57 protein-coding genes and 2 other annotated features (2 of these 59 cut by a window edge) are annotated in these 57671 nt (G+C 38.9%); of the genes, 34 read left to right on the top strand and 23 right to left on the bottom strand.

The window, feature by feature from the left end; genetic code table 11:
- On the top strand, positions 1-45 hold the 3' end of the coding sequence (locus FFM68_RS02970; protein ID WP_137617953.1) for a cation:dicarboxylate symporter family transporter. The gene continues 1329 nt to the left of window position 1, outside the view; 45 of the gene's 1374 nt are visible here — the last part of the coding sequence; its start codon lies beyond the left edge, outside the window; the stop codon is at positions 43-45.
- 199 nt (positions 46-244) lie between these two features.
- On the opposite strand, the gene FFM68_RS02965 is transcribed toward FFM68_RS02970, so the two are convergent.
- Positions 245-1183, bottom strand: coding sequence for a helix-turn-helix transcriptional regulator (locus FFM68_RS02965; protein WP_137617952.1), 939 nt, complete (start codon positions 1181-1183; stop codon positions 245-247).
- 92 nt (positions 1184-1275) lie between these two features.
- Here FFM68_RS02965 and FFM68_RS02960 point away from each other — a divergent pair, with 92 nt between their 5' ends.
- Positions 1276-1926 carry an FMN-dependent NADH-azoreductase gene (locus FFM68_RS02960; RefSeq protein WP_137617951.1) on the top strand — a complete coding sequence of 217 codons (651 nt, stop codon included), beginning with the start codon at positions 1276-1278 and terminating at the stop codon, positions 1924-1926.
- 68 nt (positions 1927-1994) lie between these two features.
- On the top strand, positions 1995-2171 hold the full coding sequence (locus FFM68_RS02955) for a MarR family transcriptional regulator (RefSeq protein ID WP_137617950.1): 177 nt from the start codon (positions 1995-1997) through the stop codon (positions 2169-2171).
- A 58-nt stretch (positions 2172-2229) separates the two neighbouring features.
- Here FFM68_RS02955 and FFM68_RS02950 read toward each other — a convergent pair whose 3' ends face one another.
- The 5 genes from FFM68_RS02950 to FFM68_RS02930 form a co-directional block, all read right to left on the bottom strand.
- Entirely contained in the window at positions 2230-3744 is a 1515-nt protein-coding gene (locus FFM68_RS02950) for a chloride channel protein (RefSeq protein ID WP_137617949.1), read from the bottom strand.
- A 55-nt stretch (positions 3745-3799) separates the two neighbouring features.
- Positions 3800-4885 carry a replication initiator protein A gene (locus FFM68_RS02945; RefSeq protein WP_137617948.1) on the bottom strand — a complete coding sequence of 362 codons (1086 nt, stop codon included), beginning with the start codon at positions 4883-4885 and terminating at the stop codon, positions 3800-3802.
- Between the two features lie 652 nt (positions 4886-5537).
- Entirely contained in the window at positions 5538-6080 is a 543-nt protein-coding gene (locus tag FFM68_RS02940; RefSeq protein ID WP_137617947.1) for a hypothetical protein, read from the bottom strand.
- A gap of 12 nt (positions 6081-6092) precedes the next feature.
- Entirely contained in the window at positions 6093-6941 is an 849-nt protein-coding gene (locus tag FFM68_RS02935; protein WP_137617946.1) for a ParA family protein, read from the bottom strand.
- Between the two features lie 822 nt (positions 6942-7763).
- Complete coding sequence (locus FFM68_RS02930) at positions 7764-8831, bottom strand: iron-containing alcohol dehydrogenase family protein (RefSeq protein ID WP_137617945.1); 1068 nt, start codon at positions 8829-8831, stop codon at positions 7764-7766.
- A 130-nt stretch (positions 8832-8961) separates the two neighbouring features.
- Positions 8962-9196: a binding site (T-box leader), on the top strand.
- 103 nt (positions 9197-9299) lie between these two features.
- Here FFM68_RS02930 and FFM68_RS02925 point away from each other — a divergent pair.
- The 5 genes from FFM68_RS02925 to trhA all read left to right on the top strand — a co-directional run bounded on the left by FFM68_RS02925 (position 9300) and on the right by trhA (position 12996).
- Entirely contained in the window at positions 9300-10124 is an 825-nt protein-coding gene (locus FFM68_RS02925) for a MetQ/NlpA family ABC transporter substrate-binding protein (protein WP_137617944.1), read from the top strand.
- Positions 10125-10213: 89 nt separating this feature from the next.
- Positions 10214-11227, top strand: a complete 1014-nt coding sequence (locus FFM68_RS02920) for a methionine ABC transporter ATP-binding protein (protein ID WP_137617943.1) — start codon at positions 10214-10216, stop codon at positions 11225-11227.
- Positions 11227-11889 carry a methionine ABC transporter permease gene (locus tag FFM68_RS02915; protein ID WP_137617942.1) on the top strand — a complete coding sequence of 221 codons (663 nt, stop codon included), beginning with the start codon at positions 11227-11229 and terminating at the stop codon, positions 11887-11889. The genes FFM68_RS02920 and FFM68_RS02915 overlap by 1 nt, the downstream gene beginning before the upstream one ends.
- A 96-nt stretch (positions 11890-11985) precedes the next feature.
- Positions 11986-12273: a hypothetical protein gene (locus FFM68_RS02910; protein WP_137617941.1), complete on the top strand. Its 288-nt coding sequence runs from the start codon at positions 11986-11988 to the stop codon at positions 12271-12273.
- Between the two features lie 87 nt (positions 12274-12360).
- Positions 12361-12996 (top strand): PAQR family membrane homeostasis protein TrhA, encoded by a 636-nt coding sequence (gene trhA, locus FFM68_RS02905; RefSeq protein ID WP_137617940.1) that lies wholly within the window; start codon positions 12361-12363, stop codon positions 12994-12996.
- A 77-nt stretch (positions 12997-13073) separates the two neighbouring features.
- Here trhA and FFM68_RS02900 read toward each other — a convergent pair whose 3' ends face one another.
- Complete coding sequence (locus FFM68_RS02900; protein ID WP_137617939.1) at positions 13074-14249, bottom strand: AI-2E family transporter; 1176 nt, start codon at positions 14247-14249, stop codon at positions 13074-13076.
- A 235-nt stretch (positions 14250-14484) separates the two neighbouring features.
- The gene (locus FFM68_RS02895) at positions 14485-15204 is read right to left on the bottom strand and encodes a hypothetical protein (protein ID WP_137617938.1); all 720 of its coding nucleotides are present in this window, start codon (positions 15202-15204) and stop codon (positions 14485-14487) included.
- 506 nt (positions 15205-15710) lie between these two features.
- On the opposite strand from FFM68_RS02895, the gene FFM68_RS02890 reads away from it, so the two are divergent.
- From FFM68_RS02890 to FFM68_RS02870, 5 genes are all read left to right on the top strand, one after another.
- Positions 15711-15971, top strand: coding sequence for a hypothetical protein (locus tag FFM68_RS02890; RefSeq protein ID WP_137617937.1), 261 nt, complete (start codon positions 15711-15713; stop codon positions 15969-15971).
- A gap of 418 nt (positions 15972-16389) precedes the next feature.
- Entirely contained in the window at positions 16390-17220 is an 831-nt protein-coding gene (gene licT, locus FFM68_RS02885; RefSeq protein ID WP_137617936.1) for a BglG family transcription antiterminator LicT, read from the top strand.
- 99 nt (positions 17221-17319) lie between these two features.
- Positions 17320-19245 (top strand): beta-glucoside-specific PTS transporter subunit IIABC, encoded by a 1926-nt coding sequence (locus FFM68_RS02880; RefSeq protein WP_137617935.1) that lies wholly within the window; start codon positions 17320-17322, stop codon positions 19243-19245.
- Position 19246: 1 nt separating this feature from the next.
- Positions 19247-20233, top strand: a complete 987-nt coding sequence (locus tag FFM68_RS02875; RefSeq protein ID WP_137617934.1) for an ADP-ribosylglycohydrolase family protein — start codon at positions 19247-19249, stop codon at positions 20231-20233.
- Positions 20234-20471: 238 nt separating this feature from the next.
- Positions 20472-22220 carry a DUF2075 domain-containing protein gene (locus FFM68_RS02870; protein ID WP_137617933.1) on the top strand — a complete coding sequence of 583 codons (1749 nt, stop codon included), beginning with the start codon at positions 20472-20474 and terminating at the stop codon, positions 22218-22220.
- Between the two features lie 288 nt (positions 22221-22508).
- Here FFM68_RS02870 and thyA read toward each other — a convergent pair whose 3' ends face one another.
- Genes thyA through FFM68_RS02855 form a run of 3 tightly spaced genes read right to left on the bottom strand, consistent with a single transcriptional unit; the run spans position 22509 to position 25461 of the window.
- Positions 22509-23423 (bottom strand): thymidylate synthase, encoded by a 915-nt coding sequence (gene thyA, locus FFM68_RS02865; RefSeq protein WP_239585050.1) that lies wholly within the window; start codon positions 23421-23423, stop codon positions 22509-22511.
- A gap of 42 nt (positions 23424-23465) precedes the next feature.
- Positions 23466-24782, bottom strand: coding sequence for a sensor histidine kinase (locus FFM68_RS02860; RefSeq protein WP_137617932.1), 1317 nt, complete (start codon positions 24780-24782; stop codon positions 23466-23468).
- A 4-nt stretch (positions 24783-24786) separates the two neighbouring features.
- The gene (locus FFM68_RS02855) at positions 24787-25461 is read right to left on the bottom strand and encodes a response regulator transcription factor (protein ID WP_137617931.1); all 675 of its coding nucleotides are present in this window, start codon (positions 25459-25461) and stop codon (positions 24787-24789) included.
- Between the two features lie 152 nt (positions 25462-25613).
- Here FFM68_RS02855 and FFM68_RS02850 point away from each other — a divergent pair, with 152 nt between their 5' ends.
- The 3 genes from FFM68_RS02850 (at position 25614) to FFM68_RS02840 (ending at position 29474) form a co-directional block, all read left to right on the top strand.
- A complete protein-coding gene (locus tag FFM68_RS02850) occupies positions 25614-27089 on the top strand; it encodes an ABC transporter permease (protein WP_137617930.1) in 1476 nt (491 codons plus the stop codon).
- 15 nt (positions 27090-27104) lie between these two features.
- On the top strand, positions 27105-27764 hold the full coding sequence (locus FFM68_RS02845; RefSeq protein ID WP_137617929.1) for an ABC transporter ATP-binding protein: 660 nt from the start codon (positions 27105-27107) through the stop codon (positions 27762-27764).
- A gap of 90 nt (positions 27765-27854) precedes the next feature.
- Positions 27855-29474, top strand: coding sequence for an aryl-sulfate sulfotransferase (locus FFM68_RS02840; RefSeq protein WP_137618139.1), 1620 nt, complete (start codon positions 27855-27857; stop codon positions 29472-29474).
- A gap of 80 nt (positions 29475-29554) precedes the next feature.
- On the opposite strand, the gene FFM68_RS02835 is transcribed toward FFM68_RS02840, so the two are convergent.
- Positions 29555-29902, bottom strand: coding sequence for a DUF488 domain-containing protein (locus tag FFM68_RS02835; protein ID WP_137618138.1), 348 nt, complete (start codon positions 29900-29902; stop codon positions 29555-29557).
- Between the two features lie 179 nt (positions 29903-30081).
- Between FFM68_RS02835 and FFM68_RS02830 the strand changes: the two genes are divergently transcribed.
- The gene (locus FFM68_RS02830; RefSeq protein ID WP_137617928.1) at positions 30082-30432 is read left to right on the top strand and encodes a potassium channel family protein; all 351 of its coding nucleotides are present in this window, start codon (positions 30082-30084) and stop codon (positions 30430-30432) included.
- A 19-nt stretch (positions 30433-30451) separates the two neighbouring features.
- Here FFM68_RS02830 and FFM68_RS02825 read toward each other — a convergent pair whose 3' ends face one another.
- Positions 30452-31054 carry a YczE/YyaS/YitT family protein gene (locus FFM68_RS02825; RefSeq protein ID WP_137617927.1) on the bottom strand — a complete coding sequence of 201 codons (603 nt, stop codon included), beginning with the start codon at positions 31052-31054 and terminating at the stop codon, positions 30452-30454.
- Positions 31055-31143: 89 nt separating this feature from the next.
- Here FFM68_RS02825 and FFM68_RS02820 point away from each other — a divergent pair, with 89 nt between their 5' ends.
- The 6 genes from FFM68_RS02820 to FFM68_RS02795 all read left to right on the top strand — a co-directional run bounded on the left by FFM68_RS02820 (position 31144) and on the right by FFM68_RS02795 (position 35915).
- A complete protein-coding gene (locus FFM68_RS02820; protein ID WP_137617926.1) occupies positions 31144-31812 on the top strand; it encodes a cyclic nucleotide-binding domain-containing protein in 669 nt (222 codons plus the stop codon).
- Positions 31813-32012: 200 nt separating this feature from the next.
- Complete coding sequence (locus FFM68_RS02815) at positions 32013-32252, top strand: PspC domain-containing protein (RefSeq protein WP_137617925.1); 240 nt, start codon at positions 32013-32015, stop codon at positions 32250-32252.
- 230 nt (positions 32253-32482) lie between these two features.
- Positions 32483-32720 (top strand) — a binding site (T-box leader).
- A gap of 181 nt (positions 32721-32901) precedes the next feature.
- Positions 32902-33561: an amino acid ABC transporter permease gene (locus tag FFM68_RS02810; protein ID WP_137617924.1), complete on the top strand. Its 660-nt coding sequence runs from the start codon at positions 32902-32904 to the stop codon at positions 33559-33561.
- Positions 33542-34222 carry an amino acid ABC transporter permease gene (locus FFM68_RS02805; protein WP_137617923.1) on the top strand — a complete coding sequence of 227 codons (681 nt, stop codon included), beginning with the start codon at positions 33542-33544 and terminating at the stop codon, positions 34220-34222. Before FFM68_RS02810 ends, FFM68_RS02805 begins: the two co-directional genes overlap by 20 nt.
- A 23-nt stretch (positions 34223-34245) precedes the next feature.
- A complete protein-coding gene (locus FFM68_RS02800) occupies positions 34246-34998 on the top strand; it encodes an amino acid ABC transporter ATP-binding protein (RefSeq protein WP_137617922.1) in 753 nt (250 codons plus the stop codon).
- 56 nt (positions 34999-35054) lie between these two features.
- Positions 35055-35915, top strand: coding sequence for a cysteine ABC transporter substrate-binding protein (locus tag FFM68_RS02795; protein ID WP_137617921.1), 861 nt, complete (start codon positions 35055-35057; stop codon positions 35913-35915).
- A gap of 109 nt (positions 35916-36024) precedes the next feature.
- Here FFM68_RS02795 and FFM68_RS02790 read toward each other — a convergent pair whose 3' ends face one another.
- Both FFM68_RS02790 and FFM68_RS02785 read right to left on the bottom strand, forming a co-directional pair.
- Complete coding sequence (locus FFM68_RS02790) at positions 36025-36681, bottom strand: response regulator (RefSeq protein WP_137617920.1); 657 nt, start codon at positions 36679-36681, stop codon at positions 36025-36027.
- A gap of 1 nt (position 36682) precedes the next feature.
- A complete protein-coding gene (locus tag FFM68_RS02785; RefSeq protein ID WP_137617919.1) occupies positions 36683-38203 on the bottom strand; it encodes a Spo0B domain-containing protein in 1521 nt (506 codons plus the stop codon).
- 150 nt (positions 38204-38353) lie between these two features.
- Here FFM68_RS02785 and FFM68_RS02780 point away from each other — a divergent pair, with 150 nt between their 5' ends.
- The gene (locus FFM68_RS02780) at positions 38354-39703 is read left to right on the top strand and encodes a 2-hydroxycarboxylate transporter family protein (RefSeq protein ID WP_137617918.1); all 1350 of its coding nucleotides are present in this window, start codon (positions 38354-38356) and stop codon (positions 39701-39703) included.
- 44 nt (positions 39704-39747) lie between these two features.
- Positions 39748-40923, top strand: a complete 1176-nt coding sequence (locus FFM68_RS02775) for an NAD(P)-dependent malic enzyme (protein WP_137617917.1) — start codon at positions 39748-39750, stop codon at positions 40921-40923.
- Between the two features lie 136 nt (positions 40924-41059).
- Here the strand turns inward: FFM68_RS02775 and FFM68_RS02770 are convergent, their stop codons facing one another.
- The 7 genes from FFM68_RS02770 to FFM68_RS02740 form a co-directional block, all read right to left on the bottom strand.
- A complete protein-coding gene (locus tag FFM68_RS02770) occupies positions 41060-42055 on the bottom strand; it encodes an aldo/keto reductase (protein WP_137617916.1) in 996 nt (331 codons plus the stop codon).
- Between the two features lie 304 nt (positions 42056-42359).
- Positions 42360-42797 carry a nucleoside 2-deoxyribosyltransferase gene (locus tag FFM68_RS02765; RefSeq protein WP_137617915.1) on the bottom strand — a complete coding sequence of 146 codons (438 nt, stop codon included), beginning with the start codon at positions 42795-42797 and terminating at the stop codon, positions 42360-42362.
- Between the two features lie 320 nt (positions 42798-43117).
- Positions 43118-44365 carry an NADPH-dependent oxidoreductase gene (locus FFM68_RS02760; protein ID WP_137617914.1) on the bottom strand — a complete coding sequence of 416 codons (1248 nt, stop codon included), beginning with the start codon at positions 44363-44365 and terminating at the stop codon, positions 43118-43120.
- A 33-nt stretch (positions 44366-44398) separates the two neighbouring features.
- The gene (locus tag FFM68_RS02755; protein ID WP_137617913.1) at positions 44399-45007 is read right to left on the bottom strand and encodes an NADPH-dependent FMN reductase; all 609 of its coding nucleotides are present in this window, start codon (positions 45005-45007) and stop codon (positions 44399-44401) included.
- A 14-nt stretch (positions 45008-45021) separates the two neighbouring features.
- Entirely contained in the window at positions 45022-45960 is a 939-nt protein-coding gene (locus FFM68_RS02750) for an FAD:protein FMN transferase (protein ID WP_239585051.1), read from the bottom strand.
- A 167-nt stretch (positions 45961-46127) separates the two neighbouring features.
- A complete protein-coding gene (locus FFM68_RS02745; RefSeq protein ID WP_137617912.1) occupies positions 46128-46994 on the bottom strand; it encodes a helix-turn-helix domain-containing protein in 867 nt (288 codons plus the stop codon).
- A 370-nt stretch (positions 46995-47364) separates the two neighbouring features.
- A complete protein-coding gene (locus FFM68_RS02740; protein ID WP_137617911.1) occupies positions 47365-48012 on the bottom strand; it encodes a FusB/FusC family EF-G-binding protein in 648 nt (215 codons plus the stop codon).
- Between the two features lie 360 nt (positions 48013-48372).
- Between FFM68_RS02740 and FFM68_RS02735 the strand changes: the two genes are divergently transcribed.
- Together FFM68_RS02735 and FFM68_RS02730 are read left to right on the top strand one after the other, a co-directional pair.
- Positions 48373-48759, top strand: coding sequence for a MarR family winged helix-turn-helix transcriptional regulator (locus FFM68_RS02735; protein WP_244925803.1), 387 nt, complete (start codon positions 48373-48375; stop codon positions 48757-48759).
- Between the two features lie 18 nt (positions 48760-48777).
- Positions 48778-49263, top strand: coding sequence for a GNAT family N-acetyltransferase (locus tag FFM68_RS02730; protein ID WP_137617909.1), 486 nt, complete (start codon positions 48778-48780; stop codon positions 49261-49263).
- A 210-nt stretch (positions 49264-49473) separates the two neighbouring features.
- Here the strand turns inward: FFM68_RS02730 and FFM68_RS02725 are convergent, their stop codons facing one another.
- Positions 49474-50499 (bottom strand): LacI family DNA-binding transcriptional regulator, encoded by a 1026-nt coding sequence (locus FFM68_RS02725; protein WP_137617908.1) that lies wholly within the window; start codon positions 50497-50499, stop codon positions 49474-49476.
- 171 nt (positions 50500-50670) lie between these two features.
- Here FFM68_RS02725 and FFM68_RS02720 point away from each other — a divergent pair, with 171 nt between their 5' ends.
- The 7 genes from FFM68_RS02720 to FFM68_RS02690 all read left to right on the top strand — a co-directional run.
- Positions 50671-52341, top strand: coding sequence for a sugar phosphorylase (locus tag FFM68_RS02720; protein WP_137617907.1), 1671 nt, complete (start codon positions 50671-50673; stop codon positions 52339-52341).
- A 25-nt stretch (positions 52342-52366) separates the two neighbouring features.
- Positions 52367-53656 (top strand): ABC transporter substrate-binding protein, encoded by a 1290-nt coding sequence (locus FFM68_RS02715; RefSeq protein ID WP_137617906.1) that lies wholly within the window; start codon positions 52367-52369, stop codon positions 53654-53656.
- 9 nt (positions 53657-53665) lie between these two features.
- On the top strand, positions 53666-54541 hold the full coding sequence (locus FFM68_RS02710) for a carbohydrate ABC transporter permease (RefSeq protein ID WP_137617905.1): 876 nt from the start codon (positions 53666-53668) through the stop codon (positions 54539-54541).
- Complete coding sequence (locus FFM68_RS02705) at positions 54534-55373, top strand: carbohydrate ABC transporter permease (RefSeq protein ID WP_137617904.1); 840 nt, start codon at positions 54534-54536, stop codon at positions 55371-55373. Before FFM68_RS02710 ends, FFM68_RS02705 begins: the two co-directional genes overlap by 8 nt.
- A 24-nt stretch (positions 55374-55397) precedes the next feature.
- Positions 55398-56447 carry a zinc-dependent alcohol dehydrogenase gene (locus FFM68_RS02700; RefSeq protein WP_137617903.1) on the top strand — a complete coding sequence of 350 codons (1050 nt, stop codon included), beginning with the start codon at positions 55398-55400 and terminating at the stop codon, positions 56445-56447.
- Positions 56448-56526: 79 nt separating this feature from the next.
- Entirely contained in the window at positions 56527-57327 is an 801-nt protein-coding gene (locus tag FFM68_RS02695; protein ID WP_137617902.1) for a sugar phosphate isomerase/epimerase family protein, read from the top strand.
- 39 nt (positions 57328-57366) lie between these two features.
- A protein-coding gene (locus FFM68_RS02690) for a Gfo/Idh/MocA family protein (protein WP_137617901.1) crosses the window boundary here: on the top strand, positions 57367-57671 show its 5' portion. The gene runs 727 nt beyond the window's last position; the window shows 305 of its 1032 coding nt (coding positions 1-305); the start codon lies at positions 57367-57369; the stop codon falls past the right edge of the window.

Here is a 57671-nt window from a genome sequence, read left to right as displayed (position 1 = left end):
TTAAGCGAACATCACGCGCCTATCCATCCAGAAGGTCAAGTCTAACAGAGGAACTTATTGCTACAAAAGATTAAAAGAAACGATTGTAACAAACGTATTCAGCTTCAAGAAGAAAAATTACGACTTATTCCTGAGCTGGATCACCATTTATCCAAAAAGAGCGGATGTGACAAGATTTTTGTCGTCTCCCCTCTTTTTTTGTTATAAATTCTTCTAAGATATAAGGGGTGGATCAGGCAAGTGTTTACTCATAATTGCTCACTAGCATTTTTAGTTTTGCGATATAGCCTTGTTGTAATGCTGGCGGACTTTGCACTTTGACTTCTGCTCCGAAAGACAATAAATATTCGATCATATACTCGTACTCGTCTTTATTGTACCCGCCATAAAGTTCGTATTGTTCCCCCAGCATACGCAGGTGCATATTAGGGTAATGATTTTTTTCAAATTTTTCTGCTCCTTTTTGCGTTAACAGACAGTAAAAAGCAATATCATGATGGGTCTTTTCGTAATGCTGTTTCAATTTGTGCAATTGGCTGCGATCAAAAACTGTCGGCGGCTCCTTTATAAGTTTGAAAGCTTCGACTTGATCGATTCTAAGTGTCACCCACTCTTTAGAAGACAATAAAACAGCCTCACAAAACCAGATTCCGTTTCGATAAAGCAATTCAAACGCTTGAATCTCAACAGGCTTGGCTCCCCAACGTGCCGGACACAAAATTTCAGTTGGTCGGGTTTCTAAAATTATCGTCAAAAAATCATTTAAAAATTGCGGATGTGAAATCGAGGCCCCGGTATAATAATGGACAGCACCTTGCATCATCCTGACTGTTGCTTGTTGCGACGGTGACAAAGAAGCCATGAGTTTGTCCGTAATGCGGGGGTAAGATTGCGAAAACGGGGTCGAAGATAAATTCTTCAAGGCCTTTAAAGCAAAAAAGATCGCACTGACTTCTTGGTTATTAAAATAGATTGGGATCATCGAACGGTGTTGGGTGATCTTGTACCCGCCACCAGGTCCCACTTCAGAATAAAGCGGCAAACCCAACTCTTCAAGTGCTGCAACATCTCGCAAAGCCGTTCGCTTAGAGATATCAAAGGTCGTCATAAGATCTTGCAGCTGAAAGACTACCTTATCTGATAAAAAGGCCAGCTCCAAATTTAAGCGCTCCGATTTTTTCATTTTTTTCCTCTTTTCATAATGGTGCCATTAATTGACACCATTATACCTTATTCTAAGGATGTTAAAAATAAACAAATGAAGGAGACCCCTCAATGAAAACTCTTGTAGTCAATGCACATCCAGATTTCCACAATCCAAATCACTTTTCAATTCAGCTTTATCACTATTTTCTTGAACAGTTTAAAAATAAATTTCCTAAAGATACAATTGAGGAAATCAACTTATATGACATGGCGATTCCGCAAGTAACAAATGGGCAACTGTTCAGCCTTTGGGATAAACAAGCAAAAAATATTCCTCTGACCGATTCTGAGAAACAAGCGGCTCATCTAAACCAAAAATTGCTTGAACAATTTAAATCTCATCACAGAATCGTAATCGTCGAACCTCTCCATAATTTTAATGTCACTTCTCGCTTAAAAGACTATATCGATAATGTTCTTGTTGCTCGGGAAACGTTTCGCTATACAGCAGACGGCTCAGTTGGTTTGATGACCGATGACTATCGCATCATGTTGCTGCAAGGAAGCGGCAGTATTTACACAAACAATGATCGATATACACCTTTGGAATTTTCGCGCGCTTATTTAGACGCGATTTTTACCGAGCTAATGGGCTTTCACACGTTCCAAATCGTCCGAGCCCAAGGAACACAAGTGGCAGACGCCGACCCTAGTTTGATTATGGACTCTGCAAAACAAGACTTGCAAACAGCATTCAAGGCATTTTATGACAGCCATTAAATTCAACTATTAGACACTCACTTTGTTATTATAGATAAAACGATCAAATTATATCAGGAGGTTTTTATATGTCACCAGAAGAACTTGTCTTAAATTCACTGAAAGAGGCCGAAGCACCGCTAAAAAGCGGCGAAATCGCTGCGGCAACTAAACTTAGTTCAAGCGAAGTTGCAAAAGCAATCAAAGCACTAAAGACAGCTGAACAGATCACGAGTCCTAAGCGTTGTTATTATACTTCTCTTTAAAATAAAAAAATGATGGAAGGTCTTCTTAGTGAGATCTTCCATCATTTTTTGTTAGTTGTCAGTTTCGACGATGTCGGCTCATTCGAGTCATTGGTGCCGCATCTGTTTCACGTGTTGGTGTTTCCACTCGGTTTGTCGTTTCACTTTTTTTCCGAACGTCTCGCACCAAGATTTCTTTTTTAGGCTCAGCGACTTGTGGTTGTACTTTTTCAGCAGCCTTTTTACGATCAGCGGCCTTTCTCAATGCTGAGATATCTCTTGTCGAATCCGTTTCGCTTGCTGATTTTGTCGAAGAAGATTTTGCCCGCTTAGCTAATTCTGGCAACTTGAACGATTTGATTGTTTGTTCTTCTTGGAAAAAAGGAACCCGCTGTAAAAATAAATTGCCTAAATATCCTGCTAACCAAATCCATAAAAACAATTCCACCGGGAACAACAGTAAAAATAAACAGGCTGTTGCCAATGGCTGTTTTAAAGTTACCGCACATGCACTCGCAGCAAAAACAGCTACCAATAAACCAGGAGAATACGGTAAAACATTAGCAAATGCTAAAGCCGCTGCAATACTGGCAAAAATCATCGGGAAAATCGTTCCCCCGCGCCAATTACAGGCTAAACAAAAAACTGTTATCGCAATTTTGCCAAATCCAATCAATAATAAGATAAAGAAATTCATCGTCTCTGCTTGACGAGTGAAGGACAATAAATTATGTTCACCAGAAAATAAAAAATACGGCGAGATCGTTCCTAAGATCCCTAAGACGATCCCAGCAAAAATCGCTAGCGGTAATGGGTTACGGATTCGCTGATTCAACTTCTCACCTTTTTCTTGCAATGCTAAGAAAAATTTTCCAAACAGTGCGCCTAAAAGGATCATCGGAATGACTAACAGCAAGCCTTGCCACGTAAAGCTGCTCTCCAACTTGCGGATCGCAAAAACTTGTTCTTGGTTTGGAAAAAGATTATAAGTGATGAGGTAACCGATAAAGCCGGTAAACGTAGCGAATATGTATAAAACATATTTTTTAAGTTTACTCTCAGTTACGACTTGCCAGTTCTCCTGTTCAACGGACCGTCCAACCCCAAATAGCGGCGCCATAAAAATCACACCTAAAGATGTACCAATCCCAAATTCAAGTAGATCTGTTCGCTGATCAGCTGTGATTTTTCTGCGATCTGCGACATAGGAGATCACACCTCCAATGATCGCGACTAACGCTGCTTCTGGTCCTAAGCTTGCCCCAAACAGCAAGACTAGCAAAGATCCTAGTAAATTACGAACGATTTTTCCTCCGTGATAATCGATTCGTTGGGTCGCTTGATATTCATCAAACGATTCTTGTAAAGTCCGGGGATAGCGCCCAAAAGCTTTGACAAAAAAACCGATCGCTACTCCACCGATCGTACACACAATCAACGGATAAAGTCGTGGTTCTCCTAACGCCTTGGGCAAAATTTGCCACAAAAGTTGATGCCCTAGTTCTGACAGGCCCAGAAACAAAGCAACAATGACCCCCACAACTAGACCTAATAGTCCACTGTAGCCAAAAAATGCTAGTTTAAACTTATTCATAAAATTAACCTTTCTCTAGATAGATTCCGCTACATTATAACAAAGGTTTGACTTCTTAGGAGATTTTTTTAGCGACTTTCTGTGCTTTCGGCGGCTTTTGACGTGAATTTTTTTGCCGAATCGTCAATTGGACGCATGAAAGCGTTTGTTGTAACTCCGGTGTCAACTGATAATGGTCTACAAGGTATTGCCGGATCTTTTCGCTAAAGAAGCCCTTCATAAAGGCAAAGAAGAAGCCCTCAGGATTTTTTACCGTCTTGTATCGATACATTTGTTCAAGCGCCTTTGCCAATGCATCTGAAATACTTGTTCTGAAATAATCATTGTGTTCAAACGTTAGGACATCTGCTTCTGCCGGCAACCCGGCTTTGATGTATTGCTGTGTGCTAACGTATTTAGCTTTGAAGATCGTATCGACAAACCAGCGGGCTTTTTGATAGTCTCCTTCGCAAAAAGGTAAAAAGCGTTGAAAGGCTTGTTGCGGTAGAATGTGCGCATAGCGCGCACTTAATCCGTCGATTAGTTGTTGATCCTTGATTTTCGCAGCGTTTTTAGGTAGCTCGTTAGTTACACTTGTTGCATTTGTAGTTTGTTTTGCTAAATGTTTTTGTGTACTTGTAAGCAAATTTTGCGAGTCCGTGCCCGCAGATTCTGCGTCTCTATCCACTGTGGACAACGTTTCTTCGATTGTCTCAGCCTGTTTTTCCACAGGAGCCAAAGACTTTGTGCTAGTGTAATTTTTAAACGACAATTGGACAACAATATTTTTTTCAGGTGCTTTAGGATTCGCAACATAGATTCGATAGTTTTTTAGACCATGCCGAATAACTTGAATCAAGCCAGCTGTTAATAAGGTATTTTTCAAATTGGTGATCTTTCGTTCAGAAACGCGCAATAAGGCTGCAGCCTCTTCATTGGAAAAATAAATATACGGCTGCCCTGCTTCATCCAGCCAGCTGCCATCTTTTTTAGCATTGTAAATGCTGCAAGTCATCCGCATCGTATAAAGCGCATGAAGCATCATGGCTTCAATGGAAAGATCTTTGTATTGTGGATTATTGATTAAGTTCAAATCAATCGGAAGATAATTTCCGTTGGGTAAGTTTGTTGCGGTCATTAGATTATCTAAAGTTGTGGACATCACAAAAAAACCTCCTTAGTTCACTCTCAAAATTAGTTACGAAAGTTTTTAAAGGAATGTTTACCGTCACAAGATATTTGATTGAGAAAATCATCAAAATATAGTATACTTAATGAAGGTTAGGCAAACACCAATTTTTCTAACCCTAATAAGTTTATTTAAATGTGACAGGCTAATTCGCCAAAATTAGCTCAAACCTTTGAGTTTAAAGATCGCCAAATCTTTAAACTCTTTTTTTCGTTTTTTTCTACATGTATAGAATAATGGATTAAAATCCCGTTGTAAAGCGATTTATAGCTATCTTTTTTTAGAGTAAACTTTTAATATGTTTGCAAAACAAATTGAGGTTTACTATAACAGCCGTGAAGAAACAATTCGGGTTTACTTTATTAAATGATGTAAAAGTATTTTTGGTAAACTCTAATTAAAGTATTATCTAACCCCTATTTAAGTACAAATGTGGATAAAAACGAATGTGGATAAGGAGTCTATTAGTTATCCACAACTGTATCAAAAGAAGTTTTCCTTTTTCAAAAGTAAACTTTTAAATCGAATGAACAATAAAAAAGGTAAACCCAAATATTAGTTATCTAAAAAAAAAGTAAACCGTAATGCCGAAACTAGCCAGCATTGCGGTTTACTTTTTTTGCAGTTAATTCTCATCGTTTTCTAATTCTTTGAATAGTTTCTGATATTTCGGCTTTTCTTTATACTCTTGCATTGCGGCTTCTTCTAGTTGATCCAAGAAATTCCGGTCGTCTTTCGATAAGCCCTTTTCAATATAATAGTCATATAAAAAGTCGATCATTCTATCAGGCGTATAGCCGTCGAACTTAGCGTTGATTAGGTTTTGCATACGAATTTTAGTACGAGCAGAGATTTTCTGCATCTCTAAAGCTTTTAAGCGCGGATCATAGTATTGGCGTTTACGCCCTCTCTTACCGGCCTCATTTTCTTGTGGCGGTGTTTTTTCCGGTCTCTGATTTCGTTCATTAGGATGCTTTGTTTCTCCATGGAGCGGAGCATGCCGAAAATCTGTTTCGTGACTCAACGTGCGATTGGCCAAAAGATCTTGCGAACTGGGCTTTTTTTCCTCTTTCTCTTTGTCTTGATTGGAGTATTCAGACATTTTTTCAATGCCTTTATTTTTTTTATTCGCCGTTAAAAGTGAATCTAGCTTCATTTTTTTCGCCATTTAACGTCTCCCCTACTCTTCACCGCTTAAAATCAGGCGATGTTCATCAATTTCATCCAAAATATTTACAAAAACTTCGTGCGCCCGTTTGTCCCACTGCTCAACTTTACCATTTTTATTGATTTCATAAGTAATACCGGAACCATCATAGCGTTTTAAACGGCTTTGATTCAAAACAACGGTATTCAAAAGATGTGCGCCGTAGATCTCTTTTGCTGCGGTATAGATCTCTTGGTCAACGGAATCCCGTTTTTGCATCATAAATGGAACGATCCCTACCACTTCAAGCTCTGTTTCATATTGTTCTATGAAGAAATTCATATAATCGATATAATTTTGCGCTCCTTTTAAGGACTTCACTTGTGTTTGTAAGATGACGATAACATATTCTGCAACATACATTGCTGCATTTGAATAGGTACTGATCGTCGGCGGAACATCGATGTAGATCACATCATAAATATCTTTTAGTGGTTCGATCAACGTCTCCATATACTTGAATTGGGACAATTTATCGCCAGGATATTTTTCAATCATATAATCCGGAAAATCAGAAAAAGAAATATTCGCAGGAATCAAATCTAAATTTGGGATGATTTGATAAATTGAGGGCGCAATCTCCCCTGATCGAACGGCCTCCCAAATCGTAGAGTCAAATTCTTCTGGGAGTGTTTCATTTCCAAAATTCTCAGCAGTCAATGATAAAACATCACTCGTATTTCCTTGAGGATCAAGATCAATAACTAATGTTTTACGTTTTTTGCGAAAGGCACTTTCAAATGAGAGCATTTGAACAGTCGTCGATTTGCCGACGCCACCTTTAAAATTTCCTACTACATAGGTTTCAGCTTTTTTTGGCATAAAAATTCTCCAATCTTAATTTCTCTTTTAAAGTTTACTATAAATCTGTAGAAAGTGCAATAAGGTTTACTACAATTATAAATAATGAAGTAAACTCTAAATACAATAAAGTTTACTGCGAGTGGTTAATTAAAGTTTACCTATTTTATATTTTTAAAGTAAACCTAATAGATAGTAAAAAGTTTACTTTAATTAGATGAAGTAAACTTGATAAAAGTATATAGGTAAACTCTATAATAACTAAAGGTTTACTTTAATAAATATAAAGTAAACTTAAAATTGTTGGAAAGGCTTATTTAAAGGTAATTTATTGTTTTTAAGGTCTACTTTAAGTAAATATAAGTAAACTCTATTTATTATACAAGTGTACTCTAAATAGAAATAATCATTAATAAAGTCTACTTTTATTAAACAGTAAACTTTATCTAATCAGAAAAAAGTTTACCGTTAATTCATTATTATATTCAGGTAAACTTTAATAACCAACAAAAAAGTTTACCTGAATAAACAAGTAAACCTTAAACAACCGTTGATAGGACAGTGCGTACCAACGATGCAAATAAAGTAAACCGTTATTTTTGTATATGAGGTTTACTGCAATTGATCAGCATGAAACTAAAAAGGTAAACTTTATTTAGTTAAAAGTTTACCTTTTTATATCCAGATAGAAAATATATTAAAGTAAACTTCAGAAAAACCGTTGATATAGATATCCTTGGATAATAAGCTATAAATAGTTGAAGTAAACTTTTAATATAACATTAAAGTCTACTTCAAAAAAATATTCCTTTGAGGTATACCCCAAAGGAATAAAAGTAAACTTTATAAAGACTCGACTAATTGAATTGCTTGATACACTTGATCTGGTGTAATTTCAGGATCGACCATTCTGAAAGTTTCGTTTGCAGAAGCGGCATGGTTGATGACAGGGAGCAATGCTTCTTTAGACGTTTCAAAAATATTCAGCTCGTTTAATTTTAACGGTAAACCCGTTGCTTGATAAAATGTTTTTAAATTTTGGATCTCGTCTAAATTTTTTGTATGAGCCAATTGAACGAGAATTCCGTAAGCAACTTTTTTTCCATGCAGCTGCTCATGTGAAGCCGCTAGAAAAGAAAGGCCGTCATGGATTGCGTGTGCGCCAGCCGAACGACCAAATGAAGCTGCAAAGCCGCCGGTTTCTCCGGCTAAACCAATAATCGTATCTGTGACCCGCGTAAATGCAGCTGAAGTCTGCAGCTGTTCTAAATCATTAATGGCAGTAATAGCGTCTTGAATCAGTAGTTCTTGAATCGCTTTGGCACTAGCAATCCCAAGGCGAACATAAGCTGATTTTTGTTCGTCTGACAGACTGCGAGTGATACCTTCGATCTCATACCATTTTGCTAAAGTATCACCGATCCCTGCTACAAAGTAGTCTTTGGGTGTGCCTAACAAAAATTTTGAATCAACTAATGTTAAGAACGGGGCACGTTTCATGTAGCCGATGGATTTGAATGTTCGGTCTGGGTGATAGACAGCAACGATCGGAGTGAATGGAGCGCAATTTGAAATTAAAGTTGGAAGGACTAATAATTCAGCGTTCAGTTCTTCCGCCGCCATTTTTGCTGTGTCAATCACGCGTCCGCCACCAATCGCTAGCAGCAAGTCAGCGTGTTCGATTTTATTTGCTAATTCGACTGCATTTTCATGGCTGGAGCTGCCGTCATAGCGATGCGTAGGGTAGGGAAGTTCCTTTTGATAATAGTTTTGAAAAGCTTCAAAAGATTTTTCACCAGTAATGACAGCAATTTTTTCGAAGCCGTCTAAATAACTAGGGAGATCATGAAGAAGACCTTCTCCGCTAACGTAGCGATTGGTACCGGGACGTACTTCAGTTGTAATATCCATTGTTTTTAACTCCTTTAATGAGATTTAAACTAGTTTATCTGTTGTTAAAATTAAAGTCAAATGTGTTTTCAGTGATAAAAACTATTGACACCGTTCATTTAAGCGTGTAAGATACGATTTATCAATTTAAAGAAACGTGATGAAGAGAAAAGTATAGGTCGTAAAGCATCAAAGAGAATCCGGGCAGGTGAGAGCGGATATGCGGAAGGATTTAGAAAATGGTCTCTGAATGGCACTGTCGATAAGTAGGCAGTGACGGGGCGGCACTCGTTAACAATGCTCAAGTATAAAATTGTACTTGTTGAGGCACTCGTTGTGAGACGGTTGCAAATGAAGGTGGTAACGCGAGCATGCTCGTCCTTTTCCTATAAATGGAAGAGGGCGGGCTTTTTTTGTAGTTACTCTTTTTGTTAATGAAGTATTTAACCGTAGCTAGTAGAAAATGGATAAAAATAGGAGGAATTAAAAATGAAAAAGTTTGGTAAAGGGATTTTATTGAGTGTAGCAGTGTTGGCAGTAGGCGGGTTATTAGCTGGTTGCGGCAGTAAAGATGAAGCAAAACAATTGGATGAGAAAAAAGTGACGATCGGTGTGACTTCAGGTCCGCATCAAGAAATTTTAGAAGAAGTTGCTAAGCAAGCCAAAAAAGACGGAATCGAAATCACAGTAAAAAGTTTTGATGATTATAATACGCCAAATACCGCGTTAAGCGATGGAGATTTAGACGGCAACAGCTATCAAACACTTTCATTTTTAGAACAACAAGTAAAAGACAAAGATTACAAGATCGAATCGGCCTTTAAAACAGTCGCATTCCCATTAGGAGTTTACTCTAAAAAAATCTCAGATTTAAGTAAACTTCAATCAGGCGATAAAGTCGGTGTACCGAATGATCCAACAAATGAATATCGGGCATTGAAATTATTGGAAGAAGCGGATGTCTTGAAATTAAAAGACGGTGTTGAAATCAAAGCGACGAAAAATGACGTGGCTGAAAATCCAAAAAACATCGAAATCGTTGAGTTAGAAGCATCTCAAATTCCATCGCAACTTGGCGAGTTGGCAGCTGCCGCAATCAATACCAATTTTGCCTTTGGCGCAGGTTTGACCATCAATGATGATGCGATCTACCACGAACCATTAGAAGACAATCCTAATTTCAATGTTTTTGCAGTTCGGACAGAAAATAAAGACGACAAGGTCGTTAAAGAAATTAAAAAATACTACCAATCAGATGAAACAAAGAAATTTATTGAAGAAGAATTCAAAGGATCAGTAGTTCCAGCGTTTTAAACAAAGTATGCAAGGACCGCCTAAGTTGGGGAATCAGCAGGCTGAGTTTTCTAGAAAAAAATTAATGCGAATGAGGAAGGAAGCGTCACATGATTGAACTTAAAAATGTCTCAAAAATCTATCAGCAGAAAAAACGTCGAATAGAAGCAGTCAAGGAAGTTGATTTGACGATTGAACAGGGAGAGATTTTTGGTGTTGTCGGGTATTCAGGCGCAGGTAAATCAACTTTGATCCGCATGATCAATTTTCTGGAACCACCAACGACTGGCGATATCTTGATTAATGGCCAAAATCTGCGTGAGCTGAACAAAAAAGAATTATTGTTAACTAGACGGAAAATCGGCATGATTTTCCAAGGATATAATTTATTGTCGACGGCAACCGTTTATGAAAATATCGCGAAACCGTTGAAGTTAGAAGGGGTCCCTAAAGAGGTGATCGCCAAACGGGTCGCAAAATATTTAGACTTAGTCGGCTTGACTGATCGCAAGGACAATTATCCAGCGCAATTGTCAGGCGGACAGCGGCAACGAGTGGCAATTGCACGAGCATTGGCGCATGAACCAGAGATTTTGTTATCGGATGAAGCGACGAGCGCGCTAGATCCTGAGACGACTGAATCGATCTTGACTTTATTGGCAAAAATCAATCAAGAGTTAGGAATCACGATCTTTTTGATCACTCATGAAATCGAAGTCGTTCAACGCATCTGTGATCGCGTGGCTGTGATGGAAGACGGGAAGATCGTAGAAGCGGGTCCTGTGATTAATTTATTTACCCGTCCTGAAGAAGAAACGACGAAACGATTCATTGGAGCTAACGACAACTACAACGTCCCTGAAGAAGTTTTAGCGGCCTATAAAGGGACTGGACGATTGGTACAGCTGCAATTTATTGGCGATGAAGCGACTGAGCCGGTTTTGGCAAAAGTTTCGAAAGATTTTCCGTTGAGCCCTAATATTCTTAGCGGAAATATCGGCTACTTGAAAGAAAAACGGCACGGGCGATTGCTGGTCCAGTTTGCTGGCGGAAGCGATGCTGATTTTCAAGCGGCGAAAGAATACATTCAAAGTCAAGGGATCATCGTTGAGGAGGTAGTGTAATGAGCGAATTTTGGAGTCAGTGGGGAAGTGTCGTGATCGAAGGATTAGGGCAAACACTCGTGATGGTCTGTGTCGCGTTAGGTTTATCGATTTTAATCGGCATACCGTTAGGCGTATTGCTGGTGATTGCTCGTCCAGGCGGGTTGAGCAGTAATTTTACGTTGTACTCGATTTTAAATAGTGTGATCAACGTCTTGCGTTCATTACCGTTTATTATTTTATTGTTCTTGATCTTGCCGTTGACAAAACTGATCATGGGAACAACAATCGGGGTCCAAGGCGTGTTGTTGCCGCTGATTATTTACACGGCACCGTACTTGGCGCGATTGGTAGAGACCTCACTGTTAGAAGTCGATGGCGGAGTGATCGAAGCCTATCAAGCGATGGGAATCAGTAATTTCCATATCATTAGCAACGTGTTGTTAAGAGAAGCGCGCGGTGGAATCATTCGGGGATTGACAATCGCGATGATCGGTTTGATCGGTGCGACTGCAATGGCTGGATTAGTCGGTGCCGGCGGTCTAGGCAGTATCGCATACCAGTATGGATTCTTACGAAATGAACCGGCAGTGATGTATACGACGATTATTTTACTGATCATCTTAGTTCAGATCGTGCAGTCAATAGGCAATACAATCGCCAAAAGTTTGGATCGAAATTAAGCAGCAGACGATGACCTAGGGAGCATTTTTCCCGAGGTCATCGTTTTTTTTTGCTATAATAATAGCAACAGGCAAGCTGCATACGAGGTGAATGAAATGAGAGCGAAGGACTTATTGACGGCGATCCAAGTGGATGCTGCAGGAGAATTAAAAAAATTATCTTCTTATACCTATGTCTTTGTCACTGACGATGAAAAACAGACGAATCAATTAAGGATCAATGCCACTGAGACAAAAATCATTTTGAAAAAACAGCCCAATCATCGATTGACATTGAATGAATTGATCCACGTTTTAAATGAGACGAAGGAGGCGGAGCTATTTTTCGAAGAGGAACTGATTTTTGGTTACAAATTGATCAAGGAGGGAATCGTCTTAGGTTGATCTGTCATCTGGTTTCGTAAACTAGATTGAATTATTTTGTTAACTGTGTTACATTATCTTTAATAAATAAATTGAGGTGAACACTAAATGGATACACAATTTAGCCGAAAATATTTGATCACAAATGAAGTATTGAATGCAGTGACACATGGTATCGGGGTAGTTTTAAGTATTGTCGGATTTGTTTTTTTGTTGAAAAAGGCAGATAGTGGGTTGGATTATGTTTCTTTCATCATCTATGGTGGGTCACTATCGGTGCTGTTTTTAGCATCGACGCTGTACCATAGTTTGATTTTTACAAAAGCGAAAAAAGTCTTTCAAGTTTTTGATCACTGTTCGATTTACTTATTGATCGCCGGAACGTACACCCCGTATTGCTTGTTGTACATTAGAGGAGCAATCGGAATCGTCTTGCTCAGTATCATTTGGCTGGCTGCGATTGTTGGGATTGTTTATAAAAGTTTGACGCTAAGTAAAGTGAAATCGGTCTCAAAATTATCTACAATCATTTATAATGTGATGGGCTGGGCAGTCGTAATTGCATTACCAAGCTTGTATCATAGTGTTGGCTTGAAAGGATTATTACTGTTAGTTGGCGGCGGGATCGCCTATACGGTTGGCTCGGTTTTTTATAGCATGAAAAATAGACGCTACATGCATGTTGTTTGGCATTTATTTGTGATGTTAGGTGCGTTGCTGATGTTCTTTTCGATTTATCTCTAAAGTAGAACGAACAAGTATTTATGATAGGTAAGAAAAAAGACTCCAGTTTCCTTTTTTGGGAAATTGGAGTCTTTTTTTTATAAATAATCGTCTTCTGAAAAACCTGTATTGCGATAGGCGCCTTCATCAGCAAAATACTTATTGTACCGTTGTTTGAATTTGCGGAAAGCAAAAACAACGATCAATTTGACCATGGAATAGATCGGAATACCAAAGATTACACCGACTAAACCTAAAAGATCGCCCATAACGAGTAAGACGACTAAGATCGTGATCGGATGGATCTTCAATTTATCCCCCATGACGCGGGGAACAACGAGATCACCGTGAAGCAATTGAACGACAAACCAGGCGATCACAAATTTGACGACCATAAATGTCGAATCTTGAAAGGCAATAAAGACCCCTGGAATGAAAGCTAAAAATGAGCCAATGTAAGGAATGATACTCAAGATCCCTGCTGCCAGTGCGATGACTGTCGCAAATTCCATACCTAAAAGTAAGAAAACGACCCAATAGATCAGCCCTAGCAATAACGAAGCGATCACTTGTCCTTTTAGAAAAGCTCCAAGTTGTTGGTTTGCGATTTTGACCAGCGCGCTTGAATCTTTTCTAAAACGCGGCGGGATTAATTCAATCATGGCATTGTAAAGTTTATGTGGATTTTGGATCAAGAAAAAGGCAATGATCGGTCCAGTAAACAAAGTAATTGCGGTGCTGGAAACGGCAGAAAATAACGTTCCTAAACCTTTTGCACCGTCTTGCCAATTTTCGCCTAAATAGCTCCAAGCTTCTTTCGTTAATTTGTCCAATGAATTCAATGCTTGATCTGAAGACGCCGCAAACGGTGTTGCATCTAAAATATTTTTGATCGCGTTTTGGAGATCATCCACGTATTTAGGAAATTGCGTGATCAAATCCTGTGCTTGGGTTTGGATCACCGGTATGAGTCTTGCTCCACCGAAAAAAAGTAGACCGATGATCACCACATAAGTGAGTACGATGCTGATGAGCCGCGGGAGGCCTTTTTTACTTAAAAAGTTGACCACCGGATTTAATAAATAATACAATAATAACGCAAAAATCATAGGGGGTAAGATTGTAGTGATGATTACGACGAGCGGTCTGAAAATAAAAGACACCGTGTTCAATAAATAAATCGCTAAGGTACTTAAAATGATCAGCCCGATGATGTAATACGATGTCTTACCACCAAAAAATTGGATCAATTTTGAGGGCTTTTCTTTTTCCATCGAATGAACCTCCTTGTTTCGAATATTGAAGAGAATTTTTTTAAATTTCACGCCTTGACTGATTGGATCTATGAAAAAATTAGCAACTAGAGACGATCAGTCTTGCTGAAACAAGTATACCGAATGTCGGTGAGACTGTATACTTTGGGGATCTTAGAAAAAATGCAGCAGGCAAAAAAGTAATCAATAAACCACCGGATACTCCAATAAATGAGAAGTATCCGGTGGTTTTTATCTACCAAGCAGTCCAATCGATAGTATCAGGATCAGCTTCTAATTTTTCATAGTGATGGAGAAAATAAACCTTGTTGTAATGACGGGTGAATTCGCCAATTTGATGCGTAAACTGAACCAAGCGCGGCCGCTTACTCAACAAACGAGCAAAATAAGTATCCGGCAGCTCCAAATAAGCCAGTGGTGTATTTGCTTTTTTAGCAAAACGAAAAAAATCACGGCGAATCAGTGCGAGGATATAACAGGTAAGTTCTGCCCGCATAATTAGACTGCGCCGCAAAATTGGCAGAGCAAGTCTTGGGCCAGTGAGCATTTCCGCATAATAACAACCGTGCTCGCAGCGCAGCTTCGAAATTTTCAATGGATTGATCCAGATCGTCCGCTGAGTATTTTCCAATGGAAAAAGCGCAAAGTACGGGCAGACCCAAGGGAATTTATAAGAACCAAAACAGGCGAGTGCTTTGAGACAACCACAAATTAATTTGTAATGATGGAAACAATGAGCAAAAGAATAACGCTGAAGTACCGCTAAGCCGCTTTCTTCGCTATGATAAATTCTTGTGTCAGTGAAAATCAAAACGCCTGTTTGTTCAGGAAGTGGAGCAATCAAAGTGATCTCAGCAACACTTAGCGGATCAAAAGGCTCCGCTTGCTTCAAACAGTTCTCCCATAGTTCAGACCAGTAGCTATCCAAATAATCATTGCGCTCAAAATTAACCATAAAAACATCCTCTCTTGCGATTTTTTTGTGACTCGCAAAACCAATATAAGCTAAATAACAAATATGTACACGCTTTCTTTTTGTGGTAAAAATAAAAAAATCATCATTTCTATTTGTGAAAAAACTAAGTAGTACCTAATGGATTAAGAAAAATTGTTTTTAAAAAAATAATGGATTTTTATTATCGGTAGAGCTATTTAAAGGACGTAAAGCAAAAAATTCTATTTTATTAAGGTAGAAATTGATTATTTATATTTTTGAACAACTGGGATAAAAGCGGATATTTACATAGATATTTCTTGATTTAAGTTATTTAATAATTAATGCAAGTTGAAAAAAATGCTTGTGAAATCGAAAAAATTTTTGCAACTATTTTTTTATTAAGATCGCGATTTTTTGCGTATCGTTTTGAAATTCTTTTTGCTGTGAAAAAAAGTTGCGCATTTAACGCAAAACTTTCGTTAATACTAAAGAAGAACAAAAACTTTCGAAAAGGAGGCGTATTTATGCAAAAACATCCCTTTACTATCAGTCAGATGTTTCGATTGAAACAAAAAACCTTAGAAAAACGCATCACTGCTTATTACCAGACCAGTTCTGACGCAGCCACTGTCATCAAATTAGTACGCCTTCTACAAATTCGTGGCGAATTAAGTACGGAAGCAATCGATACCCCGTGTTTCGAACTCATTCGAACACTTTACATACAGCAACCAGGCCGAAAAATGAAACGCTATTTCTTCTATTTTCAAGCATATTTTTCATAAACGGAATGGACCACATTGTTGCTGCATTTTTTCCCAGAGATCCCGATCATGAAAAACTGGCGCGAACAAGTTATTTTGACCGTGTATGCAGCAATGTGCCATAATTTTACGGTGCCTTGAAAGTAGTAGTAGATTGAAGTAGAGAGACTGATAAAATTACGAATGGAGCGATTATTAATGTTTTTAGTTTATTATTTTTCGTTTTGAAAAAGTAGATGATAGATTCAGTGTTTTCAATTCTGTTTATATTAACAATAAGCTCGTATATATAATTATAGTTAATAAAAAAACGCTTTTTTTCTTTTTAGAACAGGTATAAAAATGAAATTGGGATATATACACGAATTTTACCGTCTTGACAAATGAAAAAGAAACGGTACTATGATTTATGAATGTTTGTTAGGGATGGAGGATCGGCTTGCTTAAAATAAAGAAGATTTTTAACAATAATGTCGTTTTAGTAATTGATGCGAAGGGTTTGGAACGAATTTTGATTGGTAGGGGCTTAGCGTTTAATAAAAAAATTGGCCAAATCGTTGATGAAGCCAAGATTGAAAAGATATTTGTAGTAGATTCGCCGAATGTCACTGATCGTTTTGTTCAATTAATTGAAGAAGTACCCGTCAATCGACTAGAACTGGTGACTTTGATTATTAAAAATGCTGAAGTTGAACTGCAAAAAAACTTTGACGGCAATACTTATATTGGTCTGGCTGATCATATTAATTACGCTGTGAACCGTTTTAGAAAAGGTGAGCGGATCCGAAACGCTTTATTACTAGAAATCAAGAAATTCTATCCTAAAGAGTATAATGCAGGAATAAGTGCTTTGAAACAGATTACTTATTATGAAGGTATTGAACTGAATGAAGATGAAGCTGGTTTCATTGCGTTACATTTTATCAATGGTGGGTTGAACAACGATACGGCCCAAACCTTACTGACAACGGAGATGCTACAAAAAATCGTGTTGATAGTAGAAGATCGTTTGAATATTGAGCTGGATACGGATTCGTTGAATTATGTGCGGTTTGTTACCCACTTGAAATTCTTTATTCAACGTGTCATAATTAACGAACCGAGACGAGAAACAGTACCGGAAATGTTTGATCAAGTACTTAGATTCTATCCAAAGGCGACGCAAAGCGTTGAAATTATTAGAAATTATTTGCAGGGAAAATTAGATTGTCAGATCTACCCGGAAGAGGAAATGTACTTAATTTTACATGTCCAGCGGTTAATTAAATAAAAGGGATTGTAACTGATCATGCAGGCAACACCCAAATAAGAGATGAATAGTCTCTTGTTTGAGTGTTGCCTTTTTATATTAAAAAAGGAGAGAGGCAGAATGGAAAAATACCAAGCACTTGTTTCATTTATTTTGAAAAATATTGGAGGACGAGAAAATGTTTTAAGCGTAACGCATTGTATGACGAGATTGCGCTTCACACTGAAGGATGATTCCTTAGTACAAAAAGAAGCACTTGTAAAATCATCAGAAATTATGAGTGCACAATTTGCTGGGGGTCGGTTCCAAGTTGTGGTAGGTACCAATGTGGCAGAGATCTTTCAAGTCGTGCAAGAACAATTGGGTGGAAAAAATGCTGCACCAGATGAAGAAAAAAAGGGGCTAGTAAGTGCATTAGTTGATACTATTACGAAAGTAATCACGCCTGTCTTAGGAATATTAACTGCTTCAGGCTTGTTGCAAGGAATTTTGGCATTATTAACCGCAACCCATATCCTATCAATAAATGATGGTGCTTATATTATTTTACATGCGATGGGTCAGGCAGTTTTTTATTTTCTACCGGTTACTCTAGGTTATACAAGTGCCAAAGCATTTAAGATGAATCCTTTCGTTGGTATGATGTTAGGTGCTACATTGCTGATTCCAGAATTAATGACAGGTCTGACAAGCGGGGATGTACTGTATACATTATTTAATGGGACCTTGTTTCAAACACCTGTTTATAATACGTTCTTTGGTATCCCAATTTTATTTCCAGCAAGTGGTTATCAATACACAGTGATTCCAATTATTTTCATTGTTTATGTAGGTTCAAAAATAGAGAGTTGGCTGAAAAGAATGATTCCTTCAGTGATTGCTCATAATGTGACGTCCTTTTTGACAATTTTAATTACGGTCCCATTAACCATTTTAATTGTCGGCCCTATTACTAACGTGCTCAGCTCTTTAATCAGTGCGGGAGTATCAGGTCTGTATACCATTTCACCGATAATTACCTCATTAGCCGTTGCTTTATTGTATCAACCCCTTGTAATTTTTGGATTACATTGGCCGATTTCAGCAATTGGAATTACAAACTTGGCTCAATCTGGTGTAGACTACATTTTTCCGATGTCGTTTACAGCAAATTTTGCGCAAACTGCAGTGGTTTTGGCAGTTTTTTTACGAACTCGGTCAAAGGATCAAAAGACACTGGCAATTCCAGCCATGGTATCAGGTTTGTTCTGTATCATTGAACCAGCAATCTACGGATTTAGTTTGCCTGTGAAAAAACGGTTTGCATTTTCGATGATTGGAGGAGCTGTTGGGTCGCTAATTTTGGCATTATCTGCTACTAAGATGTATGCCATGTCGTTTGGAATCTTAGGCTTTGCAGCCTTTATCAATCCTGAAACTGGTAGTATGAATGGTTTAATCACAGCAATTATTGCTTCGATTGCGACAGCAGCAGTGGCATTTATTTTAACTTATATGACTTTTAAATCAAAAGAAGATGTAGTTCAATCTGAAGAAAAAGAATTAGTGAAAACAGAATTCTTGATTTCTCCGTTAGAAGGACAAATAAAACCGATCGAAAGTGCAGCAGATCCAAGTTTTGCTTCAAAAGCGTTAGGTAACGGATTTATTATTGTACCTGAAAAAGGAGAAGTTGTTTCCCCAGTATCTGGTGTTATCAAAACTGTGTTTCCTAGTGGACATGCAATTGGGATCACTAGTGACACTGGAATTGATGTCTTAATCCATATTGGGATCGACACTGTTGAGCTAGAAGGAAAAGGGTTTAAGCCATTTGTAAAAAAAGGTCAGACAGTGACGCAAGGAGAAAAAATTCTGGAGGTTGACTTGAAAAAAGTAATCAATGCAGGATATTCCGTAGAGACTTTTGTGACTGTGACAAATTCAAATCAATTCTTAGATATTCTGTGTCAACAAAACGGCAGTGTCAAAATAAAGGATAAAGTAATGACAGTAATTCCTTTTAATAACCAAATAGAATCCAAAAATTTAGCGGAGGTCCATTAGAATGAGAGAAAGAATATGGGGTATCTTGGCTGGCGGAGCTTTAGGAGATGCAATGGGGATGCCGACAGAATGCTGGTCACAAGAAAAAATTCGTCAGCACTTTCCTAATGGTGTGAAACAATTAGTCGCTTCAAACGAAAATGACATCTTTGGTAGGAAACTGTCAGCAGGTGCAATTACAGATGATACATTGAATGTATTGATGATTTTATCCATGATCCAAAAGAATCAAGGTCAGATCCGTGTAGCTGATTACATTGCAGAACTGCGGGAATGGAATGACTGCTCAACCGTTTCGGCTTTTGTCTCAGGACCATCAACGCTAAAAGCATTAGATAAGATTGCTAAAGGCGTTTCGATTGAAGAAACGGGTGTTGCTGGTACCACTAATGGTGCTTCTATGAAAATTGCACCAATTGGATTAATTAGCGATTATCGAAAGCTGCCTATGTTGGTGAAAAATGTCGCAGAAATCTGTCTACCTACACATAATACAAAAATTGCGATTGCTGGCGCTAGTGCAGTGGCGGCCGCCGTTAGTTATACTGCTCGCGGCGGGCAATCAATCGATGAAATTTGGTCACTGGCCTTTGAAGCTATTACTGCTGCGAAACAATATGGTCATGACTTTCCATCTGCTTCTTTGATTTTCCGCATGAAACAAGCACGAATTATCGTGCAGCAAGAGACAGATGAACAACTAATTTTACAGCGATTATATGAGGAAATCGGTACGGGAATGGAGACAATTGAAACAATTCCAAGTGCTTTTTCTATCGTTCAATTGGCCAAAGGGGACCCACTAAAAGCTGTACAATTAAGTGCTTCACTAGGCTGGGACACTGATACTATAGGCGCAATCAGCGGTGCGATCTGCGGTGGACTGAAGCCCGGTAATTTACCCAAATGGATGATCCAACAAGTTGAAGAAGTCAATCAATTGAATTTTGATCAGCTGACAGATGATATGATACCGTTTGTGAAATAGATAAATAGCTCCAAGTAATTTGTATGGGCAATTGGATTCATTATAAGTTACAGGGAATATTAGAAAGTGTCTCTGGTTTTAATAGTTGGTATTTGTGATAAATAGTAGTACTAATCAAATCAATAACTGATTGTAAATTTATTATTGTATGATTTAACATAAAACTATCTCGATAAACAAAATATCCTACGGTATAATTAAGTCAAAATTGGGAAATTTTGGATTGTTGAGGTGTCGTATGAAATTATCAAAACCAATTATTTATGAAATTGATTATTCAAAAGAATCTCTTAATTCTTTAGAAGAAAAAATTCAGAATAAAGGTAAAAAAGAGCAAAAAGTGATGCTCAGTTATCCAACAGTTTATATCGTGAATGACAAGAAAGGCTCATCAAAATATTCCGTTTATATCGGTGAAACTGCAGATATTAAGCGGCGCACGATTGAACATTTAAAAGAGCTTCGTGAAGATTGGCAAGAACTATCTGATTCCGACCAAGCAAAGATGTTTGTAGTAGGTCATGAACATTTCAACAAGTCATTAACTTTAGATATTGAAAATCGGCTAATGCAGTATTTGTCTAGTGTTGAAGCTGTTGAAAATTTGAATAATCGTAGAACAAATCCACAAAATGATTGTTATACTTCAGAAGAACTAGGAAGTATCTTTTCAGAAATTTGGAAGAAACTACAGCAAAAAAATAAAGAGTTATTTCCGCTTGAAAGAATAATTAGGGATTCAGCTATTTTTAAAGCCTCACCTTTTCATAAACTAACTAGAGAACAGATGAATGCTCGTGAAGATATTATTCTAAAGGTAACAGAAGCAATAAATCGAAATAAAGAAGGTCAATTAATTATTGTTGAAGGTGAAGCTGGATCGGGTAAAACGGTGTTATTAAGCAGTCTGTTTTATGAACTAAGTCAACTTTCTTTAGAGGAGTCTGAAAACGTAGTACTTAAGAATACCAATCAATATTTATTAGTGAATCATAATCAGCAGTTGAAAGTTTATGAACAAATTGCTTCGAAGTTAGGTATTTTGTCAAAGAGAAATCAAGACGTTGTCTCGAAACCGACGAGATTTATTAATAATCATTCAGAAGATGAGAAAGTAGATATTGTCGTAGTTGATGAAGCACATTTATTATGGACTCAAGGGAAACAATCTTACCGTGGGAAAAATCAGCTTAAGGATCTCTTGAAACGCGCTAAAGTTGTTGTAGCAGTACTTGATCGTAATCAAATTCTTTCTCGTGAACAGTACTGGGATGAGCAGGATATGCTAGAAACAATTCATGAAGCAAATCTCAATAATAATTACATTCATTTGGAAAATCAATTACGAATTAACGCGGATAAGGAAACTGTAAAGTGGATTCGGAATCTTATTGATAATGGAACAATTGAACGTATCCCGGTTGATTCTAAAAATTATGCGATTAAAATATTTGATGATCCCGAAGAAATGTATAAAAGAATTCAAAAGAAAGCACAAAATGAAGAATCAGGAATTTCTCGTATTTTAGCAACTTTTGATTGGGATTATGTGGATAAACGTAAGCCGAATGATGAAGAATATTGGAATGTGAAAATTGGAGAATGGCGGTTACCATGGAATTTACAACTCCCGCAAACAAGGAAAGAAAAACGAAGAACTCGTAATCAAGCTTGGGCAGAACAAGCCCAAACAATTGGTGAGGTAGGATCGACTTTTACGATTCAAGGTTTTGATCTTAACTATGCGGGCGTTATTATAGGTCCATCAGTAAAATATCGAGATGGTAAGATTATTTTTGACAAAACAGCAAGCAAAAACAAGAAAGCTATTCAAATGCGTGCGGGAAAGAATGGGGAAAAAATAGATGTTTCTGATTTTCTCCTTAAGAATGAGTTGAATGTGTTAATGACGAGAGGCGTTAACGGGCTATACATTTATGCAGTGGATAAGGAGCTTCGGGAGGCGCTTAAAAAAGCAAGGAACTAATTGCTTTGATTAAAAATTAAATTTGAATCGTGTGATCCCGTTTCATTTATGATGTGGGGGGATTGCGGTCAAAACTTTCAAAAGAGTTGCTTTCTATAATAAGGTTAAAATCTTAAGTAAAAAATATAATAACTATTTTCCAAAAACGTCCTAATTTAACAATCTATTTTTTGTGTATGATGCTTAAACAAGATAGTGGGATGTTCTTTTTCAAATCTGAACGTACTCTTCTATTTTCCCTCACCTAAAACAGAGCCACAAACGTAAACTCGTTTGTGGCTCTATTTGTTATTCCGCTATTTCATATTTAAACACGCCATTGTTTTCATAGTTCTCTAGTTTCACTTCAGAGAGTCTTCGTTCAAAGAAGGAGTGTTTGTTGCCGTTTTCGTCGTATTTGGCGGGCAGGACCAGCGTTGGTTGGCTGTCTGGAACGGGTTGTGACAATTGTTCTTTCAATGCATCGATATGACGATCGTAGACGTGGGCGTCATCGATGCACCAGTGCATCGTGCCGAGTTCAAAGTCTAATTGATCCGCGATCAAACGGTGCAAGACGGCGTATTGATAGACGTTGAATGGATTGCCTAATGCCATATCAGCGGAGCGTTGTTTGACGTGGAGGTCAAGGACGCCGTTATTGACTTTCCAATTGGTTGCCCAGACGCATGGTTCTAAAGTCATCTCGTCTAGATCGTCGACATCCCAAAGGCTGGTCATGATACGGCGCGAGCCGGGATTGTTTTGTAATTGGTGTAAGACGTATTCGACTTGATTGAGTTTTTCTTTGTGATCAGGCAGTTTGCGGCATTTTTTGGCAAGCTGATAGCCGTATGCTTTGCCGATCGTATTGTTTTCATCGGCCCATTCGTTCCAGACTTTGCATTTATGATCTTGCAGCCACGTTACGTCGTTGGATAGTTCTTGCCAGATCCATTCTAATTCAATCAACGGCGTTTTTTGGAAAACACGTTTTGATTTTAAGATTGGGATGCCGTCTGCCGGGGTGATCTTAAAATTGACACCTTGGATAAAGCGTGTTGGAGCAGGACTGCCATCAGCATATTTTGCCCGGACCAATGCTGGATCTTGATCGGTGCCGAGTTCGATGATCTCCAGGACGATGTCGCGATAAATTTTGTCGAAGCCAGTATATTCAATCACAAGAATTCTCCTCTTTTTTCTTTTGTCTGAGTTTAACATATTTGAGTGACTATTGGATTATATTTTCTTGTCAATTTAATGTTATTTTTTTAAGGGTAGCCGAATCTGGAAAACGACGCCTTTGGGTAGCCAATCGCGGACGCTTAACTTGCCTTTGTGTTGAGTGATGATCTGTTGTGCAATGGAAAGTCCTAAGCCGTAGCCGCCGGTTTCTTTAGAACGGGAGCGGTCTTCGCGATAAAAGCGCTCAAAGATATGTTTTTTGTCTTCGTCGTTGATGGAAGGACCGTCATTTTTGACTTCAATCAGCCAGTTGTCGCTGGAAATCTCTGATTGTAAGACGATCGTTTCTTTGGCGTCGGTATATTTTAAGGCATTGTCCAGTAAGATCACCAAGACTTGATGGATTCGTTTTTCATCGATCAGCATAGGTTGATCGGCGAAATTTTCTAAGATGAAGTGTTTGTCGTTCATCTCTGCAATTTCTTGGAAAGGCTGTGCTAATTGTTGGATGAACGGTTTTGGGTCAACCAATTCTTTTTGCAAGATGAGTTGATTGGAATCACTGCGCGCCAAGGTCAAAAGGTCTTCAGTCAAACTTTTCATGCGTCGTGTTTCGTTCAAAGCCTGCGCGATCGGTTCGGATTCTTCAATGATCGTATGTTCCGGTTTGGTGAATAATTGTTGCAGGCTGTTTTGAATGATCGTTAAGGGTGTCCGTAATTCGTGGGAAGCATTTTCCACGAATTCTTGCTGTTTACGCCAAGAGTTCATGATCGGCTGCATGTTCATTTTTGAAATGTAAAAGCTTATTCCAATCGAGATCAGCCAAAAGATAACCATACAAATAATCAAAATCGTTCTAAAGGTCTTCATGGAGTCTGCAATCTGGTTCGTGTTGGCTAAAAATTGGATATAGGCGACGTTCTCACCTTGATCAGCCTTGATCGTATAAGAGTGGAACGATAATTTTTGTGTTGTATCTGAGTTGCTTTCCAAATTCAATGTCTCGATTGAATCCAGCTGTTTTTTATCCAGCGTCAAGTTTTCCAGTTCGGTGAAGCGTCCGCCTAAGACACTTTTATTCAATATTTTGCCGTCTTTTGACCATAAAATGATCTGGGTATTGAAGCGATTGTTGCCTTCAAGATCTTTTTCATGCTGCTCGGCAGGAAGCTGAGCAAGAAAGGGATCGTCTTGCTGGTAGCGGGTGATCTCCATGTCGATCAAATGCTCGTTTTCGGCCATTTGTGTCAAAGAAAGATCCGTTTGTCGATACGCCGAACTTTGCAAAAGCTGTAAAGTGATGAAACCTAGCAGTAAAAAGATACTTGCAAACGCCGCAACGTTGATGAAGAAAAACTTTAAGCGTTGTTTTCTTGAAATTTCTGTATTCATAGCATCAATCCTTTTGTAAGATGTAGCCGACATTTCGCAATGTTTTGAACAACTGATCAGCGCCGGTCGGTTTTAAATGTTTTCGCAAATGGCTCATATAGACTTCCACGACTGTGAGGGTCGTGTCAGAATCAAAGCCCCAGATCCGATCGAAAATTTGTTCTTTCGTCAAGATCACCCCTTTATTTTGGATAAAGTAGACTAAAAGTTCAAATTCTTTTCCTTGAATCGGCAAGATCTTACTGTCGGCTGATACTTCTTTCGTAGCGAGATTGCAAGTCAGTTTTTGATAGACTAATTGGTTTTCGGAAAATAGGCCCAATGAGCGTTTTAGGAGCGCTTTGACGCGCATGATCAATTCTTCGCGGTAAAAAGGTTTTGTTAAATAATCATCTGCACCTTTTTGAAAACCGGTCACTTTGTCTTCCAAACTGTCTTTAGCAGTCAAGATCAGCACCGGGGTTTGGATATTCTTTTCTCGGAGTTGGGCTAAAACTTCATAGCCGTTTTTTTCCGGCAGCATCAAATCCAATAAAATCAGATCATATACGCCGCTTTCTGCTTCAAATAAGCCTTCCTCACCGTCGTACACTTGTTTAATTTCTCCAAGGTCGGCCAAAATTTCTTTTATATTATTTGAAAGCGTCGCTTCGTCTTCAACTATTAATAGGTTTATCATGGATTTTTTTCCTCCCATATATATGACGGTTCTAGTGTACCATGCTTTCCTAAATCAACCTTAAAAAATTTCTTCGGCGCTTAAGCTTAAGTTAAGGCAGACTGATTATTCTACAAACAGTCAAAGATGACGGAACTAGAGGAGGAAACAATATGAACTATATCAAACGGGCGCTTCAGAGCCTTTGGGCAAAGAAAGGGCGCAGTGTTCTCATGATCGCTGTTTTTTCAGCCATCTTGATTTTTGTGTTAGCGGGTTTGACGATCCGAAGTGGGGCTGAATTAGCGACGACGAATGCGAAAAAAAGTGTTGGAGCGACGGTCACATTAGCAACAAACCGCGAGGCGATGTTTAAACAGCAATCTGATTCAGACTCAGATTCAGAAAGTACCCAGCCAGACCCAGGAAGCTTTGAACAGACGCCAGTCAATTTAAGTGACGCGGAAGAGATTGCTAAATTATCAAATGTAAAATCCTATTCATTTGAAGCCAGCACATCAGCCGATAAGAGCACGGGGATTACCCCAATCTCAAGTGACAGTGAAGAAACCACTGACACAGCTAGCGAAGCGGAAGGCAAAGGTGCACCCGCAGGAATGAGCCAAGGCGATTTCCAAATCAAAGGTGTTTCACAAAGCAGTTCTTACAGCGATTTTTCTTCAGGAACGGCTAGTATCGTAGAAGGCGAAGCAATTACAGCAGACGATGAAGGCACGAACAATGTGTTGATTGAACAAAGTTTAGCGGAATCCAACGATCTAAGTGTCGGTGACACGTTCAAAATTAAAGACACAGACGATAAAGACGTTGAAGTTACGATCAAAGGGATCTATAAAACAAGTAGTTCCGGCGATAGTATGAGCGCACGCTTCAACTTTATGAACCCATCGAATACGATCTTTTCATCTTATACTATGGTCAATACATTGACGGGTTCAGAAGGCGAGACGATTGATTCTGCGGTCTATACGTTAGATGATCCAAAAGAAATGGATAGTTTTGTCAAACAAGCCAACAAATTGATCGATACGGATACGTTCAGTTTAGAGACCAACGATCAAATGTATCAACAAATGTTGCAACCATTGAATAATGTTTCAAGTTTCGCAAAAAATATCGTGATCTTAGTAGCAGCTGCAGGTGTGATCATCTTGACGCTGATCATCATGCTGTCGATTCGTGAACGTAAATATGAGATTGGTGTGCTACTTTCATTAGGTGAATCACGTGTCAAAGTCATCTCGCAATTTTTTGTCGAAATTTTTGTTTGCATGATTTTTGCCCTAGGCATCGCCGCAGCCAGCGGAAACGTCGTAGGAAATGCAGTAGGCAATCAATTGTTAAGTCAACAAACGACGACCACACAAAATGCCGATGGTCAGGCAGCGGCAGGCGATGCAGGAGCCGGTCAAGGACAAGCACCTGGTGGAAATGGTGGTCCGCGCGGCGGACAAACCGGCGGCAATCCATTTACTCAAATTGAAGAAGTAAAAGAGATGAATATTGCAGTAAAACCGACAGAGATCCTCAGTCTTGCAGGAATCGGACTTGGAATCAGTTTATTCTCGATCGTTTTATCATCGGCCGGCATCTTACGGCTCAATCCGAAAAAAATCTTGATTTCTTAATAGGAGGAAAACAGTATGACACTAGCAACGAAAGATTTAAGTTATTGGTATGAAAACAATGGACCATTATTTGAAAACGTAAATCTGACTTTTGAAAAAGGCAAAATGTACGCCATTTTAGGCACGAGCGGTTCAGGAAAGACAACGTTCTTATCCTTGATCGCAGGGTTGGATACCCCTAAAAGCGGAGAAATCCTCTACGAAGACACTTCATTGAAAAAAATTGGTTTACGCGAATATCGTCGTAAAGATGTTTCAATCGTCTTTCAAGCCTACAATCTGCTGCCGTATTTATCGGCAGTAGACAATGTCGTCACGGCGATGGAGATTGCTCAAAGCCAGCAGACGGATAAAAAAGCGTATGCGTTGGCTAATTTGGAAAAAGTCGGGATCACCCGCGAATTGGCTGAGAAAAAAGTCACGCACTTATCCGGCGGGCAGCAGCAACGGGTCGCGATCACGCGGGCCTTGTGCTGTGAACATGGGCTGATCGTCGCCGATGAACCGACAGGGAATTTAGACGAAGCAACTTCTGGCGAGATCGTCAAACTGTTTCAAGAAATCGCGCATGAACAACAAAAATGTATCGTTTTAGTTACTCATGAACAAGAAGTTGCTAAAGCCTGCGATGTCGTCTATGAATTGAAAAACCAAGAATTCAGCCAAGTCTCTTAATAAAAGAAGCATAAGTTGATTTTGACTAGTTTCTTGTGATTGCGATCAAATTGATAGTAAGAATTAAAGATAAGGAGGACGTTTGTGAAGATGCTGAAACAGGTGACCGTTTTTCTTGGTCTGCTGGTTTTCTTGGCCGGCTGCGGTGTGAGCGGGACGATCACAAATGACACGGAAACCGAAGAGCTCTCGGTCGCTTTGAATGAAGAGTGGCAAGAAGAGCAGAACGAATTGGAAAAGAATTATCAAACACTGTTAGACAGCGGCGAGTACGATGAAGACAATATTTATATAAAACTCAATCCTTATGAGGCCAGTCCTCTGTCAGCGCTGCTGTTGTTTCAAACGGATGAAGCGATGAAAGTCGAAATTTCTGTCGCTGGCAAGGATGAAGAGACGACAATCAAAAATAGTTTTGACGACTATACGACAAAACACAGCATTCCGGTTTTAGGTCTATATGCAAATACAAAAAATCAAGTCACAGTGACTTTGACGGATAAAGCAGGAAACAGCATGGAGAAATCAGTAACGATTAAAACAGGAGCGTTACCAGATTCTCTCGCAAAAATCGAGGTCAAAGAAGCGGATACGCAAAAAATGGAGTTAGGTGACAGTGAAGTGACGTTTGTTGTCCCTAGTACGAAACAAGCCTATGCTTTCGATACGAACGGCGATGTCCGTTGGTATTCAACTCGTTATAACAGCCATATTTTTAAAGAACTAGATAACGGCAATCTGCTCTATTTGACTAAAGAATCCAATGACGCAAATACTTACAATGTGTTGCTAGAGACTGACTACTTAGGGAAAATCTACAAACGCTATGATTTTTCCAGTGCTAGTGCAACTAATGAGACCGGTCAAAGCGAAGGAGAGACGACCGTCATCCATCATGACGGGATCGAATTGCCTAATGGAAACTTGCTTTTGACGGTCAGTGACGGCAGTCAGTATATCGAAGACACGATGATCGAGCTGAACCGTGAGACAGGAGAGATCGAAAAAACGATCGATCTAAAAGATCTTTTGCCGGAATCTTTCTATGAAGAATATGATTCTACTAGTCGAGAAGACGGAAAAATCGATTGGTTCCACCAAAATTCGGTGGACTACGATGAATTAGACAACAGCATAATTATTTCGGGGAGGAATCAAGATACGATGATGAAAATTGATTATGACACGAAAGAAATCAAATGGATCATGGGCGACGGCAGCGGCTGGCCGGAAAGCTATCAAAAATATTTCTTAGCAGGAACGGTCAAAGCCAGCGGCGGTCAGCATGCAGCGATTGTTTTGCCTGACCAAGATGAGAATGATGAAACGACCGATGTTTTATTTTACGATAACAATATCTCAGTAACGCGCGGCGAGGAAGAAACTTCTGAAAAATATTCAACAGCCCGCCAAGTTCGTATCAATGAAGAAGAGATGACAATCGAGGAAATCTGGGATTTTGGTGAAGATCTAGGATCAGCCTATTACACAAAAATCATCGGCAGCGCCCGTTATCTAACAGCTACAAACAATCGGTTAGTTAATTTCGGCTATCGTGATGAGGGAACAGCCAGCTCGATCATGGAAGTCACCAAAGATGGCAAAACAATCTTCAACGTTGATTTGACCGATTTTCCAACTAGTGCTTGGGCATACCGAGCCGAACGCTTTTCGTTATACAATGACAAGTGGCAGTATCAATTACAATAATTAAAAAACGGATGCATCTAGATGCATCCGTTTTTTTGTACACGACCAGCAAGTGTAAAATCCACTGATAATCAAAAGAGTTATTCGGTCAAAAGATCGTATAGGACTTGGGCGTTATTATAATCACTTTTTGCGCTATAAACGAGGGTAACGCCCGTTTGTTTGGAGAGAATTTCCTGTAATTTCTCCAGCGCTTCTTTCGCGGTGCCGGAGCGTAATTCTTCACGGTACTTTGCTTGAAATTCAGGATATTTTGCCTCTTCATGATTGAACCACTTGCGCAATTCGGCACTCGGCGCGATCTCTTTCAACCATAAATCGATTTTTTCTGTTTCTTTAGATTTTCCCCGCGGCCACAAACGGTCAACTAAGATCCGGTAACCGTCAGAATCATCTGCGGGTAAATACGCTCTTTTTAGCTGTAACATCATTTGCCACTTCCTTTCTTTCATTTTAACAAAGCAAAAAAGAAAGGGTTAATAAAAGCTATTTTATCGGACTTTCTTTTATAAGAAGGGAACTATTTGTTAAACTATAAATGAAGCGGTCTGAACCTAATCTATTCTGGCACACTGTTAAATAAGATTAAACAAGAAAGGCGGTTGCTATGGTCGCGTTTTTCTTATTATTTAGAAGTCTATGGCGTATTTTGCGTATTCTTTTCCGTCAACCAGAACAAAAGGCCGTTATGTTGGCGGTCCTGTTCATTCTGACGATCGGTACATTTTTTTATCATACTGTTGAAGGCATGACCTATTTAGACGGACTCTATTTTTCAGTCATGACATTGGCTACCGTCGGTTACGGGGATCTTGCTCCCCACACCGCAGTCGGTAAATTTTTTACGATTGTCTACGTTTTGGTGGGTGTGGGCATCTTAACTGCGATGATCGCCAATTTTAATCGAGCGTTGATCGAATACCATCAAAAAAAGCGAGACGAAAGCAAAAATGAGTAGCAATCGATTATACAACCGCTCAATCTTTAGATAGATTGATCACGGGAGACAATAAAAGCAGACTAATGACCGTTCCTTCACGGACCATTAGAGTCAGGTGAAAAGAAACCGTCAGAAGTACAGCAAGCAAAATACAAAAAACATCAATACTGTAACGATAAAATTTAAAGCTGTGAGGGGTGCGTTCAGCTAAAAAAAGACAGCACGTTTCAATCGGAAATTTCAGTAATTGGTATTTCAATACTTTCCCTGTACCAAAGCCTGCAATGACGGTCCCTAAAATAAAGAGCAAGGCATTTAAAAGATAAGAATGCAGCGTGAAAAGCGGGAAAATGAAATAGACAAACAGATTGATCGTTGAGCCGAAAAACAGTAATGCAATGCTCATTGTAAAATAGTTTCGCAGCCTGCGCTGTGGATCTAATAAAATACAGCCGATCAAAAATAAAAAATTCACGCTTGCTGTGATCGTGCCGATCTTGATTTGGCTAAACTCGGACAAGGTCGCATTCAATGCGTTAAAACTGCTGACGCCGATGTTTGCTTTAAGGGTCAAACTAATCCCAAAGGCACTAATCAAGTAATAGATAAAAGAATAAATTAAATTTTTTGAATGGGTCATAACTATTCCTCCAATGTTGATTTGATAAGGCAAGTATGCTGGAAATAAAAAAAAGCAACTAGGAGATATAGCCTAATTAGGAGAAAAAAATGAAGAAAGAAAAATACAGCGAAAAAAATAAAAATCGAGTGGATCTTGTACGATTCCCATTTTTAAGTGAAACAATCTTGCAGCAAAGTTTTTTCATCGACTATGAACGCAATGAAAAAATCACCACTCAGCTGGAAAAGTTGACGAATTTATTTATCATTTTAGAAGGAAAAGCGCGTATCATCCAACAAGAACCAAATGGAAAAAGTCTGATCTTACAGTTTCTTGAATCGGGGGATTTTATTGGCGAACTAACGGTGGTGCAAGCAGAAGAGTCGCCTAAAGACGTGGTCGCTATCGGCAAGGTTCGTTGTCTAGCGATTCCTTTGGCAATAGTGGCGAAACACTTATGGAAAACGGCTGAATTTCCACAATTCATTGCGCAATACATTGGGAAAAAATTATTGTTGCGGATGGAACATTTTTCAAATGCTCAGACATTTGAACTAAAATATCGTTTGGCGGCGTTATTATTAGAAGTTGCGGTGGATGATCAATATACGGAAAACAATACACAAATTGCAGATTATTTAGGTACTAGTTATCGCCACTTGACCCATACGTTTAAATACTTACGCGAAAATGGCTATATCACAAAAAAACAAGTCGGTTATTTAATCAATCCCGAAAAACTACGCCAGCTAATCCAATTGGGGAATGATTCTTAGTTGAACAAAGTCTATAAGTCTTTATCACATTTTTTTGGCTCAAAAAATTTTTTAACTTATCAGATGGACACCACCCTTTTTAAGAATCATCCTAAATGCCTGAAAAAAATAGGTCTTTTGGCCTATGACGAATGGGGGCAGATTCGGCATAATAGGGACATAAGATAACTAGTGAAAGTGGAAAAAGGGAGAAAACGAAAATGAATAAGAAAATAACAAAATCTAAAAACAATCGGGTATTGACAGGTACGTTAGCTGGGATTGCAGAATATTTTGGGATCAGTCCAACGACTGCGCGAGTGATCTACGTCATTGCCAGCATTTTCTTGATCGGCGCACCGGTCTTGTTGTATATTTTATTGATGATACTTGTTCCAAATGCAAAGAATGAACCAAAGACGGCGGAACCAGTTGATGGCAATACGTGGAATGACTTTTAGTTGAAAAATAATGATAAAAAGCGAGCCGCTAAGTGGTTCGCTTTTTTGCTATAAAAAATCGGTTCTGCAGCTGAAGTAGGCGGCAGTTCCTACGCAGCGGGATCTTTAATAATTTTTATATGCAAAAAATAATTAGAATTATCTATTTTTTATTTAATATTTATTTCAGTATATTCTCATAAAAATCTTGACATTGTTTTTGCTAATGGGTATGATTACAAACAATAAAACATTTTCCAGTGAGTTGGAAAGTAGATTTTGATCCCTATCAGAGAGGCGTTGGCTGGTGAGAAGCGCTAAGGTGAGAAAAATTGAAAATGGCCAATGAGGAACTTTTGGTGATAGGTAATCAAAAGCGGAGTGTCCACCGTTAAAAGGACCGCCGATTTTACTTTTTAAGGCTGTCGGATGGAGGAGCGATCTTGATCGCTCGAATAGAGGTGGTACCGCGGATTTGTCGCCCTCTTGTTAGTCGTAGACTGCAAGGGGGCTTTTTGTTTGCAATTCAAGAGATTGGAAAAAGTGAATAACACGCTAATGTCAATCAACAGAACCGGGTGGGGAAGGGTTGATCGGTGAAAGCAATTCATGTTGTCACAAAGACTGCGACTGGTGAACGAGATAAATTAAGGATAGAAGAGGTGGAAAAATGGATTTTGAGATTATCAAACAGACATTGCCCTTATATTGGGAGGCAGCAAAGGTAACTTTAGCCCTTGGGGTCGTCGGAATCTGTTTGTCATTGTTGTTGGGCTTCTTTTTTGGATTAGTGAGTTATTTTAAGATCCCAGTTTTACAAAAAATTGTTGGAGCGTACATTTCTTTAGCGCGGAATACACCACTATTGATCCAATTGTATTTTTTATATTACGGCTTTCCCAAGATTGGATTGCCCATTGGGAAAAATAGTGCAGCGATTTTAGGTCTGACTTTTCTCGGGGCGGCATACATGGCAGAAGCGTTTCGCGGCAGTTTTGAAACTGTTCCGGCGGTTCAGCTAGAATCGGGGCGTTCGTTAGGATTTACGAAGTGGCAGCTGGCTAAAGTAGTGATCTTGCCGCAAGGACTGCCCCAGAGCATCCCCAGTTTAGGCGCCAATTGTATTTTTCTTTTAAAAGAGACATCGGTATTCAGTGCCATTTCTATCATGGATCTCACCAATACGGCGAAGGATCTGATTGGGATGTATTACATGACGCGTGAGTTCTTGTTGCTGCTGGTGATTAGTTACGCGTTGATCATTTTACCGATGATTCTAATAATCAATTTAGTAGAGAGGAGGGTGCGACGTGCCAATTACGGGATATAGGGTTTTATTTGAAGGAAATAATTTGGCTCGTATTTTGGAAAGTGTCTTAGTGGTGATCAAACTTTCGTTGATTGCATTAGTGATCGGTTTGCTTTTAGGAATTATTTTTGGAATCCAACGGACAAGTTCGTTCAAGCCATTGCGCTGGCTGTTGCAAGCCTATTTGGAAGTCTTTCGTATCGTGCCGCTGCTCGTTTTGTTGTTTGTTTTTTATTATATTTTACCTGAAGCATTGGGTGCTGAGGTGGGGAACCAAACGGTCTCTATCTTGGTTTTTGTTTTATGGATCGCAGCTGAGATGAGCGATCTGGTGCGAAAAGCTTTGGAAAATGTTCCCAAGTCTCAAATTGAGATCGGTCGTTCATTAGGATTTAGTCAACGACAAATGTATCAAGTCATCATCTTGCCGCAAGGATTGCCGGCAATCATTCCGGATACATTGAATTTAGTGACTCGGGTCATTAAGTCTTCCAGTCTGTTGATGATGATCGGCGTGCCGGAGATGATCCGAGTAGGGACGCAAGTGATCGAAAATTATGCGGTGACGGTTCCGACTGCCAGTTTTTGGGTCTACGGCGGACTCTTTTGTTTATACTTCGCTCTGTGCTACCCCTTGGAACGTTGGGCGGTAAAACTTAGCGCCAAATATGCAGCGCAATAACGATATTAGAAGGGAAAAATTTTATGGCTGAGACAATTATCGCTACTAAAAAATTAAATAAATCTTATCAAGAAAAAGCCGTTTTACATGACATCGACCTTGTCATCGAAAAAGGCGAGATCGTTTCTTTGATCGGTCCTTCTGGCAGTGGAAAAAGTTCCTTATTGCGGTGTTTGAATGGATTGGAAGAAATTACTAGCGGTGAGATTTTATTTCATGATCGCACGTTGAGTTTAAAAGAAAAAGATTGGCAAGATGTTCGTAAAAAAATCGGGATGGTCTTCCAAAGTTACGACTTGTTTCCGAATCGGACAGTTTTGGAAAATCTGACGATTGGACCAGTGATGGTGAAAAAAGCTGATCCAAAAGTCAGTGAAGCCACCGCGTTGACCTGGTTGAAAAGAGTCGGCTTACAAGATTATGCGCAGCACTATCCCCGTGAACTCTCCGGCGGGCAAAAGCAACGAGTCGCAATCGTCCGCAGTCTTTGCATGGAGCCAGAGTTGATTTTGTTGGATGAGATCACTGCCTCTCTTGATCCGGAAATGGTACGGGAAGTTCTAGAAGTAATCTTGAATTTAGCAAAGACGGATACGACGATGTTTATTGTGACACATGAAATGGCGTTTGCACGGCAAGTCAGCGATCGGATCATTTTTATGGCAGAAGGACGGATCGTAGAAGAGAATACGGCAGCTGAGTTTTTTGTTCAACCTCGGACTGAACGGGCAAAGGCCTTTATTGACAGTTTGAATTTTGAAAATTTAGCTGAATAAAAAACGATATACGACTGACGAAAGTCGGTTTATATAAACAAAAAAAGGAAGAAGGAATGAAAATGAAAAAATTGTTAGCATTGGTCAGCGGGTTACTGCTGGTAGGATTGGTATTGACTGGCTGCGGAAACTCAGCTTCTAGCAAAAGCAGTGATAGTAAAGAAACGACCTCAGCTTTAGATAAAATCAAAGACCGTGGCAAACTGAAAGTTGCGGTATTCGGGGATCTATCACCTTATGGGTATGTTGATGGAGAAGGCGAACATCAAGGCTATGATATTTATTTAGCAAAACGTTTAGCTAAAGATTTGTTGGGCAGCGAAGATAAAATCGAATACGTCACCGTGAATGCAGAAGAACGGGTAGACGCGTTGAAATCGAATAAAGTTGATTTGGTTTTAGCCAATTTTACGAAAACACCTGAACGGGAAAAAGTTGTCGATTTTGCGGATCCTTACATGAAAGTTGCGATTGGTGTGGTGTCACCTAAAAGTGCTGCTGTAACTGATGCAAAAGATTTGGACGGCAAAAAATTGATTGTTACTAAAGGTACCACTGCCGAAACTTATTTCACAAAAGAACATCCGGATGTGAACTTAGAAAAATATGAATCAAAATCTCAACAATTCCAAGCGTTGACAGATGGCCGGGCAGATGCTTTGGCAGATGACAATTCCTACCTATATGCTTGGGTGAAAGAAAATCCTGACTTTGAAGTAGGAATCAAAGAAATAGGAGAAGTTTCAACGATCAATCCAGCGGTTAAAAAAGGCAATAAAGAATTGCTAAACTGGGTCAACGATGAGTTGGAGACATTATCTGCTGACGGTTTCTTTGAACAAGCTTATGAAGAAACATTAGCACCATTCTTTGGTGCTGATATTGAAGCAAAAGATATCATCGCAACCAATGACTAAAAAAATGAAGGAGCGGTGACAGAATTCTTGTCACCGCTCTTTTTTTCAATTAAATAGTAGTCTAGTTTCAGTTTATTAATTGAAAAGCTCTCCATTTATTACCCTATTTTTATAACCAGCGAAAGGCTTTGTACGGACGCCCAATTTTAGTATAGATCATTTCGGCTTTCAGCTGATCCGTGTGTTCCAAATAATTGATGTATTTACGAACAGAAACATGTGATAGACCGCATTGGTCAGCTAACTCTTGGATAGTGAACGGCTGTTTTATTTCTTGAATCGCTCTTATGACAAAGTCTAATGTATCCACAGACAAGCCTTTTTCTAACTCTTCAGAAAGCACAGCTTTTTTTAGTAAGAGATCGATTGTCTCTTGACTGATCTTAGCGGATTCTAAGCGTTGTTTTTTATTTTTAAACAGTTCGATGCTTTGTTTGAAGCGTTCAAAGGTAAAAGGCTTAATCAAGTAATCAATGACGCCTAAGTGGAGGCCTTCTTTGACGCTTTGTGCTTCGTTGGCGGCTGTGATCAAAATAACTTCGTGCGTCGTTTTATTCATCCGCAACTTTGTCAGCAGATCTAGACCGTTGCCGTCTTTTAGATGAATGTCTAAAAGGATCAAGTCGATGGCTTTTTTTGCCAACAATGCCTCAGCATCTTGCACAGTAGCGGCAGAATAAATCAGCTGGAACAGTTCGATTTTTTCCAAATAGTTGCGGTGGATAAATTCAACCATCGGATCGTCTTCGATAATCAATACATTCATATCAATTCTCCTTATAATCTGTCTCTAAATCCATCAAAATAGCTTCGTTGATCGTTAGCTGAAAGGTCCCATTGCAATCTGCCACTAATTGTGTGAAATAATTTTCAGCAAAAGCCAATTCAAGATTTTCCGCTTCCGCTTCGTTTAATTGAAAATGATAGCGGGTCTTGAGCCGCTGGTCAAAATACTCGATCTTCATAGTCACTTCGTCAGGCAAGTAGCGTTGCAACAAGGCATGATGGATGTAACGGTACACATTGATCAAATTTGTCGTTTGGTTTTGATCAGTCGTATTTGGCAGCTCAGGCGAGATCTCGATGAATAGCTGTGTTTTCCGCTCCGCAAATTTTTCGCGTTCGCCGATAAAAAAACCAGCTATGATCGGATTTTTTACTAGCACAGCTAAGCGATGAGAAAATTCTTTCTCTGGTTGTAAAATATCATTCAAATAGATCTTCAATTCATTGTAGTTCTCCAAATCCACTAAGCCGTAAATAATATGCAGCTTGTTCATAAACTCGTGAGACTGACTTTGCAGTGCTGAGGCATACGCGGTTGTATTGACGAGCTGATCGGTGACAAAAAGCGATTCAGTAGCATTACGCAAGAATAAGATCGACCCAATCTGCTTTTGATGCACCAAAATCGGAGCGGAAGAGAAAAGGTAGTCTTGGCCATTTTGCCGATAAAGTTGTTGGACTGAGCGGGTGAAATCAACTTGTTTTTTGTCTAAAAGGAGCTGGTCGATTTTTTGGCCAGTCAAAGAATCCGTATTGCCGCTTAATCGATGATACATATCGATCGCTGCAATGTTTGCCAAATTGATCGTTTCATCCGAATCGATGACGACTACGATGTCTTTGGTTTCATCCAACATGACATTTCGTTCAGTCAACAAACGCGAGATCTCTTTCGGCTCTAAGTTCAGTAATTGTTTTTTCAAATAATAAGCCGCGATTGATGCTACAAGCAGCCCGACACCAATGCTGATCAATAAAGCAAGCGTGTACTGCTGGCGAGAGTTTGTGACAAGTTTGCTCAAAGAATCTAGTGTGATCCCCAAAGCGACCACACCGATTTGTTTGCCTTGTGCATGGACCGGCACGAATCCCCGCAGCGAGCGGCCTAACGTTCCATCGCTGATAGAAACATGAGATTCTCCGTGCAACGCTTTTTTCTCATCGCCGCCTTCAAAAGATTTGCCGATCTTTGTTTTATCCGGGTGAGTCAGCCGAATGCCTTGCATATCCATCAAGACGATAAAATCCAATTGGTGGATTCGTGTCACAGCTAAAGTATACTGTTCAGTATTTTCTGAATAGTTGTTTGCTAGTAATGTTTGTTGGATCTCAGGTTCTAAAGCCAATTGTTTTCCGAGATCAAGCAATAATTTCTCTTCTCTTTTTTGAACAGTTTTGGCATCTTGATACAATATGACGCCATAAAGAATCGTATTAGTAATCAATAGTGTCGATACAAAAATAATCGACAGCAAAGCCCATAAGCGTAATCCTTTTTTCATCTGATAATCCCCCAAAATAAGTATAGCATAGCGGGTTTACCGACAGTGTGATTAAATTAATTGAGTTACTTAAATAAGTTGAATAAGGTAGCTAAAAGATAACACTCCTTTTATTATGAAAGCGGAAACAAAAATAGGAGGAGAACAATCATGGAGAAAAATTTTCAAAAGACTAGTGTAGATTTGGCTGTACAACCAGATGAAAAGAATCCCTCTTTTCTCGAAAAATGGATGGAAATAAAAGTCGGATCTGTTCCGCTGCCGGTGTATATCGCTCTTTCAGCGGTAATTTTGATCACAGCATTCGCGCAACAATTGCCAGTCAATATGTTAGGCGGTTTTGCCGTCATCTTGACATTAGGCTCATTATTAGGAACGATCGGCAGTCAGCTTCCCTTTATCAAACATTTTGGTGGACCCGCTATTTTATCTCTTTTAGTTCCATCGATCTTGGTATTTTTTAATTTAGTTAACCAAAATGTGCTGGACTCAGCGAATATTTTGATGAAAGAAGCAAATTTCTTATATTTCTATATCGCTTGTCTAGTCTGCGGAAGTATCTTGGGGATGAATCGTAAAATCTTAGTCCAAGGTTTGATGCGGATGATCGTTCCGATGTTGATTGGGATGGTTTTTGCGATGGGAGTTGGAACAACGGTTGGTGTCTTAGTTGGCTTTGATTGGCAACATGCGCTGTTTTATATCGTGACACCTGTTTTAGCTGGCGGAATCGGTGAAGGTATCTTGCCATTATCGCTTGGCTATAGCGCCATCACTGGTGTCGGCAGTGAACAGTTAGTAGCTCAGCTGATCCCAGCTACGATCATTGGAAATTTCTTTGCGATCATGTGCTCGGCGCTCCTTTCTCGTTTTGGCGAAAAGCGGCCCGAATTTTCAGGCCAAGGTCAGCTGATCAAAGTCGGAAAATCAGACGATATGGCAGATGCATTAGAAGAAGATCACGCACCGATCGACATCAAACTAATGGGTGCCGGCGTGTTGACTGCTTGTACATTGTTTATCGCGGGCGGCTTGCTGCAGCACTTTACAGGTTTTCCTGGACCGGTATTAATGATCGTTTTAGCAGCGCTGCTTAAATATTTGAATGTTGTACCAAAAGAAACACAACGCGGCTCAAAACAATTGTATAAATTTATTTCCGGCAACTTCACTTTCCCTTTGATGGCAGGCTTAGGCTTATTGTATATTCCGTTAAAAGATGTGATTGGTACGCTTAGTTGGCAATATTTCATCGTGGTGATCAGCGTCGTGTTCACGATCATTGTTACAGGATTTTTTGTTTCACGTTTTATGAATATGAATCCTGTAGAAGCGGCTATTATCTCAGCTTGTCAAAGTGGCATGGGTGGTACCGGCGACGTAGCGATCTTGAGTACCGCTGATCGCATGAATTTGATGCCTTTTGCCCAAGTAGCCACTCGTTTAGGTGGAGCACTTACCGTGATTACTATGACCGGGATCTTACGCATGATTTTTTAAAAATAAATCAAACAATTTGAAAGATAGAAAGAGGAGAAATAAAAATGACAAAAGATGTAAAAGCTTTAGCCTTAGAACAAGCAAAAAAATATGGCGGAAAATTAGAAGTAGCTTCAAAAGTGGTCATTGATAATCGAGAAGATTTGAGTATCGCCTATACACCAGGCGTTGCGGCAGTGTCTTCAGCAATCGCGGAAGATAAAGAGCTGGCGTATGAATTAACGACGAAAAAAAATACGGTAGCTGTTATTAGTGACGGATCTGCAGTCTTAGGTTTGGGAAATATCGGAGCGGAAGCGGCGATGCCGGTCATGGAAGGAAAGGCGGCGTTGTTCAAACGTTTTGCCGGAGTTGATTCAATTCCTTTAGTTTTAGACACACAAGATACGGAAGAAATCATCCAAATCGTGAAAGCTTTGGCTCCGACATTCGGCGGGGTGAATTTAGAAGATATCAGTGCACCGCGTTGTTTTGAGATCGAGCAGCGTTTGATCGAAGAATGCGACATTCCGATTTTTCACGATGACCAGCACGGGACCGCGATCGTTGTACTAGCGGCGCTATTCAACAGTTTAAAACTAATTGGAAAAACAATCGAAGAAGTCAAGATCGTTGTCAATGGGGGCGGTTCTGCCGGGTTATCAGTCACTAAGAAATTTTTAGCTGCAGGCGCAAGAAATGTAACTGTCGTAGATAAACGCGGGATCATCAATGCTTCCGATGCAGAGGAATTGCCGGAACATCACGCTGCAATCGCCCAAGTGACCAACTTGGATCACCAATCGGGAACGTTGCAAGATGCGTTAGTAGGTGCCGATGTATTTGTTGGTGTATCTGCTCCTGGTATTTTAAAACCAGAATGGATCAAAAATATGGCAGAAAAACCAGTAATCTTTGCGATGGCCAACCCAATACCAGAAATTTTTCCTGACGAGGCGTTGGCGGCGGGGGCGTATATCGTCGGAACCGGACGCAGTGATTTTCCTAATCAAATCAACAATGTGTTAGCTTTTCCAGGAATATTCCGCGGAGCGCTTGATGCACGCGCAAAAAAAATCACGATCGACATGCAAATTGCTGCGGCCAAAGGGATCGCCAGCTTGATTACAGCCGATGAATTACAAACGACAAATATCATCCCTGATCCATTCCAAGCAGGCGTTGCCGAAGTGGTAGCTAAAGCAGTAAGCGATGCCGTTTATTCAAAAGTAGGCAGCTAGAATAATAAAATGCTGCTACAGTAATTTAATAAAATAAAAAATACTAAAAGCCGCTTTCCATTATGCTTGGAAAGCGGTTTTTGATATCTAACTTTTATCAATAAAAAGATTCTGTCACACTAGATCGTGTAACAGTTCAGGCAAGCAGTTCATTGATTTTTGCGGCTTCTTCCGCGCTAAAGTCTAAATGATCGAGTGCTTTTAGGTTGTCATCAAGATGTTCGATGCTCGTAGTTCCGATGATCACACTTGCGACGACTGGATTTCTCAACAGCCAAGCAAGCGCCATCTGATTAAGTGTTTGGTTGCGTTCTAGAGCAATTTCATTCAAGGCTTTTAATTTTGCGACTAAGGCAGCTTCACCATTTGCTAAAAGGTCGCTATTAGTATGATGGATTCGGAAATTATCTGGGATGCCGTCAAGATAACGATCAGAAAGCAGTCCTTCAGCTAAGGGACCATAGGCGATCAATGCTGCACCACTTGCTTGCAGCAAATCTGTCAGTCCGCTGTCGTCTACTTGTGTGTTGAGCATATTCATACTCATTTGATCCAACACAAACGGTGTACCTAAATCTTTAAATAGTTGAACGGCTTCTTTTGCTTGCGGCGTTTGATAGTTTGAAATACCGACGTATAGCGCTTTGCCTTGACGAACGATATCATCTAACGCGCGCACCGTTTCTTCAATTGGTGTAGCTTCGTCAAAACGATGAGCATAATAAATATCTACATAATCAAGCTGCAGGCGTTTAAGAGAATCATTGATTCCTTGAAATAATGATTTGCGAGAAGTTCCGATTCCATAAGGACCATCATGAATTTCATAGCCAGCCTTGGTTGAGATGACTAGTTCATTGCGGTAAGCCTTCAGCTCTTGGCTGAGTATTTGACCGAACAGATTCTCTGTGCTGCCGAATTCAGAACCGTCATTGCCGTAATTATTTGCTACGTCAAAATGAAAGATCCCTTGATCAAATGCATGAAGAATCACATCGCGGCGCTCGTTTAGTGGGGCATTGCTGCCATAATGACGCCACAACCCAAGAGAAATAGCTGGCAGCATCAAACCGCTGTTACCAGCATGGCGAATTTTTGTTTGTTCATACCGATTTTCTAAAGCTTTGTACATAGTAATATCTCCTTTCAAATCTCCTAAGATAAATAGCACTGATTCAAACGCAAAGTATGCTTCTAGTGTAAGGCAAAACAAGCTGAAAAGATAGCGTGGATAAGTATAAAAATATCTTGATCAAAGAAGGACTGGAGTTGACCATCTGAAAAGAATTCAAGCAAACATCCTACTTAAAAAGTTCGTCGCTTATTAAAAGCAAAATTCTGAGAAGGTATAAAATAGTTGACGATAAAACGATCAAGGAGATTATGACAAAATATCTGTCACAACCTCCTTGTATAAAATATTAACTCTTATCAAATCAGATGTAGTTTCCTTGATAAGAAGAACGCGGTAATTTATTAAAATCATAAGACTGGATGTCACTGATTTGTTTGGTAAAAGCGTGGAGTGACTCTGTCAGCATGATGTTTACAGTATCACCGCTAGTCAATAGCCCGATGACCGGGATTTTTAACATCGTAGCTATCCCAATCTCATAGGCAGTTCCTGGATCAGTAATCCCATGTTCGTAATCTAACAAAGCGACGATACAATCTGCTGTTTCAATATGGTGCATATCCTTTAAGTACGTTTCATTGGCCCATGCAGGTGTGAATTCTTCATGCTCGCTTGTTTGATCAAGACGTGGCGAATGAAATTCTGTGACTGTAGGGTTATTGTCGAGCGCTTTTTCGACGGATTGGATCAGTGCGATTTGTTCCTCTGAAAAAAAGGGACCGGCTAAATAGATTTTCATTAGGCGACAACCTCCATTTTAATATTTTTAATTGCTCTATATTTTATTTCATTTTCGCAACGTGCGTTGCAAAAAATTGCTAAATTCATAGTATTCCCACCAATTCTCTTTTTTGAGTCCTTATCATAACGCAAAAAAACAGTAAATAAAAGACTAGATATTGTATTTATTTTGTGGTATTAGGCCCTTTAACACAATATATAGTATTTTTTTAATTTGTTCTTTGATTAGTGGGAAAGGAGTTAAAAAAATACCGCTGCCTAGTTAGGCAACGGTATTGAAGTTGAATCTTATCAAAATTTGGGGAAGCGCACTTCCGTTTAGTGTTTAGAAGCACTTGATACGGCATCAGCCGCAGGTTTGGCTGGTGCGGCAGGTTTTGCAGCAGGAGTAGAGGCTGGTTTTTCAGCAGCCTCTTTTTTAGAAGCGCCACTAACTGCATCTGCAGCTTCACCGCTACCGGCAACTAATTCTTGACCTGTTTGTTGCAAGTACCAGTCAACTAGTGGTTTAAAGTCTAAGATATATTCATTGATTCCCGCGTAATTTCCTTCATCATCGTGCATTGATTGGTAAGTATGAACGACAAATTTATCAGGACCATGAGTTGGTACATGAACTCGTACAGCATCTTGAGCACCTGAACGCAATTGTGAGATAACCCAAGCAACATTATTGTGAACTTGTTCTGGGTGGCAGTAAGCCAGCGCGTTACCAACTTGTTTTTTCCAGCGTTTCGCAAACATATCTTCCGCTTCAGCATTTCTGTTGTAATACAAGAATTGATTGTTATCATCTGCGAAAGTTAATTCCATCGGCATTGATTTCAAGAAATAGTTAAGTTGATCAACGGTCAAGATCCCGCGATCCAATTCAACGTAAGTATCTCCTTTAACAGCATTTACTTTTTCAGAAGCTTGTTCGACCCAATCTTCAGCGGCCATTTCGACGCCTTCGATTGTCGTAGCAATGCTGCCTTTTGCGTATAAGTCTTCAGGCATCGTTTTTGGACCGGCACCATCAAGTTGAGAAATAACTTCGATGAATTGAACAAATTTGTTTAATACAGATCCTAAGAAACCAACAGTTCCTTCATCCTTCAAGTTGCCATCTTCATCAAAAGCTTCTTTTACATTGCCCAATAAAAATTCATTTCCAGGCATAACAAGTGCGTTTACACCAGGTGCGTCCAAGATTTGACGTAAATGTAATTGTGCCCGTGAAGAACCTTGGCTGAAGTAAGAAGCACCAACGATCATAACTGGTTTGTTTTCTAAAGGATGGATACTAAATGATAACCATTCCAACACGCTCTTTAAGCCGGCAGGGATCGTATGGTTATGTTCCGGTGTAGCAATGATGACGCCGTCAGCACCCATGATTTTGCGGGCCATGTTTTGGATAGCAACGCTATTTGTTTGGTCTTTGCTTTGGTTGAACATCGGAATATTCGCGATTTCTAAGATCTCCAGGTCAAACAGTGTGTAATATTCTTTTGCAATAAATTGTAGTAATTGACGATTATATGATTTGTCGGCAGTTGAACCAACAATTCCGATTATTTTCATCATAAGTTCCCCTTTCTTTTGTGTCAGTACACGTTAATTGGCTTCCCAAGAAAAATTAGCAGCCTCTTTTTTATTTTGTTCATGGGCAGCATTCATTTGATTCGAGATTTCGACAAAGATCAAGAAATCTTTGAATAAGCCGTCCAATTGTTTGATATCATCTGCATTTTTTAGATTGCCTTCATCATCAAAGGCTTGCAAAGAATGAGCCAACAAATATTCAGAGCTAGGCATAACTCGTGCTTTTAACTCAGGAGAATCCAAAATTTGGCGCAAATGTGCTTGTGCTCTGGATGATCCTAATGTTCCATAAGAAGCGCCGAGTACCATAACGGGTTTGTCCACAAAAGGAAAGATATGATAAGACAACCAGTTCAAGGCATTGATCAAAGAAGCAGGAACTGCATGATCGTATTCTGGTGTACTGATAATGACACCCTCGCTAGCCTCCACTTTTTTTGCTAGAGCTAGGACTTCTGGGGGAAGGGTAGTATCCTCAGGTTTATTGAACATTGGCAAATCACCAATCTCGACTACTTCGATCGATGCTTGATCAACAAAATGGTTTTTCATATATTTCAGTAAGTTTCGGTTTGTAGACTCTGTAGAGTTTGTTCCGACGATAGCTAATAAATTCTTCATGTAGATCCTTCTTTCTATAAATATTTTTTCAACCCAGTTGATAAAAATTCAGTTCCATCTTTTAACAAAATCAAGGCTTCAATTTCGGGTAGAGCATTTACCTGACGCAAAATTTCTGCTGGGGGATAGCCAAAGAGGCGAGTCGTCCAAATTTCACCAGTTACTGATTTCTCAGAAACAATGGTCAAACTAGCGACTTCTGTTTCTGCGGGATAACCAGTCAGCGGATCAAAAATATGATGGTAATTTCGATTACCTGCTTGCAATGTCCGCTCATAGATACCAGAAGTTACGACTGACTGTGCCTCAATTTTCAAAAGTCGTTTCCAATCCGTTTCGCCACCGCTAGGATCTCGAATTCCAATTCTCCATAACCCATCCGCGTGGCTGCTAGTCCCAAAAGTTAAAATATTGCCGCCAAGATTTAATAAGCCAGATTGAACCCTGTGTTGCTGTAATTCCGCTACAATCAAATCTGCGATGTACCCTTTTGCCAGCGACCCTAGATCCAATTTCATTCCAGCTTTGGCTAGAAAAACGGTTCGTTGTGCTTCATCTAAGATGACCTGTTTAGGGTCAACTAAAGCTAACTGTTGTTGAATGTCCGCTTTACTAGGGACTTTCGCATCGCTAAAACCAATGCGCCAAGTTTGGACTAAGGGTCCGATGGCGATGTTTAGCCGACTATAATCGCTTAAACTGTGGGATAATCCCAGTTCGATTAAGTGAAACAATTCGGGACGAACTGTAACCGGTTTTATTTCGGCGTTTAGATTAACTTTCATCAATTCAGAGGACGCATCATTTGCGCTAAAAACATATTCATATTCATACAGCCGAGTTTCTGCTAGTTCCATCAATTCTTCTGGCGTTTCATCTGGAAGCGAGATATCGATGACGGTTCCCATCGCACGAACTTGCCGATTTTTCACTATGGTATTCACATCTTTCATTGAAATATCTCAAGCGAATGTGACTTTTTTCACACTCGTACGCAAACAGTTTAACCTGTCATTACAATTTAGTCAATAGATAATATATACATTTTTATATAAGAACGAGCCGGAAAAAATAGACCTAGATCGATACAAGAAAAAAGCCTCTTAAAAAAACAGAGGCGTCAATTCGTATCATTTAAGGTCGTTTGCAGGTCCGAAATTTTGTTTAATAAAATCCGATTGCGGTTGATTTTTGCATAGGCACGCGCATCTGCCAGTAATTCGTGAATCTCTGTTCGGGAACGCTGCTCGGCAATCGCGTTGACCGCTAATTGATAGGCTGCACGAGCTAAATAATAAGTCACGTGGTTGTCTGAACAGATAGTCAGCGCATATTCTAGCAACGCATTGCTGGCAGCTAACTCATCATGTTCTCCATAAAATTCGCCGCAGTGGAAAACGATATTCAAGACGCGCCAAGTATCTTCGATCGTCTTGATCGGGTAGGTATAGATCTCTTCAAAAACTTGTTCAAAATAAAACTCAGCTTTTTCATCTTCGCCTTCACGTGAGTAAGCCATGCCGCTGCCAGTTAAAGCTAGCAGTCGAAAGATAGGATTATTATGTTGCTTTTCCATTAATAAAAGGCGATCAAAAGTGAATAAAATATCCGTGATCGAAGCTTTTTGAAAAATCATGACATAACCTTGCAAATAGTAATAGCGAAATAATGAACCTTGATCTTCAATCGTATCGACTGAGATATTAGCTAAGATCTCTGCCAATTGTTTATGCTCACTAGTTATCAAAAAAAACTCAGCTTGTTCCAATTTTGCCGAAAGTTCGGGTTGTTTTACGCCAACTTTGGGAAACAACTCACCAATAGGCAGTCCTAAACGATCACAAAGCTGGATCAAAATTTTTAACGAAGGAACTTGACCATTGTTTTCAAAGCGGCTCAAAGTAGTTTGCGTACAAATGCCGTCTGCCAATTCGGATTGGGATAAACCCGCCCGTTTTCTCGCATTGATAAAATGTTGAATATTCATTTTTTCCTCCAAGCTAAGCATCTATTATCACTAGTATACGCTAACTAGTGAAAAAAGTGATCTGTTTTTGTTTGATGGTAGGATAGCTCATACTTAAATTCTACAAAATTTTAAGTTACAAAAAAAGCCGCTACTTCAAAATTTAAACAAAAAGATATAAGAGCTGAAGAAAATATTCAGCTAGCCTAGGATTGAGTGATCCTATTCTAATCCGGATTGGAAACAGTCTGATGCAAATTCCTAGGCAAATAGTTCTTCTATTATACTGTACCAAATCAAAAAGAGATCGCGAATGAAGCAGACGGCTATTGAATCACTGTTTTAAAAAATGGAGTGTGACAAGATGCCACGCTCCATTTTTTCTATAATGCTATTTAGTGATAGTTTCCCAAAAACGGTCCAGAGTTTCCATTTGTGTCATCTGGCGATTGCATTGATCGCTATCGGTACAAATATAATTCCCTTTTTTAGTGTAAGTTCCGTCTCCGGCTGATTTGGTCGTTGCTAAGAAGAAGGCAACGGTACTGATTTGATTGCAGATGGCACAGTGTCCTTTTTGTACATTGGAATCAAAGCTTCCATAAATTCCGGTAAAACGGTCGTTCATTTTACGGATCAAATATTTACGATTGGTCCCACTGTCATTCCAACCTAAATAGCTTAATTCACGAAAATCAATCGTTGGTATCTCAGGGTACTGCATTTTTTTGACTTTGCGAAAACACTTGTCGATTTGTTTGGTGGATGGCACACTCATTGGGATGACAAAAGATTTCATTTCTTCAAATAATTTCTCAAATTTGTCTCTCGTCAGTCCAGTATCAAGAAATTTTTCCCAATAAGCCGTTAACAAAGGGTTGCGACCAAACTGTTCTGCGGTCTTTCCTTGGATCAATGTCTGTAAAGTCAAGATGACTTGTTTATCATTAACGGAATGATACGCGCTGACTAGCTCGCTGATTTGTTGCTTGCAATACCAATATTCATAAGGTGTTAAAACTAAATTATCTGTATCCATTATTTTCCTCACTTTTCTCTTTGAGGAAAATTTATTTTCCATCAAAGAACTAATTATTTGTTAAGTAGTTCCTTGACCGTACGATACAAGATGAGTATATCATCATGATCTCCTCCTAATGTTGCGTGATGCATAGTTAGAATAAACGATTCTGCAATTTTCTACAAGTTTTTTTCCTTTAAATAGCGCTTTACAGACAAAAGTTTATAAGAATAGGTTCAATCAAATATAGTTGACATAGTAAACTTTAAAAACTATACTCGCCTTAGTTGATTAAGTAAACTATCAAAAAGGTTGTGATAATTAGTGGATCTCCAAGCTGTTAGAAGATTCAATCGTTACTATACAAGAATTTTAGGAGTGTTTGATCAAAAAGTCTTTGATCTAGATTATTCAATGATCGAAATGCGAATCTTAGGTGAGATCGGCCGCCAGCCGGCTGTTACCGCCAATGACTTGACGCAATGTTTGAACATCAAAAAGAGTTACTTAAGTCGAAAGTTGAGCAAACTAGAACGTGAAGGGTATCTTTTTAAAAAGAAAAATCCTGAGGATAGCCGAAGTTCCCAGCTTCAACTTACTGAAAAAGGCTTGAAATTAAACGACTATGTAGAAGAACAGTCAAATCAAAAAGTTTTAGACTTATTAGCACCTTTAGATACTGAAAACTATCAGCAATTGATCGATGCCATGAGGACAGTCGAACGAATATTGTCGAAAGTTGTTCCGAATGAACTGAAAAAATAGGAAAAGGAGTGGTCATAATTGTCAAAGATTATCCCGTTTGAAGAAAAATATACACAAGAAGTTATTGAGCTGATTCTTTCTATTCAAAGAGACGAATTTCAGATTGATCTCACTGTAGAAGATCAGCCGGATCTACTAAAAATAACGGAAGAATACATCGAGACTGGCGGGAATTTTTGGCTCGCTCTTGCTGACGATCAAGTTATTGGGACGATCGCTTTAGTAAAACTGGAGAATCATTGTGGCGCGATCAAAAAAATGTTTGTGGCAAAAAATTTCCGCGGAGAAAAACAAATCGGGAAAAAATTACTTGATATGCTGGTCGCTGATTGTGAAAAACAAGGATACAAGTATTTGTATTTAGGGACTGTCGAAGTCCTAAAAGCCGCCCAAAAATTCTACCAAAAAAATGGATTCCAACGAATAAAAAAATCAGAAATGCCAAAAGACTACCATTTAATGGATGTCGATACCGTCTTCTTTAAAAGAACTTTAAGGAAATAATAAATGAATCCCCCTTGAGCCAATAAATATGGGCAAGGGGGATTCGTTTATCAAGTGAATGAATAATCAAGAAAGATTGGCTCTAAAATAGAGAGCGTTTAAGAATCCTACTATTCAAATTAGCGACTTAAAAATTCTTGAGCCACTAAAAATGTATCAGTAAGAAATGAACTCTAAAACCTTCAGCTTGATTAGAATTCTAATTAAAAATTATTTACCTATTTTTGAAACAGAATTAGTTAGCTTTAATTTTGTTGGCACGACGATTTTTTTTGGTAAATTTTTCTCACCGTTAATTAGTTTAAATAACAGTTCAGTTGCTTTTGTACCCAAAATATTTGTTGGAACATTGATTCCTGACAGACGAGGAGTGAAAAAGGCAGAATAGGATTCATCATTAAAGGCAATCAATGAAAAATTATCGGGAATCTTGTAACCTTCCTTTTCGATCACTTGAAATAAGCTTAAGGCTTTTAAAGCATCTGTCGCAAAAATAGCACTAGGTAATTGTTTACTTGTGATCAATTTTTTAGCTGCTTGAATTGAATCTTCAAGGACATAACCACCATCTACGATCCAATCACTTTTAATGTCTAAATAGTTATCGAATAGCGCTTTGCGATACCCGTTTACCCGATCAGATGAAACATGGATATCTAAGGGGGCATGGAGGCAAGCAATATTTTTATGACCTAAATCAATCAATGTTTGGATCATTTGGTAGCTATCACTGTAGTTATCCGTGTCAATCGAATAGATAAATTCATATTCTTTTTCTACTTTCCCAATAATTACAATAGGGAGTTGGAGAGCATCTAACTCCTCCAAATATTCTTCATCTTGAGAAGAGCTAAGAATAATAATTCCACGGATCAGTTTTTCATTAAGTTTATTTCTGATCTTTTGAGCTTCTTCTTGATTATTTTTAGAAGTTTGCAGAATTAAATCAAAATCATTTTTTTCTGAAACTGCTGATATTGATTGAATAACATCGGAAAAGAAAGGATTACCGCTAGTCGAGCTGACTGAGCGATGAGAAATAGCCAATATCGCATCAAATCCATTGCCAGTTAGACCGCGAGCTAATTTGCTAGGCATATAATTTAATTCCTTAATCGCAGCTAAAACTTTTTCTTTGGCCTCTGGTGAAATATTTTCTTGATTGTTCAATACACGAGAAACTGTGGATTTAGACACTCCAGACTTCTCAGCGATGTCATAAATTGTTGGTTTCAAAAGAAATCCTCCTAACTTGGGAGCGGTACCATTTAAGGATATTCTACTGGAATATCAGGTATTTGTCTATAAAAGTAAATAAATTCATAAAAAATCAATTGATAGAAACCGCTTACTATAATATTATTTTGGTGTAGAGTGGGAGCGGTCCCACGGAAAGGGGTTTTATCATTGATCAAACAATTAATTCAAGAGGTTTTTTCAGATGAAGTGGATGTTGAATTTTTAACCGAGTCGATTACTGAACGAATTGACGGGTACAAAAATAAAAAAATTCGACCTAGAAAAATTCAATGGGACCAAGACGATGTGTTTTTGATTACTTATGGTGATCAATTTTATCGTGAGGGAGAATCGAAATTAACGACTTTTAAAAACGTTTATCGGAAGTTTTTCTCTGATACTTTTCCAATCGTTCATTTCTTGCCGTTTTTTCCATATAGCTCAGATGATGGTTTTTCAGTAATCGATTATGAACAAGTCAATCCAGAACTTGGTGATTGGGCAGATGTACAAGTAATGAACCGTGAAGCCCGTTTGATGTTTGATTTTGTATGCAATCATATGTCTGCAAAAAGTAATTGGTTTCGAGGATACTTAGAAAATCAGCCTGGGTACGACAATTTCTTTATAGATGTTGATCCATCAACAGATTTGAGTATGGTTACGCGGCCAAGAACTTCACCTTTACTTTCAGAGTTTAAGGATTCTGATGGGAAAACACGTCACGTTTGGACGACATTTAGTGACGATCAAGTTGATTTGAATTTTACTAATCCGAAAGTTCTTTTACGAATGATCGATGTATTACTTTTTTATGTAGATCAAGGAGCTGATTTTGTTCGATTGGACGCGGTTGGATTTTTGTGGAAGGAATTAGGAACCAGCAGTATTCACCTAACTAAGACACATAAAATCATTCAGCTTTTCCGCAGCATCGTTGATGAAGTGGCACCAGGTACAGTATTGATCACGGAGACAAATGTTCCGCATAAAGATAATATCAGCTATTTGGGAGATGGAACAAATGAAGCACAGATGGTTTATCAATTTCCTTTACCTCCATTAGTGTTACATGCTGTTCGAACAGGGAATACTAGCTACTTGCAAAAATGGGCTAGTGAGGTCACCCCTCCGACAAAAGAAACTAGTTTCTTCAATTTTTTAGCTTCGCATGATGGAATTGGGATGAATCCAGTTCGAGGAATCATTGACGAAGATGAAATTCTTGAGTTAGTCGCTGATTTAGAAAAAGGAGGCGCTTTAGTTAATTACAAACAGAATCCTGATGGTTCATTTAGCCCTTATGAAATCAATACTACTTATATAGATGCGTTAAGCAATCGAACAGATGGTGATGAATTGAGAGTGAAACGTTTTATGCTGGCTCACTCGATCTTGTTGACTATTGTTGGTATACCAGCAGTTTATATTCAAAGTATTTTAGGCGGGCGCAATTATTATGAAGGGGTAGAGCAAACTGGCGCTAATCGAACCATCAATCGGGAAAAATATGAAGCTTCAGAAATTTATGACAGCCTATTAGAAGTTGGCTCATTGAGAAACCAAGTTTATCGTCAATTACAAGAATTGATCCAGTTACGGCGAAATGAGACAGCATTCCATCCAGATCATTCGATGCGAATTCTGTCTACAACAAGTACGACGTTTGGTCTTGTACGCAATGAGGAAGTCTATGCGTTGCATAATATGTGCGACAAAAATCAAACCATTTCACTTGAAGCAGGGACCTACGTTAATTTGTTAACGAAAAATGAGTGTCAAATCGAACAAGAGATCATTTTGGAACCGTATCAATTTGTTTGGCTGAGAAAAAAATAAAAATATCTAAAAAGGAGACAGTAAGATGAAAGCAAAGAAAGTGATTTTTGGTACTGCACTGGCGATGTTGGCTCTGACTTTGGGAGCTTGTGGCGGAGGAAGTGCAAAGGAAGATGGAAAAACAACCATTGAATTTATGCACTCTTCTGTGGAACAAGATCGGCTAAAAGTCATTGACAAATTAGTTGCTGATTTTGAGAAAGACAATCCTGACATCAAAGTAAAACAGATTCCTGTTGAAGAAGATGCTTACAATACAAAGGTCGTTACTTTGGCCCGTTCGAATAAACTTCCTGGAGTTATTGAAGTTAGCCAAGATTTTGCAAAAGTAATGGATAAAGATGAGCTGATTGATCAACAGGCAGTTGGAGATGTTATGAAAAAAGTTGGCGAAGACAACTATTATGATGGTGCAAAAAAATTAGTTCGGTCAGAAGACGGATCAGGCTATATTGCGGCACCAATCAGCGGTTGGGTTCAAGGCATTTGGTATAACAAAAAATCCTTAAGTGATGCAGGATTTTCAGAACCTACAACTTGGGAATCAGTATTAGAAATCGCGAAACACTTCAATGATGCTAGCAATAAAAAATATGGGATCGCTATGCCGACAGCTGACAGCACTATGACTGAACAAGCCTTTTCACAATTTGCTCTTTCAAACGATGCGAACGTCTTAGACAGCAAAGGGAAAGTAACGATCGATACACCAGAGATGAAAAAGGCTTTAGAGTATTACAAAGAGTTGTCAGAATTTACGATGCCGGGATCAAACGATGTAACTGAGATCAAGGACGCATTCATGAATGGATCAGTACCAATGGCAATTTATTCAACATATATTTTGCCATCTGTGTTTGAAGAAGGAAAAGCAGGAGAGATCGGGTTTGCTATTCCAACAAATAAACAAGAAGCCGTTTATGGTACGGTCTCAGGTTTAACAATTTCATCTGGTTTAGATAAGGAACAAAAAGCTGCTTCTGAAAAATTTATTGAATACTTATCTGAAGCACAAAACATGGAAAAATGGGTCTTGATGTCACCAGGAGGCGCACAACCAGTTAATAAAAAGGTAGTGGATAGTTCTTCTTATCAATCAAACGAAGTAATTAGTGCGTTTGGTGAACTTCCTAAAGAAATTGCTAGCTCATTTGATAAAGTGCAAGTATTTGGCTTAGTTGGCGATAAAAACTTCACAAAAATGGGAGATATTACTAGTTCAGGGGCAATTTCAAAAGCAGTCAACAGTGTAACTGTCGGAAAAAAAACACCAGAAGACGCATTAAAAACTGCTCAAGAATCATTTGAAAAGTAGGAGTGGACTATGAAAAATGTAGCAAAAAAAGCGGATACAAAATTTGCTATCGCGTTACTAGCGCCGAGCATGATTTTATTAGCTGTATTGGTTTTCTTTCCAATGTTGTCGAACATTCAAATTAGTTTTTTAGATTTGCCGTTAAACGCAAATCTAAAATCTACTTTTGTTGGGTTAAACAATTATTTGGATATTTTAAAAGATCCTGCGTTTTATAAGTCGTTAGGTTTGACGGTTGCTTATACGGTACTAGTTGTTTTGGGAAGCACTGCTTTAGGTTTAGCAGTAGCCATCGCATTTAACCGAGAGTTTAAATATCGCGGATTGGTTCGTTCTTTGATCATTTTAAGTTATGTTACACCGTCAATTTCATTGATCTTTGCTTGGAAGTATATGTTCAACAACGGTTACGGAATTATCAATCACTTTATTGTAGATAAGCTGCATCTCTTTAGTGAAGCTCCATTATGGTTTGATAATCCTGGTTCCAGCTTTGCACTAGTCGTTATTTTCGCGATTTGGCGCTACTATCCGTATGCGTTTATTTCATTACTAGCGATTTTACAGACAGTCGATAAAAGTTTGTATGAAGCTGCAGATATTGATGGTGCAAATTTTTGGCAAAAATTTAAAATTGTTACTCTACCAGCGATCAAACCAGTACTAGCAACAGTCGTTGTACTACGATCAATCTGGATGTTCTACATGTTTACGGACGTGTACTTGCTGACAAATAAAGTTGATATACTAGGTGTTTATCTTTATAAAACAGCCTTTGCTTTTAATGATTTAGGCAAGGCTTCAGCTATTTCAGTAATTTTATTTGTTATCATTGCCGTTGTGATTTTAATTTCAAGAAAGCGGGTGGATCTAAATAATGGCTAAAAATAAAAAAGTGAAACGGATTTTCTTTTATGCCATGGTCATTTGCTTTTCAGCAATCAATTTGTTTCCTTTTTGGATCATGTTGATGACGGCGTTTAAAGGGAGCAGTGAAGCGATATCAACTACACCGACAATTTTACCGCATCAATTTACAACGGAACATTTTGTCGACATCTTTAACCCAGAAATATTCCCGTTTGTTGATTACTTTAAAAATAGTTTCATCATTTCGTTGTTTGCTTCGGTAATTGCGGTAATTATTGGAATTGGTGGTGCATACGCATTAGCACGACTAAATTTCAAAGGACGTAATAAGATTAATGCAAGTTTTTATACAGTATATATGTTCTCAGGAATTTTGATCGTTGTTCCATTGTTTAAAATCATTTCTTCACTAGGACTCTACGATACGAGAACGTCATTAGTTATTACAATGGTCGTTCAAACACTGCCGACTGCTATTTTCATGTTGCGTAGCTACTTTGAAACGATTCCTAAAGATATCGAAGAAGCAGCAATGATCGACGGGTTAAGTCGTTTTCAAATCATTATTCAAATTATGATTCCATTGGCTTTTTCAGGGATTATCTCAGTCTTTGTATATTGCTTTATGGTTTCTTGGAATGATTTCCTATTTGCATCGATTTTCTTATCATCGACAGATAAATTTACATTGCCGATCGGTTTGAATACGCTATTCAGTACGCCAGATTATGTTTGGGGTAGGATGATGGCAGCTTCATTAATTACTGCTTTACCAGTAGTAATTATGTACTCACTTTCAGAACGGTTTATTAAAGGCGGAGCCATTGAAGGCGGCGTCAAAGGATAATATTAAAAAAAGAGGATGAAAAGCATGAAAAAATTAGTCGCACTTGAACCACGAGTAGCAGGTTTAAAAGAATATGAAGAAAGAAATATTACAGAAGATGAAGTATTGATCAAAGTAAAATATGCCTCTCCAAAACCAGGAACAGAGGTAGTAGATTTTAGAGGAATCAGTCCTTTTATCGATGATGAGTTTTCTTCAGAATGGAATATGTTTATGCCTCGTGAAGAAGGAAGCCCTCGCGGTATTGAGTTTGGTGATCTGCCGTTAGGAAATATGGTCGTTGGTGAAGTCGCAGAAATAGGCAGCGCTGTTAGTGAATATCAAATTGGGGATATTGTTTGCACATATGGTCCGATTCGAGAAACTGTGATTGCAAAAGGTGTAAATAACTACAAGCTTCGGAAGATGGCAAGTTTTGATAATTGGAAAAATGCCGTATGTTATGATCCAGCACAATTTGCAATGGGTGGGACACGAGTAGCAAATGTTCGCGCAGGAGATGCGGTTGCAGTTTTTGGACTTGGAGCAATTGGATTAATCGCTGTTCAAATCGCAGTGAACGCTGGTGCGAAAGTCATTGCAATCGATCCAATCGAAGAACGTCGTAAATTAGCTGAAAAATTTGGAGCAGTCCATAGTTTAAATCCAATTACAGAAGATGTCGGTTTTAAATTAAAAGAATTTACCAATAAACAAGGTGTAGATTCTGTCATTGAAACTAGTGGCGCAGCCAGTGCTTTGCAAGCTTCTTTACGAGGAATCGCCTATGGCGGCATCATCTCTTACGTGGCTTTTGCAAAACCTTTCCCAGAAGGATTGAATTTTGGGCGTGAAGCACATTTCAACAATGCGAAAATTATTTTTGCACGCGCTTCAAGTGAACCAAATCCTGAGTATCCACGTTGGGATCGTAAACGAATTGAGGATACTTGTTGGGAATTATTGATGAGCGGCTACTTAGATTGTACGGAAATCGTTGCACCAATTGTTCCGCTTGTTGAAAGCGCGGAAGCCTTTATGCGTTATGTTGATAAAGAGCCTTCATTAAGTGTGAAAATGGGCGTTGAATTATAAAAGATATCAGACCTACTCTCATTACCATGAGTGATGAGAGCAGTATTCAACAATATAAAATATACGAGGAGATTTTGTCATGAAATTTGGAACACAAGATCAAGCATTTTTCCCAACCGATATTAAAGAAAAATTCCGATTCATCAAAGAACTAGGTTTTGAAACTTATGAAATCGATGGGAAATTATTAATTGAACATACTGAAGAAGTAAAAGAAGCAATTAAAGAAACCGGAATTTTAGTCGAAACAGCGTGCAATGGGTATGACGGCTGGATTGGAGATTTTATTGAGGAGCGTCGTTTACGCGGGATTGAACAAATTTCCGAAATTTTACGAGCATTAGCAGAAGTAGGTGGGAAAGGGATCATTGTTCCTGCGGCTTGGGGAATGTTCACTTATCGCTTACCGCCAATGGTTTCTCCAAGAAGTAAAGCAGGAGACTTCAAAGCAGTTAGTGATTCTCTAATCCAATTAGATAAAGTTGCTTCAGAAACAGGAACAAAAATCTATTTAGAACCATTAAATCGTTATCAAGATCATATGATCAATTTGTTGGCGGATGCTCGTAAATATATTGATGAAAACCAATTAAAAAATGTTGAGATTACAGCAGATTTTTATCATATGAATATCGAAGAAGATAGTATTTCAAAAGCTTTGGTTGAGCAAAAAGATTATGTAGGACATATTCATTTGGCTGACAATCATCGTTATCAACCGGGATCGGGAGCAATCAATTTCGTTGAGCATTTTAAAACAATCAAGGAAATAAATTATGAAGGATGCTTAGTATACGAATGTCGTTTACGCGGAGATGATCTTCCAAAAATTTATCAAGACTCTATCAACTTTTTGAAGGAATGCATGAGAAAAGCATAGTTGAATTCTCAACTATGCTTTTCTTGAAAGGAACGAGATATGAAAAAAGTAGCGATTGTCGGCGCCGGTCAAGTAGCTGAAAAAGTTCATGCAGCTTATTATCGAACAAAGCCAGAGGAATTTATTTTAGCAGCTGTAGTCGATCCAGATTTAGCTAGAGGGGTTCTTTTTTGTCAAAATAATCAATTTAAGAATGCCTATACTACAATTGAAGAAATGCTTACGAAGGAAAATCCTGATATCGTAAGCATCTGCACTCCAAATCGGTTTCATTATGATAGTGTGATGAGCGTGCTTGAAGCAGGCTGTTCTGTTTTTTGTGAGAAGCCACCCGCTATGACGAG

It is taken from the genome of Enterococcus xiangfangensis, from assembly GCF_005405365.1.
GTDB classification, from domain to species: domain Bacteria; phylum Bacillota; class Bacilli; order Lactobacillales; family Enterococcaceae; genus Enterococcus_A; species Enterococcus_A xiangfangensis.
The sequence above is the reverse complement of the archived record's forward strand: the minus strand, read 5'-3'. Positions and strand labels throughout refer to the sequence as shown.

What these genes read in the sequence shown, in the direction of transcription:
- FFM68_RS02960 (WP_137617951.1), top strand. Translation starts at nt 1,276, where the DNA reads ATGAAAACTCTTGTAGTCAATGCACATCCAGATTTCCACAATCCAAAT.
- FFM68_RS02935 (WP_137617946.1), bottom strand. Translation starts at nt 6,941, where the DNA reads ATGCCAAAAAAAGCTGAAACCTATGTAGTAGGAAATTTTAAAGGTGGC.
- FFM68_RS02740 (WP_137617911.1), bottom strand. Translation starts at nt 48,012, where the DNA reads ATGGATACAGATAATTTAGTTTTAACACCTTATGAATATTGGTATTGC.
- FFM68_RS02745 (WP_137617912.1), bottom strand. Translation starts at nt 46,994, where the DNA reads ATGAATATTCAACATTTTATCAATGCGAGAAAACGGGCGGGTTTATCC.
- FFM68_RS02750 (WP_239585051.1), bottom strand. Translation starts at nt 45,960, where the DNA reads ATGAAAGATGTGAATACCATAGTGAAAAATCGGCAAGTTCGTGCGATG.
- FFM68_RS02775 (WP_137617917.1), top strand. Translation starts at nt 39,748, where the DNA reads ATGACAAAAGATGTAAAAGCTTTAGCCTTAGAACAAGCAAAAAAATAT.
- FFM68_RS02845 (WP_137617929.1), top strand. Translation starts at nt 27,105, where the DNA reads ATGACACTAGCAACGAAAGATTTAAGTTATTGGTATGAAAACAATGGA.
- FFM68_RS02755 (WP_137617913.1), bottom strand. Translation starts at nt 45,007, where the DNA reads ATGAAGAATTTATTAGCTATCGTCGGAACAAACTCTACAGAGTCTACA.
- FFM68_RS02930 (WP_137617945.1), bottom strand. Translation starts at nt 8,831, where the DNA reads ATGGATATTACAACTGAAGTACGTCCCGGTACCAATCGCTACGTTAGC.
- FFM68_RS02940 (WP_137617947.1), bottom strand. Translation starts at nt 6,080, where the DNA reads ATGGCGAAAAAAATGAAGCTAGATTCACTTTTAACGGCGAATAAAAAA.
- FFM68_RS02945 (WP_137617948.1), bottom strand. Translation starts at nt 4,885, where the DNA reads ATGTCCACAACTTTAGATAATCTAATGACCGCAACAAACTTACCCAAC.
- FFM68_RS02835 (WP_137618138.1), bottom strand. Translation starts at nt 29,902, where the DNA reads ATGTTACAGCTAAAAAGAGCGTATTTACCCGCAGATGATTCTGACGGT.
- FFM68_RS02895 (WP_137617938.1), bottom strand. Translation starts at nt 15,204, where the DNA reads ATGGTTAATTTTGAGCGCAATGATTATTTGGATAGCTACTGGTCTGAA.
- FFM68_RS02780 (WP_137617918.1), top strand. Translation starts at nt 38,354, where the DNA reads ATGGAGAAAAATTTTCAAAAGACTAGTGTAGATTTGGCTGTACAACCA.
- FFM68_RS02925 (WP_137617944.1), top strand. Translation starts at nt 9,300, where the DNA reads ATGAAAAAGTTTGGTAAAGGGATTTTATTGAGTGTAGCAGTGTTGGCA.
- FFM68_RS02785 (WP_137617919.1), bottom strand. Translation starts at nt 38,203, where the DNA reads ATGAAAAAAGGATTACGCTTATGGGCTTTGCTGTCGATTATTTTTGTA.
- FFM68_RS02800 (WP_137617922.1), top strand. Translation starts at nt 34,246, where the DNA reads ATGGCTGAGACAATTATCGCTACTAAAAAATTAAATAAATCTTATCAA.
- FFM68_RS02920 (WP_137617943.1), top strand. Translation starts at nt 10,214, where the DNA reads ATGATTGAACTTAAAAATGTCTCAAAAATCTATCAGCAGAAAAAACGT.
- FFM68_RS02855 (WP_137617931.1), bottom strand. Translation starts at nt 25,461, where the DNA reads ATGATAAACCTATTAATAGTTGAAGACGAAGCGACGCTTTCAAATAAT.
- FFM68_RS02955 (WP_137617950.1), top strand. Translation starts at nt 1,995, where the DNA reads ATGTCACCAGAAGAACTTGTCTTAAATTCACTGAAAGAGGCCGAAGCA.
- FFM68_RS02705 (WP_137617904.1), top strand. Translation starts at nt 54,534, where the DNA reads ATGGCTAAAAATAAAAAAGTGAAACGGATTTTCTTTTATGCCATGGTC.
- FFM68_RS02770 (WP_137617916.1), bottom strand. Translation starts at nt 42,055, where the DNA reads ATGTACAAAGCTTTAGAAAATCGGTATGAACAAACAAAAATTCGCCAT.
- FFM68_RS02695 (WP_137617902.1), top strand. Translation starts at nt 56,527, where the DNA reads ATGAAATTTGGAACACAAGATCAAGCATTTTTCCCAACCGATATTAAA.
- FFM68_RS02915 (WP_137617942.1), top strand. Translation starts at nt 11,227, where the DNA reads ATGAGCGAATTTTGGAGTCAGTGGGGAAGTGTCGTGATCGAAGGATTA.
- FFM68_RS02875 (WP_137617934.1), top strand. Translation starts at nt 19,247, where the DNA reads ATGAGAGAAAGAATATGGGGTATCTTGGCTGGCGGAGCTTTAGGAGAT.
- FFM68_RS02910 (WP_137617941.1), top strand. Translation starts at nt 11,986, where the DNA reads ATGAGAGCGAAGGACTTATTGACGGCGATCCAAGTGGATGCTGCAGGA.
- FFM68_RS02765 (WP_137617915.1), bottom strand. Translation starts at nt 42,797, where the DNA reads ATGAAAATCTATTTAGCCGGTCCCTTTTTTTCAGAGGAACAAATCGCA.
- FFM68_RS02965 (WP_137617952.1), bottom strand. Translation starts at nt 1,183, where the DNA reads ATGAAAAAATCGGAGCGCTTAAATTTGGAGCTGGCCTTTTTATCAGAT.
- FFM68_RS02700 (WP_137617903.1), top strand. Translation starts at nt 55,398, where the DNA reads ATGAAAAAATTAGTCGCACTTGAACCACGAGTAGCAGGTTTAAAAGAA.
- FFM68_RS02810 (WP_137617924.1), top strand. Translation starts at nt 32,902, where the DNA reads ATGGATTTTGAGATTATCAAACAGACATTGCCCTTATATTGGGAGGCA.
- FFM68_RS02840 (WP_137618139.1), top strand. Translation starts at nt 27,855, where the DNA reads ATGCTGAAACAGGTGACCGTTTTTCTTGGTCTGCTGGTTTTCTTGGCC.
- FFM68_RS02950 (WP_137617949.1), bottom strand. Translation starts at nt 3,744, where the DNA reads ATGAATAAGTTTAAACTAGCATTTTTTGGCTACAGTGGACTATTAGGT.
- FFM68_RS02880 (WP_137617935.1), top strand. Translation starts at nt 17,320, where the DNA reads ATGGAAAAATACCAAGCACTTGTTTCATTTATTTTGAAAAATATTGGA.
- FFM68_RS02820 (WP_137617926.1), top strand. Translation starts at nt 31,144, where the DNA reads ATGAAGAAAGAAAAATACAGCGAAAAAAATAAAAATCGAGTGGATCTT.
- FFM68_RS02715 (WP_137617906.1), top strand. Translation starts at nt 52,367, where the DNA reads ATGAAAGCAAAGAAAGTGATTTTTGGTACTGCACTGGCGATGTTGGCT.
- FFM68_RS02790 (WP_137617920.1), bottom strand. Translation starts at nt 36,681, where the DNA reads ATGAATGTATTGATTATCGAAGACGATCCGATGGTTGAATTTATCCAC.
- FFM68_RS02860 (WP_137617932.1), bottom strand. Translation starts at nt 24,782, where the DNA reads ATGAATACAGAAATTTCAAGAAAACAACGCTTAAAGTTTTTCTTCATC.
- thyA (WP_239585050.1), bottom strand. Translation starts at nt 23,423, where the DNA reads ATGTTAAACTCAGACAAAAGAAAAAAGAGGAGAATTCTTGTGATTGAA.
- FFM68_RS02825 (WP_137617927.1), bottom strand. Translation starts at nt 31,054, where the DNA reads ATGACCCATTCAAAAAATTTAATTTATTCTTTTATCTATTACTTGATT.
- FFM68_RS02830 (WP_137617928.1), top strand. Translation starts at nt 30,082, where the DNA reads ATGGTCGCGTTTTTCTTATTATTTAGAAGTCTATGGCGTATTTTGCGT.
- FFM68_RS02710 (WP_137617905.1), top strand. Translation starts at nt 53,666, where the DNA reads ATGAAAAATGTAGCAAAAAAAGCGGATACAAAATTTGCTATCGCGTTA.
- FFM68_RS02815 (WP_137617925.1), top strand. Translation starts at nt 32,013, where the DNA reads ATGAATAAGAAAATAACAAAATCTAAAAACAATCGGGTATTGACAGGT.
- FFM68_RS02900 (WP_137617939.1), bottom strand. Translation starts at nt 14,249, where the DNA reads ATGGAAAAAGAAAAGCCCTCAAAATTGATCCAATTTTTTGGTGGTAAG.
- FFM68_RS02795 (WP_137617921.1), top strand. Translation starts at nt 35,055, where the DNA reads ATGAAAATGAAAAAATTGTTAGCATTGGTCAGCGGGTTACTGCTGGTA.
- FFM68_RS02890 (WP_137617937.1), top strand. Translation starts at nt 15,711, where the DNA reads ATGCAAAAACATCCCTTTACTATCAGTCAGATGTTTCGATTGAAACAA.
- trhA (WP_137617940.1), top strand. Translation starts at nt 12,361, where the DNA reads ATGGATACACAATTTAGCCGAAAATATTTGATCACAAATGAAGTATTG.
- FFM68_RS02850 (WP_137617930.1), top strand. Translation starts at nt 25,614, where the DNA reads ATGAACTATATCAAACGGGCGCTTCAGAGCCTTTGGGCAAAGAAAGGG.
- FFM68_RS02870 (WP_137617933.1), top strand. Translation starts at nt 20,472, where the DNA reads ATGAAATTATCAAAACCAATTATTTATGAAATTGATTATTCAAAAGAA.
- FFM68_RS02760 (WP_137617914.1), bottom strand. Translation starts at nt 44,365, where the DNA reads ATGAAAATAATCGGAATTGTTGGTTCAACTGCCGACAAATCATATAAT.